This window comes from Streptomyces sp. NPDC040589, from assembly GCF_055594445.1.
Genome location: NZ_JBVIWP010000016.1, coordinates 1 through 57,671, shown reverse-complemented (window position 1 = coordinate 57,671; position 57,671 = coordinate 1). Strand labels below are relative to the sequence as shown.

Sequence of the window (57,671 nt, the reverse complement as noted above, 5' to 3'; positions counted from 1 at the left end):
GGCTGACGCCTGGGGGAGCCTCCAGCCTGACCCGGAAACCCTTCGGGTCGCTGGGCTTGAAGGCGAACGGCCCGTCGGCTACCGGATCGCCCGTCCCACCCATGAAATCCGGCTTCCAGATCAGCGCCGTCTCGGGGGCCGGCAGCGAGCCGTCGATCGACCAGTCCCAATACGGAAGCCCGAAGCCGGCATCGTCCAGGACTCGTTGGAGGTGCGCCTCCAGGAGATTCAGCATGAACCGGTGCCACGGCAGGAATACCGGGCCCCGGTGCGCCGCGTTGCGGATGTTCACGTTCCCGCTCGGGGGGACGGGAGTCATCATCGCCTTGACGTGCCAGATGACGAACAGGTCGTAGGTCCGTACCGGCGCGGGTGGTCCGGGGATACCGAACGCGGTGGTCTTGAGTGTCGAGTCTTCCCGCTTGAGGCGCAGGACACCTTCGATGTAGGCGTCCCGGGCGTCGGGGCTGGTGATGATGTTCCTGCGTACGACGGCCATATGTCAGACGCCCCCCTTGTGGCCGGGCCCGTGGCCGTGGTGGTCCGGATGGCCTCCGTTGCCGCCGTCACCAGGGCCGTCGCCGCCCGGGAAGTCGGCGGGGAAGTTCTCGATCAGAGCCCGGATGGTGTCTGTCGCGGACAAGAACTCGTAGGTGGGCAGGGCATGGCTGTGGACCTGACCGTCGTTCGACACGATGAGTGGAGCGGTGAGGGGCGCACCGTCCACCGTGATCTCGTAGGTCGTCTTGATGACGATGTGGTGGCCCTGGAACTCGTCTTCGCGGATGCTGATCAGGGGCCCGTGGTGGTGCGGCTGCTGAGGCAACTCCGCCAGGTAGTTTCCGAGAATCGTGGGGTCGGCGGCCGCAGTCAGTTCCTCGGGGGTCACAAGACACCTTTCATCAGCGCAAGACGTCAAGGGCCATCGGCACGATGACTTTTGCTCCGAGTTTCGGAGTGCCCGGCTTCGGCCGCACGTCGAGTACGCCGAACAGGTGTCGCCTGCCGCGGTCTCCGCCCTGGTTCGCGTCGCGGCCGGCCGTACCCTGCCGAAGGCAGCAGTAGGCACGTACCGGACGGTGGCAGATCGATGACCGACGCAGAGACGACCCCCGGCGCCCCCCTCCCGCGGGTGCTGTGCAATACCGAGTCGCTCATCTCTGACGACTCGACACCGGGGGGTGCGCTGTGGCGACTGGCCGAGTCAGGGCGGCAGCTGGACGCCAACCTGATCCGCATCCCACCCCGAGGGCGTATCGACGCGCATACCGAGCCCGACCTCGACGTCCTCCTGCTCGTGGTCGCCGGTGACGGCACCCTCGGCCCGGCAGCAGACCCGCAGCCCCTGGCCCCCGGCAGTCTGGTCTGGCTGCCCCACGGCAGCGAACGCAGCCTGGTCGCGGGGAGCGGCGGCTTGTCCTACGTGACCGTGCACCGTCGTCGCCCGGGCATGCAGATTCGTACCAGGTCCAGCACGTGACACCGACGGTACCCAGACCGCTGGGCGTCCCGCCGCCGTTCCCGGGTCTCAGGAAGTTGCCGGAAGCCGGCGTCCTCGCAGGTGGCGCCGGCGTCCACATGGGCGCTCGGTCGAAGAGCCCAGTCCTCGAGGCGCTGGGCACCGGCCCACAGGCCTGAACCACCGCGGCACCATCCACTCCACGCACCACCCGCACCGGCGATTCTCGGACCCCTGCCCCCGTACACCGTGTGTCGTCCGCCTCGCCGGGCCACACTGGGACCATGCGGCTGGTGATCATGACGGCGGGATCGCGCGGCGACGTCGCGCCGTACACCGGGCTGGGCGCCGGGCTGGCGCGGAGCGGGCACGAGGTCACACTCGTCACCCACGGACTGTTCGAGCCGCTGACCGCCGGCTCCGGAGTGCGCTTCCACCCGACCCCGGTCGACCCGCACGCCGAGTTGCACTCCGAACGCGGCCGCGGCCTGCACGCCAGCACGACAGGGCTCGGCAAACTGCTGCGCGTGGTGTCGATGGCCCGGTCGGCGGCCGAGGAGATGACCGACGACCTCGTCCGGGCGGCACGCGGCGCCGACGCCGTGCTGGCCGCCGGTGCCGTGGCACCGCTGGGCCGCGCCATCGCCGAGGGGCTGACCCTGCCCAGCCTCGGACTGTTCCTCCAACCCCAGCACCCGACACGGGAGTTCGGGGCACCCATGCTCGGCGGACGCTCCCTCGGCACCGTGGGCAACCACCTGGGCGGAATGGCCGTCACCACCGCCGTCGACCAGGTCTTCACCCGGGCCGTGCGCCGACTGCGCACCCGGCACGGCATGCCCCTGCCCGGCCCCGCCGCGATTCGCCGGGCCCGTGAGCGGGCGCGGTGGCCGGTGCTGCACGGCTTCAGCGAGGTGGTGGTGTCCCGGCCGCGGGACTGGCGGCCCGGGCTGGAGATCGCCGGGTACTGGTGGCCGCACGACACCCGCAGCCTGCCCCGGGACGTGGAGGAGTTCCTCGCCGCCGGGCCCGCCCCCGTCTTCGTGGGACTGGGCAGCGCCACCGTGCCGGACCCCGAGCGCCTGAGCAGCGACATCGTGCGTGCCCTGCGCGCGGCCGGACTGCGCGGCATCATCCAGCAGGGGTGGGCGGGCCTCGCCGCCCGCACCGACGACGTGATCACCGTCGGCGATGTGCCGCACGCGCAGCTGTTTCCCCGTACGGCCGCCGTGGTCCACCACGCCGGAGCCGGCACCACCGCCGCCGTCCTGCGCGCGGGTGTCCCGTCGGTGCCGGTGCCGGTGCAGTTCGACGCCGGTTTCTGGGCGGCCCGTCTCGTCGCGCTGGGCACCGCCCCCTGCGCCGTCCCGCTGCGCCGCCTCACCGCCGACGCGCTCGCCCCCGCCCTGCGCCGGGCCGTGGGCGACCCGGCCCATCGCAGCCGCGCCCAGGCGGTCGCCCGCCGCCTGGCCGAGGAGGACGGTGTGGCACCGGTCCTGGCGGCACTCGACCGGCTCGCGTCGTGAGCGGCGACCGGGCGCCGCGACTCACGCCAGCGGCACCGTCGACCCCCTGATCACCACCCGGCAGGGCAGGGTCTCGACGCCGGAGCGGCGCGTGCCGCCGGAGATCGCCGTGAACAGGGCGTGCGCGGCGGCGCGCCCGACCTGTTCGAGGTTCATGTCGACACTGGTCAGCGGCGGCCGGGACGCGGACGTCAGGACCCGCCAGTTGTCGAAGCCCATGACCGCCACGTCCTCCGGCACCCGCAGGCCGCGCTCGCGCAGGACGTCGATGACGCCCCGGGCGATCTGGTCGCTGCCGCACAGCACGGCGTCCACCTCCGGGTGCTGGTCGAGCAGCATCGCGGTGGCCGCCCGCCCCCAGCCCTCCGACCACGCCCCGAACCGCGGCTCGCCCACCAGGGCCAGTCCGGCGCCCTCGAGCGCGGCCCGGGCGCCCTCGGCCCGCTCCTGCGCGGCGGCATATCCGGGGTCGCCGGTGATGTGCGCGATCCGGGTACGGCCGCAGGCCAGCAGATGCTCCACGGCGATCCGGCCCGCGCCGACGCTGTCCGGGACGATGGACAGATCCTCCGGATTCTCCGACGGCGCGTACGCGTAGACCACGGGGACCGGCAACTCCCGCCCCAGGGAGGGTCGCGGATCGGTCCGGCTGCCCACCACGATCAGGCCGTCGACCCGGCGACCCAGCAGCGCGCGAACATGGTGCTGCTCGCGGATCGCGTCCCCGCGGGCATCGCACAGGAACACCGCGACCTCACCCGCTCCGAAGGCGTCCTCGGCACCCATCAGTATCGGGATGCTGAACCGGCCCTCCAGGTCGCTGGTCAGCAGCCCCACGGTGCCCGTCCGTCCGGCCAGCAGACCCCGGGCCACCTGGTTGGGCCGGAACGAGAGGCGCTCGGCCGCCTCGATCACGCGTGTTCTGGTCTCCGCCCGCACCTGGCTGCGGCCGTTGAGGGCCTTGGACGCCGTGGCGATCGACACGCCCGCCAGCCGGGCGACGTCGCTGAGGGTGGCGGGCTGTGAACGCGAGGGGCCGGTGGCCTGTGCCATGGGTCTTCTCCTGTCTCGCGTCGCCTGCCGACGCCGTCGAGGGCACCCCAAACAGTACGCGGAAATTTTCGGTCTTGCCCTCGTCCGCGTTTTCGAGTTCATCTCAGAAACCGCTTCACGCAAGGGGATTGACGGGTCGTGGGATGCGTCCTTAGCGTCTCAGAAAGCCTTTTCGGCCCGTTTCCGCCACTCAGTTCAGTGCCACCACACCATTGTCCCGACCGGCAGGCCCGCGCACGGTCCGCCGCGACACAAGGGGAATCGACCATGGGGAGCACGGCCGGACCGCGTGGACACATACGCCGCCTCGTCACAGGCGCCATCGCCCTGCTCGCCACCGCGAGCCTGGTCACCGCGTGCGGCTCGGACAACGACGGCTCCGGCGGGGGAGGGGGCAAAGCGGCCGCCGGCGGCGTCGACGACGGCACCGAGCTGACGATGTGGACGCGCGCGGCGACCCGGCCGCAGAGCGAGGCCCTCGTCGAGGCGTACAACGCGAGCCACCAGAACAAGATCGAGCTGACCGTCGTCCCCACCGACGACTACCAGGCCAAGGTCGGCGCGGCGGCCGGATCGCGCGACCTGCCCGACCTGTTCGCCTCCGACGTCGTGTTCGTGCCCAACTACACGTCCAGCGGCCTCTTCGCCGACCTCACCGACCGCGTCGACGCCCTGCCCTTCGCCGAGCACCTGGCCCAGTCGCACATCAAGGCCGGCACGTACGAGGACAAGAAGTACGTCGTCCCGCACACCCTCGACCTGTCGGTGCTCTTCTACAACAGGGAGCTCTACCGCAAGGCGAAGCTCGACCCCGAGAAGCCGCCCGCGACCCTGGGCGACTGGGACCGGCAGGCCCGGGCCGTGGACGCGCTGGGCGGCGGTGTCGACGGCACGTTCTTCGGCGGCAACTGCGGCGGCTGCGGCGTCTTCACCTGGTGGCCGTCCGTCTGGGCCGCAGGCGAGGACGTCATGAACAAGGAGGGCACCGAAGCGAATCTCGCTTCTGACGCCGCGAGGAAGGTCTACGACACCTACCGCGGCTGGGTGCGCGACGACATCGTGGCGCCCGGCGCCCGCGAAGAGACGGGCACGACCTGGACCGGGATCTTCCCGAAGGGCAAGGTCGGCGTGATGCCCATGCCGTCGACCACGCTCGGACTGATGCCCAAGGACCTCGACCTCGGCGTCGCGCCCATCCCCGGCCCCGACGGAGGCAAGTCCACCTTCGTCGGCGGAGACGCCATCGGCGTCTCCGCCACCAGCGAGTCGGCCGACCAGGCCTGGAACTTCCTCGCCTGGTCCCTCGGCGACAAGGCGCAGGTCGACGTGGTCGCCGCGCACAAGGACGTGGTGGCCCGCACCGACCTGGCGTCCAACAAGCACTCCAAAGCCGACCCGCGCCTGGTCACCATCAACGAACTCGTCGCCGAGGGCCGCACTCCGTACGCGATGAAGTTCGGCCAGACCTTCAACGACCCCAACGGGCCCTGGCTGGAGCTGATGCGCCACGCCGTCTTCGGCGACGGGAAGACGGTCGAGAAGGACAACGACGCCGTCACCGCCTCACTGGCCGACTGAACCGACCCTCCCGACGTCCTACGGCCAAGGAGAGCCATGCCGGTGAAAGTGGCAGACCGGGCGACGGCCGCCCAGATGACCTCGCCGCAGCCGCGGGTCGGCACACCCCCGCCCCGCTGGCGCTCGCGCACGGCCAAGGGCCTGGCCTACGCGGCCCCCACGGCGCTGTTCGTCGCGGTCTTCTTCCTGCTGCCCCTGCTGCTGGTCGGTCAGATGTCGCTCAGCGACTGGCCGCTGCTCGGGGGAGACCGGGGCGTCAACGCGCCCGAGAACTACACCGACATCACCGACAGCAACCTGTTCTGGCCCGCGATCCGCTTCACCCTGCTCTACACCGTGATCGTCACGGTCGTCCTGCTCGCCCTGGCGCTGCTCCTGGCCCTGCTGGTGCAGGAGTCCCGCCCGGGCGCGGGCTTCTTCCGCACGGTCTACTTCCTGCCCGGCGCCCTCGGGCTGGCCTCCGCGTCCCTGCTGTTCTGGGGCCTGTACAGCCCGACCACCGGCCCGCTCAGCCGTATCCTCGAAGGCCTCGGCCTCGTCGACGACCCGGTGTCCTTCCTCGGCTCGCCCACGTCGGCCCTGTGGTCGACGGTGTTCCTGATCGTCTGGAAGTTCGCCGGCTTCTACATGCTGATCCTGCTCGTGGGCCTGCAACGCATCCCGCACGAGGTGTACGAGGCGGCACGGATGGACGGCGCGAGCCGCGCCCAGATCTTCCGCTCCATCACCCTCCCGCTGCTGCGGCCCTCCCTCGCCCTGTGCCTCCTGCTGTGCGTGACCGGCTCCCTGCTCGCCTTCGACCAGTTCTTCATCCTCACCAAGGGCGGCCCGGACAACAGCACGGTCACCGTCGTCCAGCTGATCTACCGGGAGGCGTTCCAGCGGCTGAACCTCGGCACCGCGGCGGCCCTTTCGATCCTCGTGCTGGCCGCGCTGCTCCTGCTGAACGCCCTGCAGTTCCGGGGCCTGCGCCGCGCCGACGAGTCATGACACCCGCCGCCTGATGAGAAGGGACACCACGGTGCTCACCCGCGCCCTGGGCCGGACGCCCCACTACGTCGTCGCAGGCTCTCTGGCCGTCATCTTCCTCTTCCCGCTGCTGTGGAACGCCTGGGCGTCGGTGAGCGGCCAGCCCGGCACCGCCCAGCAGTCCGGTTACGGTCTCGGCAACTACCGGACGCTGCTCGACTACGACGCGGGCCTGTGGCGGTACCTGCTCAACAGCACGGTCGTCTCGACCCTGACCGTCGCCCTGACCCTGGGGGTGTCCCTGCTGGGCGGCTACGCCTTCGCCCGCTTCGACTTCCCCGGCAAGAACCTGCTGTTCCTGCTGACCCTGGCCATCCTCATGGTCCCCTACGCCACCCTCCTCATCCCGCTCTACGTCCTGCTGGGCCGGCTCCATCTGCAGAACTCGCTGATCGGGCTGAGCCTCGTCCTGGCCATGTTCCAACTGCCGTTCGCCACCTTCATGATGCGGATCTCCTTCGAGGCGGTGCCCCGCGAACTGGAGGAGTCGGCCCTCGTCGACGGCTGCGGCACGGCGGGCGCGCTGCGCCGTGTGCTCCTGCCGGCGGTGCGGCCGGGACTGATCACCGTGGGACTGTTCGCGTTCCTCGCCGCCTGGAACGACTTCATCGCACCCCTGATCCTCATCTCCGACAGCGAGAAGGCACCGCTGCCCCTGGCCGTCGCGAACCTGCGGCAGCAGAGCATGGGCGCCGTCGACTACGGCGCCACCGAGGCGGGCGTGGTGGTCCTGGCCGTGCCCTGCCTGCTGCTCTTCCTGCTGCTGCAACGGCACTACATCAGAGGCTTCATGTCCGGCGCCCTCAAGGGCTGAGCCGGCACAGAGCCGCTTCGACGGACAAGACGGACCACCGGAAGGACGTGGACGAAGGCATGGACTGGTGAGGGAGAACACGGCACGCCCGCTCGTGCTGCCGGTGGCGCCGACCCGGGGCCGGCTGCGCCCGCTCGGCCTGGACGAGGTCCGGATCACCGGCGGCTTCTGGGCCCGGCGCCGCCACACCAACGCGACCGCGACGCTCGGCCACTGCCGCGACTGGATGGAACGCGAGGGCTGGACCGGCAACTTCCGGGCCGCCGCCGAGGGCCGGATCCATACCGACCGGCGCGGCCGGGAGTTCGCCGACTCCGAGATCTACAAGCTCATGGAGGCCATGGCCTGGGCGGGCGCCGCGTACGACGGGGACGTCGCGGCGCTCACCGACGCCATCGCCCCCGCCCAGCACCCGGACGGCTACCTGAACACCGCCTTCGGCCGCCCCGGCCAGCAGCCCCGCTACAGCGACCTCGAATGGGGCCACGAACTCTACTGTCATGGGCACCTCATTCAGGCGGGTGTGGCGCAGGCCCGCGCCCGGGGCGAGGGCGAGCTGACGAAGATCGCCCGCCGGGCCGCCGATCACCTCTGCGCCGCCTTCGGACCGGGCGGCAACCAGGGCATCTGCGGGCACCCGGAGATCGAGACGGCCCTGGTGGAACTCGCCAGGCTGACGGGGGAGCAGCGCTACCTCGACCAGGCCGCGCTGTTCCTCGGCCGGCGCGGCCACGGCACCCTCGCCGACATCGAGTTCGGCCGCGCCTACTTCCAGGACGACCTGCCCGTCCGCCGGGCCACGGCTCTGCGCGGCCACGCCGTGCGCGCCCTGTACCTCGCGGCCGGCGCGGTCGATGTGGCCGTGGAGACCGGGGACGACGCGCTGCTCACCGCCGTCGTGCGGCAGTGGGAGGCGACGGTCGCCCGGCGGACCTATCTGACCGGGGGGATGGGCTCGCACCACCGCGACGAGTCCTTCGGCGACGACTTCGTGCTGCCGCCGGACCGCGCCTACTCGGAGACCTGCGCCGGTGTCGCCTCGGTGATGCTCGCCTGGCGGCTGCTGCTGGCCACCGGCGAGCCGCGCTTCGCGGACCTGGCCGAGCGGACCCTGTTCAACGTGATCGCCGCCTCTCCGTCCGAGGACGGCCGGGCCTTCTTCTACGCCAACACCCTGCACCGCCGTCACCGGGGCACCGTGCCCCCGGCGGACCGCGTCAGCCCGCGCGCCGACTCGGGCCTGCGCGCCCCCTGGTTCGCGGTGTCGTGCTGCCCGACCAACGTGGCGCGCACGCTCGCCCAACTGCCCGCGTATCTGGCGACGGCGGACGACGAGGGCCTGCAACTGCACCAGTACGCCGACGCCGAACTGGCCACCTCCCTGGGCGACGGGCAGGGCGTGGCGCTGCGGGTCCGTACCGACTACCCGTCCGGCGGGGCCGTGGCCGTGCGGATCAGCCGCTCCCCGGCCCGCCCCTGGACCCTGACCCTGCGCGTCCCCGCGTGGACGGCGGGGGAGACGGCCCGGCTGGTCGACCCGGACGGGAACCGCCGTACCGTCGCCCCGGGCACGGCGCGGCTCACCCGGGTCTTCCGCCCCGGCGACGAGATACGCCTCGAACTGCCCGTCACCCCGCGCTGGATCCGGGCCGACCCCCGCATCGACGCCACACGCGGCACGGTGGCCGTCCAGCGCGGCCCCCTCGTGTACTGCGCTGAGTCCACCGACCTGCCGGACGGACACGACGTCGACGCGCTCCGCGTGGATGCGTCCGCCGCACCGGAGGACGGGCCGGGCGACACCGTCCTCGCACCCGGTGAACTCGCCGAACCGCACGACACCGCCTGGCCGTACCGGCCGGCCGACGAAGCCACCGCACCCGCGGCCGACCCCGCGGCGATCACCCTCGTCCCCTACCACTCCTGGGCGAACCGCGGCCCCTCGACCATGCGCGTGTGGCTGCCGACGACCCCGCCCCCGACAACGCCGACCGAGAGGTAGCCGTGCCCGCACAGCGAAGACGACACCGCCGCGGCATCCTGGCCGGGGCGCTGGCCCTGGGCCTGCTGGCCCCGCTCGCCGCCACCGGCCCGGCAGCGGCGGACAACGCGGCGATCGGCTACCCGGTCTACTCCGGATCCGACCACCCCGTCCCCACGCTCCCGGCCGGCTTCACCGTCCACCGCACCCTGCGCGCCCAGTACGAGGCCGACCGCAAGGCCGGGGACGGCACCGACTTCTGGATGGACCGCATGCTGGCCCGCAAGGGCGAGGACCCAGCCGGGGACTGGCTGTTCACCCGGGGACGCGCTGTGTTCATGAAGGAACACGCACCGTCCCAGCTGGGCTTCGCCGGCAAGGTCGCCTACTGGGAGAGCATCGACAACCGGTCCGCGTACACGATCACCCTGAACGTCGACGGCGAGAACCTCACCCTGCGGGAGAACACCGGCGCCCGCACCCAGACCCCCAGCCACTGGCGCAGCGAGTTCACCCACGAGGCCACCGGCCTGAAGGTGACGCAGACCAAGTTCATCACCGAGGCGAACGCCGCCGTCACGAACCTGGCGCTCACCAACACCGGCCCTGAGCGTCGTGAGGTCCGGCTGCGCGCCACCTCTCCGTACACGACGACCGCCGAGGGCCGTGAGCTCACCGGCGCGGTGCCCGCGAAGAACAACCTCACGACCGTCTTCCCCCGCTTCAGCGGTGACGGCTTCACCACCGAGGGCGAGTCGCTGTCCCGCACGCTGACCCTGCCGGCCGGGCGCACCCTCACCACCAAGGTCCAACTCGGCTTCGTCACCGAGGAGATCGCCGACTCCCGCCCCAGGTACGACTCCGTGCGCGCCGCGTCCCCGGCCACCGCCTTCCGCCGGCATGTACAGACGTACAACCGCTGGTGGGCCGAGAACCTGCCCTACCTCGACGTCCCCGACGACAACATCGAGAAGACGCTGTACTACCGCTGGTGGCTGCTGCGCTACAACTACCTCGACGCCGACATCCCGGGCAGCGACTACCAGTTCCCCACCTCCATGGAGGGCGTGCTCGGCTACAACAACGCCATCGCGCTCACGGTCGGCATGTTCGTCGACGACCTCAAGTACCTGCGCGACCCGAGCTACTCGTACGGCCCGTGGGTGTCGGCCGGAGAGGTCTCGAAGAACGGCAAGTACACCGACAACCCGGGCGACCCGGAGAACTGGTCCAACAGCTACACCCAGTACATCTCCGAGGCGGCCTGGCGCTCCTACCAGGTGCACGGCGGCCCCGACGGCATCGTGCGCAACCTCGCCCGCTACGCGGAGAAGGACGTCCGCGGCCAGCTGGAGAACTACGACGAGGACGGCAACGGGCTGATCGAGTACGACTGGGGCGCGATGACCGGCAACGACGCCGACGCGGTCTCCTTCGACTGGAAGCCCGGAAACCTGGACCGCGCCGAATCCGCCTACGTCTACAGCAACGCGACGGCGGCGGCCCGCGCCTACGACCTGCTCGGCGAGAAGGCCAAGGCCGACGAGATGCGCGGGACGGCGAACCGGGTGAAGAAGGCGGTCCTGGACCACCTCTGGGACCCGAAGGACAAGCTGCTCAAGCACCGGCACGTCGCCAGCGACACCCTGGTGCCCTGGAAGGAGATCAACAACTACTACCCGTACAGCGTGGGACTGATGCCCACGCCGGAAGAGGACCCGCAGTACCTCGAGGCGCTGCGGCTGTGGGCGGACGCGAAGCAGTACCCCGTCTTCCCGTTCTTCACGGCCAACCAGGCCGACAAGGCGCAAGCGGCGGAGCAGGGCCACCCCGGGAGCAACAACTTCTCCGTCATCAACTCCACCGTCACCTTCCGCTTCCTCTCCTCGGTGCTGCGGAAGTACCCCAGCAAGTACATCGACCGCACCTGGTACAAGAAGCTGCTCTCCTGGAACGCCTGGGCCCACTACGTCGACGGCGACAACCGGTACCCCGACCAGAACGAGTTCTGGTCAGACGGCAGTGCCGACCCGCAGAAGATCGGCTACCGCTCCTGGATCCACCACACCATCCTCGGCACCACCAACTGGACCGTCATCGAGGACGCGATGGGGTTCAGGCCGCGCGACGACCGGAAGATCGAGCTGTGGCCGATCGACGTCGACTGGCCGCACTTCGCGGTCACCGACATCAAATACCGGGGCACGGACGCGGCCGTCCTGTGGGACGAACCCGGCGACGGGAAACGCCCGTACGGCAAGCGGGTCCCGGAGGGGTACTCGCTCTACCTCGACGGGAGGCTCGCCTTCACCGCCGACCGCCTCACCCACCTCGTCTACGACCCCACGACCCGCAAGGTCACCTTCCCCGACGGCGGCGGAGCCAAGGCGAGGACCACCGGCCTGCGCGCGCATGTCGCAGAGCCGCAGGACGTCACCCACGGCCCGAAGGAGCGCGTCACCGACCTGTTCGCCAAGGCCGGACGGGACCTCACGGGCAGGGCCGGGAACAACCTCGCCGCCGGCGCCACCGCCCGTGCCTCCCACGAGGGCGAGGGCCGGGGCGTCGCCGGTGCCGTCGACGGCTTCACCGTCAACGAGCCCTCCTGGGGCGCCCGCGGCTCAGGGAACACCGAGGACTGGTACGAGATCGACTTCGGCCGTCCCCGCGCGGTCGACGACGTCCGGCTCCACTTCTCCAGTGACAAACGGCCCGGCGGATACGCCGAACCGGCCCTCTACACCGTGCGGTACCAGGACCGGGCCGGCCAGTGGAAGGACGTGGCACGGCCCGCCAAGTCACCCGCCTACCCGCGCGCCAACCTCAACCGGGTGCGCTTCCAGGAGGTGACCACGGGCAAGCTGCGCGTGCTCATGCGCCACCGCGACGGCCACACCAGCGGCCTGAAGGAGATCCAGGTCTACGACACCGACGCCCGCCCGCCGACGGCCCGCAACCAGCCTCCCTACGTCGAGGCCTGGCGGGACCCGACGTACACCCGGCCGGGCCAGGTCAGGCTCACGGGCATCACCGAGGACGACGGCCTGCCGAAGAGGACGCTCTCCGCCTCCTGGCGGGCGGCCGACGGCCCGGACGACGGCACCGTCGTCTTCGACGACCCGCACGCCTCCACGACCGTCGCCCGGTTCACCAAGGCGGGCACCTACACCCTCGAACTCACCGCCACCGACGGCGCGCTGACGTCGTCGAAGCAGGTCGTCGTGAAGGTGGAGGAGCTCGGCGACGGCCGGGTGAACCTCGCACCGTCCGCCACCGCCACCGCGTCCTACACCTCCGGCTGGGAGTCGGTGGCCGCGATCAACGACGGCCGTGAACCGGTCTCGTCGTCCGACGCCCCGCGCTGGGGCAGCTGGCCCCAGAAGGACACCCAGTGGATCCAGTACACCTGGGAAGAACCGGTCCGCGTGGACGGCTCCGACCTGTACTTCTTCCGCGACGCGCAGCCAGGCGCGGCCGACGGGGTGGGTGTGCCGGCCTCCTGGGTCATCGAGTACCGCGACGGCGACACCTGGCGCGAGGTCCCCGCCCCCAGCGGCTACGGCACCGCCGAGAACCGCTACAACCGGACCACGTTCACCCCGGTCACCACCACCGCGCTGCGGGCGAAGCTCACCGGACACCCGAATCTGGCCCTAGGCGTCCAGGAATGGAAGGTCTACGCCGAGGCACCGGAGTCGGTACGCGAGACCCACATCCCCACCCTCCGCGGCACCGTCCCCGACCTGCCCGAGCAGGTGACGCTCGTGTACGCCGACGGCTCCACGGCCCGCTCACCCGTGGCCTGGCCGGCCCTGACCGAGGACCAGGTCGCCGAGGGCGGCACCAGCGTCACGGTCACCGGCCTCGCCGACCGCACCGCCCAGCCGGTCACCGCCACCGTATGGGTACGGCACACGGACGCGGTCGAGATCACCAGCATCGCGGAGGAACGCGTCACCACCCGCCCCGGCAGGCCTCCCGCGCTCCCCGCCGCGGTGGTCGCCACCTACAACGACGGCTCCAGGGACAGCCGGACCCAGGTCACCTGGGACCCGGTGGATCCGGACCAGTACGCCGGACCCGGGACCTTCGAGGTCAGGGGAACCGTGCCGGACTCCTCCCACCGCGCCACGGCCACGATCACCGTGACACCCCCGCGCGACCCGGGTGGGACATCTCCCGCCCGCCGATGACCCACGACGATCGGAGTGCGCCATGTTCCAGCCACCCACCCGACGCCGCGTGCTGAGCCTGACCGCCGGCGCCGCGGCCACAGCGACCCCGCTCATCGCCTCCGGCCCACCGGCCCAAGCCGCCCCCGCCGGCTCCACAGCCGAGGCCGCCGCGCGAGCGCTGCCCGCCCAGCCCACCTGGGCGGTGCGGCCTTTCGGCCTGGACCAGGTAACCCTCGGCGGGGGCGTCTTCCGGGCCAAGCGCGACCTCATGCTCGACTACGCCCGCGCCTACCCGGCCGACCGCATCCTGGCCGTCTTCCGCGCCAACGCCGGACTGGACACGCGCGGCGCGCGGCCGCCGGGCGGCTGGGAAACCGCCGACGGCAACCTGCGGGGCCACTACGGCGGCCACTTCCTCACCCTCATCGCGCAGGCGTACGCCGACACCCGCGAGGCCGCCCTCAAGTCCAAGCTCGACCACCTGATCACGGCCCTCGGCGAGTGCCAGCAGGCCCTCGCCGAACACGGCGACCCGAAACCCAGCCACCCCGGCTACCTGGCGGCCTACCCGGAGACCCAGTTCATCCTCCTGGAGAGCTACACGACCTACCCCACCATCTGGGCGCCGTACTACACCTGCCACAAGATCATGCGCGGCCTCCTGGACGCGCACACCCAGGCCGGTAACCAGCAGGCGCTGACCATCGCCGCGAAGATGGGCGACTGGGTGCACAGCCGTCTGGGCCGGCTGCCGAAGGCGCAGCTGGAACGCATGTGGTCGATCTACATCGCCGGTGAGTACGGCGGCATGAACGAGGTCATGACGGACCTGTACGCCCTCACCGGCCGGCCGGAACACCTCGCCGCCGCCCGCTGCTTCGACAACACCACACTGCTCAACGCCTGCGCGGAGAACCGTGACGTCCTGGAAGGGAAGCACGCCAACCAGCACATCCCGCAGTTCACCGGCTACCTCCGCCTGTTCGACCACACGGGCGAGGAGACCTACGCCGCCGCTGCCCGCAACTTCTGGGGGATGGTCGAGGGTTCCCGCACCTACGCCCTGGGCGGCACCGGCCAGGGCGAGATGTTCCGCGCCCGCGGCGCCATCGCGGCGACCCTCGACGACAAGAACGCCGAGACCTGCGCCACGTACAACATGCTCAAGCTGAGCCGGCAGCTCTTCTTCCACGAGCCGGACCCCGCCTACATGGACTACTACGAGCGGGGCCTGACCAACCACATCCTCGCCTCCCGCCGGGACACCCCCAGCACCGACAGCCCCGAGGTCACCTACTTCGTCGGCATGGGCCCGGGCGTACGACGCGGATTCGGCAACACCGGCACCTGCTGCGGCGGCACCGGCATGGAGAACCACACCAAGTACCAGGACTCGGTCTACTTCCGCTCCGCCGACGGCAACACCCTGTACGTCAACCTGTACCTGGCCTCCACCCTGCGCTGGCCGGAGCGCGGCCTCGTCATCGAGCAGACGAGCGACTACCCGGCCGAGGGCGTACGCACCCTGACCTTCCGCGAGGGCGGCGGCCAACTCGCCGTCAAGCTCCGCATCCCGTCCTGGGCCACGACAGGCGTCACGGTCACGGTCAACGGAACCCCGTACGGGGGCCCGGCCGCACCCGGCACCTATCTCACCCTGAACAGAAACTGGCGCCGAGGCGACCGCATCCGCCTCTCGACGCCCTACCGGCTGCACATCGAACGAGCCCTGGACGACCGGACCGTCCAAGCACTCTTCTACGGCCCGCTCCTCCTGACGGCCCAAAGCCCGGAGCAGCAATTCCGCGCCTTCTCCTTCTACAAGGACTTCACGCTCCGCGGCGATCTGGCCGACGCGATCAAACCCGCCTCCCGCCCCCTGCACTTCACCACGCACAACCTCTCCCTCGCCCCCTTCCACCTGGGCAACGACGCCCCCTACCACGCCTACTTCAAGCGCTCCGAACCCGTCATCGTGTTCGGCACAGCCGACTCGGGCGTCCCCAACCACGCCCGCACCGACGGCCGGACCTTCCTCGACGCCCTGTGGCAACAGGCCCCCTTCCCGACCTCCGCCCCGTTCGTGCGCGCCGTACTCACCCTCGCTGACCGCTGGGTGGCCGAGAACCTGTTCACCCGCACCGAACGCGACCGCGTCATCACGGCCGCGAACAACGCGGACCTGAGACGCTGAACGCTCCGAAATCGCCAAATTCGGACCGGAAGTCGTCTGGACCACTTCCGAGTCTTGAACACGCCTGTTCGGGTCTGCTTGGGTGTCGACTCAATGGCCGCCATCCGGTGGCGTATTGGGGGGAATGGTTTCTGTGCTGGGCCGGCAGCGGGGCATGAACACGCCATACGACGGGCGACCTCACCGGCCCCTTCCGTCCGCCTGGATCCCGCACCGCCACTGAGCGGGCGGGCCAGGCGATCCCGGTCTCACACCCTTCACACCCCTTGATGCAGACCTGAGGAAGGTGCATGAGGTACTTCCGTCTGCTCGTTCTGGGCAACGGCATCTCGGCGTACGGCAGTTACCTGAACATGGTGGCGCTGAACGTCTTCGTCTACGACGCCACCGGCAGCGCGCTGGCCGCCGGCCTCTTCATGGCCGTACGCCTGGCGACCAGTGTCGTGTCGGGCTGGGTGAGCGGCCGGCTCGTCTCGGCCTACGACCGCAAGCGCCTGATGGTCGGCGCCGACCTGTGCCAAGCCGTGGCCCTGCTGTCACTGCTGCTCGCCCCCGACGGGATACGCCCCGGACTGCTGTACGTCCTGGCCGTGGTCACGGGCGGCTGCTCGACGCTCTCCCAGGTGGCCCTGCGCAGCAGCATCCCCGAAATCGTCGGCGCGGAACACCGCGTCCGGGCCAACGGGCTGCTCGTGACCGGACGTTCGCTCGCCATGATCGCCGGCTTCGCCTCATCGGGCGTGGTCGTGGCGCAACTCGGCTACTCCGCGGCGTTCGCGCTGGACGCCGCGACCTTCCTGGTCTCCGCGACCATGCTCTTCCTGCTGCCCGTCCGCACCCGGTCGGCCACCGACCCCGCGGGCGCCGGCTCGGCGAAGGACTCCGGCGCCGCGCGCTGGACGGCCCGGATGCTGCTGGGCACCGCACCGGTACTCATGGCGATGGTGGCCATCCGGGCGGTCGACGGGCTGGGCTCCTCGTCCCACAACGTCGCCCTCCCCATCTACTCCAGCAGCCTGGATCCCGACCATCCGGCCACGTTCATCAGCCAGTTCTGGGCCACCTGGGCCATCGGCAACATCGTCGCCCAGCAGGTCATCGGCCGGGTCACCAAGAAGTCCGGACAGACCCCGGGGGAGCGGGCCTTCGCGCTCGGCGCCTGTGTGATGTCGGCCGGCTTCATCGTGGTCTTCAGCGGGCTGCCGACCGTGCCCGCCGTCATCGCCGCGCTCGTCGCCGGAGCCGCCGACGGATTCACCGAGATCGTCTACGTGTCGAGGCTGCAGACCGCCCCCGACGAGCAGCGCGGCCGCCTCTTCGGACTCACCGCCTCGGTGGAGAACTTCGGGTTCGGGCTCGGCATGCTCGTCAGCGGCGCGCTCCTGGAGGCCTTCTCGCCACTGCAGGTGGTGGGCGCCTTCCACGGCCTCGCGATCGTCCTGTGCCTGATCCTCCTCGGCTGGCTCTCGCGCCGGGGCAGGGGAGCCCCCGGCCCGCCCGCGGAGGAACCGGCCGGCCGTGACCAACCGACGGTGACGGAGGGACGCGGCTGATGAGCACCAGCGACCCCGACCCGCGGATGGCCGTCATCGGCATGGCCTTCCGGCTGCCCGGCGCCGACACGCCCGAGGACTTCTGGCGGATCATCCGCGACGGCACCGACTGCATCACCCGCTTCACCGACGAGGAACTCGCCGCCGCCGGTGTGCCTGCCGAGGAGTACGAGGCGGAGGACTTCGTCGGCGCCTCCGGGCTCCTCGACGGCATCGCCGGCTTCGACGCCCAGCACTTCGCGATGAGCCCCCGCGAGGCCCAGCTCACCGACCCGCAGCACCGCATGTTCCTGGAATGCGCCCAGCACGCCCTGGAGAACGCCGGCTACCCGGGCGAACGGGACGGCACCCGCGTCGGCGTCTGGGCCAGCACCGGCTACCACCTCTACACGATGCAGAACTACCTGCTCAACAACGTCCTGCCCAGCGGGCCGGCGCCCGACTGGACCTCGGGCATGCAGGTCACGGTCGGCAACTACGCCGACTTCACCGCCACCCGGGTCGCCTACCGGCTGGGCCTGACCGGACCCGCCGTCAACGTCCAGACGGGCTGCAGCAGTTCGCTGGTCGGCGTGCAGTCGGCCGCTCAGTCACTGCTCATGGGTGACTGCGACATCGCCCTCGTCGGCGCCACCGCCGTCCATGTGCCGCAGGTCCTGGGCTATCGCTACGTCAAGGGCTCGATCCTCTCCCGGTCCGGCCGCCTGCGGGCCTTCGACGCCGGCGCCGACGGCACCGTGGGAGGCACAGGCGTCCTGGCCGTGGTCCTGAAGCGCCTGGCGCGGGCGGAGGCCGACGGCGACACCGTCCACGGCGTCGTCCGCGGCTGGGGCATCAGCAACGACGGCGCGGACAAGAAGGCGTTCACCGCCCCGAGCGCCCGGGGCCAGCGCGCGGCCGTCCGCCAGGCCCTGGCACGCGCCGGCGTCGGCGCCGACACCATCGGCTACCTGGAGACCCACGGCACCGGCACGCTCAAGGGCGACCCGATCGAGTTCGACGGCGCCGCAAGCGCCTACCGCGAGGACACCGACCGCGACGGCTACTGCGCCCTGGGCTCGACCAAGGCCAACATCGGCCACCTCGACGCCGCCTCCGGACTGGCCGGCCTCGTCAAGACCCTGCTGGTCCTGCGCCACGGTGTCATCCCGCCGATGGCGAACTTCAGCGAACCCAACCCCCTCATCGACTTCGACCACAGCCCCTTCTACGTCCCCCGGACCGCCCGGCCCTGGCCGGAAGGCGACGTACCCCGTCGCGCGGGCCTCACCTCACTCGGCGTGGGCGGCACCAACGTCCATCTGATCCTGGAACAGGCCCCCGAGCCGGCACCCAGGACCGGCGACACCGCGCCGCCGGAGGTGCTGCTGGTCTCGGGGAGCAGCCGGGAGGCCCTCGCGGACAACGCACGCGCCTTCCGCGACCGGTTACGTCAGCCGCCCGCACCGCACCTGGCGGACCTCGTCACCACCGCCGCCCTCGGCCGCGCCCACGGCCGTCACCGCCTCGCGGTCCGCGGCGCCACCCCGGCAGCCCTGGGCGAGGCCCTCGACGCCTGGCTGACCGGAACCGCCACGGCGGCGGTCACCACGGGGACGGCATCCGGGGAGGGCACCCCGCGCGTGACGTTCCAGTTCACCGGGCAGGGCAGCCAGTACCCCGGAATGGCCGACGCCCTCTACGCGCGTTACCCCGCGGTACGCGAAGTGCTCGACACCTGCGAGCAGCACTACCGCGACCTCACCGGCGATTCCCTGCTCGACGCGCTGCGCACGGCGGACCCGGCGGACGTGCCGGGGCAGGGGCCGGTCGGGGGCACGGACACCGCACAGCCCGCGCTGTTCGCCCTGCAGTGCGCCCTCGTCCGGCTGTGGCGCGACGCCGGTGTCGAACCGCACGCCGCGACCGGCCACAGCGTCGGCGAGTACGCCGCGCTGTACGCGGCCGGAGCCCTGTCCCTGGAGGACGGGCTGCGCCTCACCACCGAACGAGGCCGGCTGATGCGGCTGCGCTGCGCACCCGGCGCGATGGTCGCGGCGCCGATCGACCGGGCGGCCGCCCTCGCCCTGGCCGCCGAGGTTCCAGGGCTGGAGCCGGCCGTGAGCAACGGAGACCGGACCCAGGTGCTCGCCGGGCCCGTCGCCGCCGTCGACCGGGCGTGCGCACTGCTGGACGAACGCGGCACACCGGGGCAGCGGCTGCCGGTGACCCGCGCCTTCCACACCGCCTCGATGGAACCGATGCTGGCGGAGTTCGAGAAGGTCCTCGACGACGTGGACTTCCGGCCGGTGCGCATCCCCTTCGTCAGCGCCCTGGACGGTGCGACCCGCCCGCCCGGCTGGATCCCCGGCACGGACTACTTCCTACGCCATACCCGCGAGCCCGTCCGCTACGACGAGGCGTTGCGCGGCATCGGCACCGAATCGCCCGGCGCGTTGCTCGAGATCGGGCCGCACACCACCCTCAGCGGTCTGGCCCGCCGGGCGCTGCCCGACGTACCGGCGCTGCCGTCCCTGCGGCGCGGCACCGGACTCGGAGCCCTCTGGGGTGCGGCGGCGGGACTGCACTGCGCCGGAGCGGACGTCGGCTGGGACGCGCTCCTGGCGGGCAGTGGTGGCAGACGCGTCCCGCTGCCCGGATACCGATTCCAGCACAAGGACCACTGGATGGGGCACCGGTCGACGCCCCCGAGTACGAGAACAGCAGCGAGAAAGGGAACCGAAGTGGTGCAGCAAGAGGCAGCGGTCGCACGGGTACTCCGGAGCATTGTCGAGGCGACCGCCCGGCACCTCGGCGGGGATCCGTCGGCGATCGTCGGCGACGCGAACTTCTTCGACCTCGGCGCCGACTCGCTGCAGATGATCAGTGTGCTGCGGGAGCTGGAGCAAGCGCATCACGTCAAGGTGACGATGAGACAGCTGCTCGAGGAGACGGGCACGCCACGTCGGCTGGCGGAGTTCATCGTCGCGCACATGCCGGACGCGACCGGGACAACGCCGACCGAACCCCCGGTCCAGAGCGCCGAGCCGGCACAGCCTGTGGCACCGGCACCGGTCCCCACTCCCGTCGCACCCGCACCCGCACCCGCACCCGCACCCACTCCGGATCCCGCCCCCGCCGGCACGGCCTCCGCTCCCGAGTACGCGACCCGCGAGGAACTGGAGGACCTCGCCCACAAGATCCAGCAGATGTCGCAGATACAGCTGCAGATGATGTCCCAGCTCTCCCAGCTGCTCGCCCTCCAGACCGCCTCGGTGACGGACCGGCTCAACGGCAAGGTGGCCAAGTGACCGGGCTGAACGGCATTTCCGCGGCACTGGACCAGGACCTGGCGGCGATGACCGAACTGTCGCAGCGCATCGCCGAGCAGATGGGCGGAACCGCAGCTCCGGCCCCGCAGCCGCCGCGGGTCCACGGACCCCGAGTGACGGTCGCGAAATCCTCCGGCATGGTCCAGGACGTCTCGCCGCACACCCAGCAGGAGCACCTGACCGACCTCGTACGCCGCTACACCGCCAAGACGCCGACCTCCAAGCGGATCGCCCAGCGCTACCGCCGCGTCCTGGCCGACAGCCGCGCCGTCGTCGGCTTCCGCAGCGGCACGAAGGAGATGCTGTACCCCCTCGCCGGCCGCCGGGCGAGCGGGGCACGGCTCGAGGACGTCGACGGCAACGAGTACGTCGACATCACCATGGGTTTCGGCGTCCTGCTCTTCGGTCACGAGCCCGACTTCGTCACCGAGGCCGTGCGCGAGCACCTGTCCCGGGGCATCCAGCTCGGTCCCCGCACCATCGAGACCGGCGAGGCGGCGGAACTCCTCGCCGACCTCACGGGGCTGGAGCGGGTGGCCTTCGCCAACTCCGGTACGGAGGCGAACTCGGCGGCCATCCGCCTCGCCCGCGCCGCCACCGGCCGCGACAAGATCGTCTCGTTCCTGGGCGCGTACCACGGCCACGCCGACAACGTCCTCGGCCGGTCCTCGAACAGCGGCACCGACCAGATCACCGTGCCCGTCTCCCGGGGCATCCCGCAGGCCGCCGTCTCCGATCTGCTGGTGCTCGACTACGGCAGCGAGGCCGCCCTGGAGACGATCGCCCGCAACGCCGGCGACATCGCAGCGGTCGTCGTGGAGCCGGTGCAGAGCCGGCACCCCGAGCTCCAGCCGGTCGAGTTCGTGCGCAGGCTGCGGGAGCTGACCCGCCGCCACGGCATCGTGCTGCTCTTCGACGAGATGCTGACCGGCTTCCGCCCCGCACCCCGCGGAGCACAGGAGCTGTACGGCGTGACCCCGGACCTCGCCACCTACGGCAAGCTCCTCGGCGGCGGCTTCCCCATCGGCGCCATCGCGGGCCGCGCCGACATCATGGACGGCGTCGACGGCGGCCACTGGTCCTACGGCGACGACAGCTACCCGCCCGCCGACACCACCTTCTTCGGCGGCACGTACATCCAGCACCCGGTGTCGATGGTCGCCGCCCGCGCCGTACTGACCCACCTCAAGGAGCACAGCCCGCACCTCCAGGAGCGCCTCAACGCGCGGACCGCCGAACTGGCCGCGACGCTGAACGGCTTCTTCGAGGCCGAGGAGTACCCGCTGCGGATGAGCCACTTCGGCTCCCAGTTCCGCTTCGAGCACCGAGCCGACATGGAGCTGCTCTACCACCATCTGATGCTGCGGGGCGTGCATGTCTGGGAGTGGCGCAACTTCTTCCTGTCCACCGCCCACTCGGACGGCGACATCGAGTTCATCGCCGACGCCGTACAGGACTCGCTGCGCGAACTGAGGTCGGCGGGCTTCTTCCCGGGGACGCGGCCCGTGGCACCGAACACGGCACCGCCGAAGACAGAACCGCCGAAACCGGCACCGGCCACTCCCGCACCGACAGCCGCCCCCGTGGCCTCCATGGCCTGGAACGCCGCGGCAGTCACCGCGCCACGCACGGCACCCGCGAAGGAAGTCGTCCCGCGCACGCCCGACTTCAGCGTCTACTTCTTCGGCGACTACCCGCAGGACACCGCCACGCCCCGCACCGGGCAGTACGAACTCCTCATGGACGTCGCCCGGTTCGCCGACCGGCACGGCTTTCACTCCCTGTGGATGCCCGAACGGCACTTCCACTCCTTCGGCGGCCTCTTCCCCAACCCGGCGGTGCTCGCCGCCGCGCTGTCCCGCGAGACCGAACGCATCCGGCTCAACGCGGGCTCGGTCGTCCTGCCCCTCCACGACCCCATCCGGGTCGCCGAGGAGTGGTCGATGGTCGACAACCTCTCCGGAGGGCGTGTCGGCATCGGTGTCGCCAGCGGCTGGAGCGCCAACGACTTCGTCTTCTTCCCCGACCGCTTCGGCCGGCACAAGGAACTGATGTACGAACAGCTGGAAGAGGTAAGGAAGTTCTGGCGCGGCGACGCCCTGCGCCGGGCCGGCGGGGACGGTGAGGCCGAGGTACGGCTCTTCCCCCGGCCGGTGCAGGACGCCCCGCCCCTGTACACCGCCGTGGTCGGCAACCCCGCCTCGTACGAACTCGCCGCCCGCCACGACCTGGGCATCGTCACCAACCTGATGACCCAGACCGTCGAACAGCTCCGGGACAACATCGCCCTCTACCGCCGCACCCGGGCCGCACACGGCCTGGACCCGGACGCCGGGCGCGTCGCCGTCCTGCTGCACACCTACCTCGCGCACGACCACGACACCGCGCGGACCGAGGCGTACGAACCGCTGTCCCGCTACATGCGCGCGTCCCTTTCCGTGTTCAGCGGCGTCACCAACAGCCTCGGGCACAGCATCGACCTGGCCGACCTCAGCGAGGACGACCTGGACGCCGTGTTCCGCCGCGCCTACGGCCGTTACTGCGACCAGCGCGCCCTGATCGGCACGGCGGACAGCGTGCGGCCGGTGGTGGACGCGGTGACCGCGGCCGGCGCCGACGAGATCGTCGCCCTCGTGGACTTCGGCGTCGCGGAGGACGCGCTGCGCGGGGGTCTGCCGCACCTGGACGCCCTGCGGCGCCGCTACCGGGAACCGGCTCCCTCCGCTCCCTGTGACGCGCCGTTGTCGCCCGGCCAGGAACGGATCTGGTTCCTGGAGCGGCTCCTTCCGGGACGTACCGCCTACAACGAGGTCAAGGCCATCCGCCTCGACGGCGAACTCGACGTACCCGCTTTGCACGCCGCACTGCGCGGACTCGTCGCCCGTCACGAGGGGCTGCGTACCGTCTTCCTCGAAGCCGGAGGGGAGCCCCGGCAGGTCGTGCGGGCTTCCGCTGAGCCCGACTTCGAGATCGTGGACGGCGCGCTCCAGGACGTCCTCGCGGCCGAGAGCACACGCCGGTTCGACCTGGCGGACGGCCCGCTGTTCGTCACCCGGCTGGTCAGGCTCGCCGAGACGGAGCACGTCCTCGTGCTGTCCCTGCACCACATCGTGGTCGACGCGGCCTCCGCCACCGTTCTCGCCCGCGACCTGTCCGCCCTCTACCGGGCCGAACGCGAGTCCACCACCCCCGACCTCCCGGCCCTCACCTGGAGCTACGCCGACCACGCCCGGGAACTGGCGGCGTCCGCGAACAGCCCCGAGACCGAGGAGGACCTGGCCTACTGGCGCCGCACCCTCGGCGGCGAGCTGCCCGTCCTGGCACTTCCGACCGACCGGCCCCGCCCCGCGACGATGACCTCCAACGGCCGGGCGGTCTTCCACACACTCGACCCGGAACTCTCCCGTCGCCTGCGCGAGTTGAGCCGCACGCGCCGCAGCACCCTGTTCATGACCCTGCTCGCCGGATACGCGACGATGCTGCACCGGATCACCGGACAGACGGACATCGTCGTCGGCACCCCGATCTCGGACCGTCCCGAGCGGGCCGAGCACCTGCTCGGCTTCTTCGTGAACACCCTCGCGCTGCGCCTCGACCTGTCCGGAGACCCCGCGTTCTCCGCGCTGCTGGAGCGCGTGCGCACGGTCGCCCTCGACGCCTACGACCACGCGCGGGTGCCCTTCGAGACGGTGGTACGCGAACTCGCCCCGACCAGGGCGGTGGACCGGACCCCGGTGTTCCAGGCCTTCGCCGAGTTCCAGCGCGCCGAACCGTTCCGCTTCGACCTGCCCGGCATCGGGGCCACCCCTATGGACACCGGCCCGGACAAGTCCCTCACGGACCTCACCGTCTACTTCACCGACCAGCCGCACGGCATCCGCTGCCATCTGGAGTACAACACCGACCTGTTCGACCAGCACACCGTCGACCGGTTCTTCGCCGTCTTCCAGGACCTGCTCACGGCGGCGGTCGACACCCCCGAGGCGCCCCTGTCACGGCTCGCCGCCGCTGCCGTCGACTCAGGGGCCGAGGGCGACCCCGTACCGCCGTCCTGGCAGCACGGCCCTTCCCGCCCGTCGGCGGACACCACCGTCCACGCCCTCGTCGCACGGCAGGCAGCCGCGCAGCCGAACAGCACGGCGGTGCTCAGCGGAGACTCGCGACTGACGTACCGCGAACTGGACGACCGGGCCGAGCAGTTGGCCTCCGCCCTGCAAGCGCGGCACACGACGGGCGGCGACGCGGCGGGGACGGTGGCCCTGTGGCTGCCGCGCTCCGCCGACCTCGTCGTCGCCATGCTCGCCGTGCTGAAGACGGGCCGCGCCTACGTCCCGCTCGACCCCTCCCTCGGCCGGGCACGCGCCGAACAGGTCATCGCCGAGTGCGGGGCCGGGACACTGGTGTCGACACGCGAAGAGGCGGCCGCCCTGAAGCTGCCCGGGCACGTGACCGTCGTACCGCCGGACGCGACCGCACCGCGCCCGCAGGGCTTCGCGGCAACCCCCGACGACCGGTCCCCGTGCTGCGTCCTCTACACCTCGGGCAGCACCGGCACGCCCAAGGGCGTCGTGGTGGCACACCGCGGCGTCGTCGACCTGTGCGAATGGCAGCACCGGCGCTTCACCTTCACCCGGGCCGACCGCAGTGCCGTCGTGTGCAGCCAGAGCTTCGACGCCTCGCTCCTGGAGATCTGGCCGGCGCTGACCGCGGGAGCGTCGGTCGTCATCGCCGACGAGGAACTGCGCAGGGACCCGCGGTCCCTGGCCCGGTGGTACGCCGAGCAGGGCATCACCTTCTCGATCCTGCCCACCGCCCTCGGCGAACAAGTGCTCCGCCTGCCCCCGGCCGACCAGCCGCCCCTGCGTCACCTGCTGCTCGGCGGCGATGTGCTGCGCACCCGGCCGCGGCCCGAGGCGCCGTACGAGACGGTGAACGTGTACGGGCCGACCGAGGTCACCGTGCTGTGCACCACACACACCGTGCCCCCGCAGGGCGAGGACCCCGCTGCCGCGATCGCGCTCGGGCGCCCGGTCGACAACGTGACGCTGAGCGTGCTCGATGCGTCCGGCACCCCGGTGCCCGTCGGCACGGTGGGGGAGTTGTACGTCGGCGGCCCCGGCGTGGCCCTCGGCTATCTGCACCGCCCCGAACTCACGGAGGAGCGCTTCCTGCCGGACCCGCACGGCGGCCCGGACGCCCGCCGGTACCGCACCGGCGATCTGGTCCGCTGGAGCGGTGACGGGACGCTGGAGTTCTGCGGCCGGGCCGACGACCAGGTGAAGATCCGGGGCTTCCGGGTCGAGCCGGAAGAGGTCTCCCGCGTGCTCAACGCCCTGGAGGGGGTGCGCGAGGCGGCCGTGCTGGCCCGCCGTAACGACCGCGGCGAGGCCTACCTCGCGGCCTACGCCGTCCCCGCCGACCCGATCGGCACGGCGGCCGACGACCGGCAGGCGTTCGCCGACCTCGTGGCCGAGGAACTGGCGGCCCGGCTGCCGGAGTACCTGGTTCCGCGTGCCTGGCGGGTCCAGCCGGACCTTCCCATCACGGGCAACGGCAAGCTGGACCGATCCGCGCTGCCGGCGCCCGACCTCGTCACCACGGCCCCGAGCCCCCGGCCGGGCACCACCGTCGGCGACGCCCCGGAGACCGGTCGCCGCACGGAGGTCGAGGGGCGCGTACGGCGGCTGTGGGCCGACGAGTTCGGCATCGACGCGGACGCCCTCGCGGCCGATGCCTCGTTCTTCGACCTGGGCGGCCACTCGATCACCGCGATGCGGTTGGTCAACCAGGTCCGAGAGGAGTTCGGCACGGAGTACCCGATGCTGAGCTTCTACCAGGAGCCGACACTGCGGGCCATGACGGCCCAACTGGCCCTGGCAGCGGGCGAGATGCCGTCGGGCCCGGGTCCCGAGCCCGACGAAGGACCCGGCTCGGTGGAACGCCGGGCACCCGCCACCGCTCAGCAGTCCCGTTTCGCCGCGGTACACGCCGAACACAGCCTGCCCCAGGTCTTCAACGTCGCCCTGCGGATCACCCTCTCCGGAGACCTGGACGCGGCGGCCCTGGGCACGGCCCTGACCGGCCTCGTCGAGCGGCACGAGGGACTGCGGACCCGTCTGGTCCCCAGCGGCGACGGCTGGGAACAGCAGGTGCTCCGGCCCGGTGCGGTGGAGCTGCCGATCGAGGACCTCACCGCACGGCCTGCGGGGGAACGGCAGACAGCCCTGGACAAGGCCGCCACGGAGGCCACCGAAACACCGATCGACCCCGCCCACGACGCGCCGATGGCCGTGCGCCTCCTGCGCACCGGGGAGAGCACCTGGGTCCTGCTCCTCGTCCTGCACCACTCCGCCTGCGACGGCTGGTCCGTCAGCCTGCTGCTGAAGGAACTGGCCGTGCTCTACGGCGCTGCCGTGCGGGGCGAACCTCACGCCCTGCCTCTCGTGGAGTGCCAGCCCGTGGAGTACGCCCACTGGCAGCAGGGCCAGGCGGACAAGGCCGCCGACGAACGCAAGCTGCGGTTCTGGCTGCGCGAACTCGACGGAGTGCCGTTCAACGTCGACCTGCCCCTGGACCGCCCGCGGCCCGAGAAGCCGAGCGGCCGGGGCGGTGCCGTGATGTTCACCGTGCCGGCCGAGGTGCGGACCGCCGTCGAACGCCTGGCACGACAGCGCGGCACGACGCCCTTCGTGGTCACGGCGGCGGCCCTGGGCCGGCTGCTCGCGCAGAAGTCGGGGCAGAGCGACGTCGTGTTCAACATCTCCTACGCCAACCGTGAACGCCGCGCGTTCGAATCCCTGCTGGCCTGCACGATCACCGGTTTCGCGCTGCCCGTGCGCGACGGAGCCGCCGGTTCCTTCGCCGGCCTCACGGACCGTATCGCCCGCACGGCGGTGGAGTGCATGGACCGGGCCATGCCGGTACGCCTGATCGCCCCCGCGCTGCGGGAGCGCACGGGCGTGGCCGTGCCGGACCGGCTGGACGTCGGCTTCGCCTACCAGAGCTCCCTGGACGCGGAGATCGAACTGCCCGGGCTGACCACGGCCATCGAGGACCTCGCCCCCGCCGCGTCCCGCACGGAACTCACCTTCGGCCTCGTCCCGGCCGGGGACCAGCTCCAGGGCTTCGTGGAGTACTCGGCCGACCTCTGGGACCGCACCACGATCGAAGGCTGGACCCGGGACTACGTCGCCCTCCTGCGCGACGAGACCGGCAGCGCGCTCGGGGGCTGACCCCGGTCCGTGTCGCCGCCCCGAGGGACGGCGACACGGACCACGCCCGTCGACCACGCGCGCCGGGACGTGCGTCTCTATGCATTGACAGGTCCGTACCAACACGGCACGCTCTGAGAGCGCTCTCAAAACTTCCCGCATCGGCCCCCTGTCCGAACGGAGAAAGAGCATGTTACGGACCCTCAGACGCCGGGCCACGGCCATCGGACTGTCCCTCGCGACGGTCCTGAGCGGCTCACTGCTCGCAACCGGGGCCGCCGCGCCGGCCCAGGCCGCCGTCCCGGCGACGATCCCCCTGAAGATCACCAACAACTCGGCCCGTGGCGAGCAGGTGTACATCTACAACCTCGGCACGGAACTGTCGACCGGACGGCAGGGCTGGGCCGACGCGAGCGGCACCTTCCACCCCTGGCCGGCGGGCGGAAACCCGCCGACCCCCGCACCCGACGCATCGATCCCGGGCCCGGCCGCGGGCCAGTCGAAGACGATCCGCATGCCGAAGTTCTCCGGCCGCGTGTACTTCTCCTACGGCCAGAAACTGGTGTTCAGGCTGACCACCGGCGGCCTGGTCCAGCCCGCCGTGCAGAACCCGGCCGACCCCAACCGGAACATCCTGTTCAACTGGTCGGAGTACACACTCAACGACTCGGGCCTGTGGATCAACAGCACACAGGTCGACATGTTCTCCGCGCCCTACGCGGTAGGAGTGCAGCGAGCCGACGGAAGCACCGCGAGCACCGGCCGGCTCAAGCCCGGTGGATACAACGGCTTCTTCAACGCCCTCAGGGGGCAGCCCGGAGGCTGGGCCAGCCTGATCCAGACCCGGTCCGACGGCACCGTGCTGCGCGCCCTGTCGCCGCTGTACGGACTGGAGACCGGCGCGCTGCCGGCCACCGTCATGGACGACTACATCAGCCGCGTCTGGCAGAAGTACTCCACCTCGACCCTGACGGTCACGCCGTTCGCCGACCAGCCCGGCACCAAGTACTACGGACGGGTCTCCGGCGGCGTCATGAACTTCACCAACAGCGCCGGCGCCACCGTCACCCGCTTCGAAAAACCGGACGCCGCTTCGATCTTCGGCTGTCACAGGAGGCTGGACGCGCCGAACGACCTGATCCGCGGCCCGATCTCACGCACCCTGTGCGCCGGCTTCAACCGCTCCACGCTGCTGGTCAACCCCAACCAGCCGGACTCCGGCGCCGACGCCTTCTACAAGGACAACGTCACCAACCACTACGCCCGCAAGATCCACGCGCAGACGGTCGACGGCAAGGCCTACGCGTTCGCCTTCGACGACGTCGGCCACCACGAGTCACTCGTCCACGACGGCAGTCCGCGCCAGGCCTATCTCACCCTCGACCCGTTCAACTGACAGCAAAGTTGACGGTTCAGCAATTCTGAAAATCAAATACAACTTTACTGTTCCTTGGTGTAGATGAACTGCGGTTTACGTGAGCCTCATTGACACCACGCGGTGACTGCAGACCCTCCCGTAACAGGAGGGTCTGGTCACTGTCCCCCATGCGATGGTGAGAGGCACCAACGAAATGACGATGAATCACACCCTGCGATACGGCGGACGCACGCTGGCGTTGACGGCGACGGCGCTCGGGGTGATCGCGACGGCCGTGCCCGCCGCGGCCGAGGAACAGCCCACCGCGGAGCAGATCATGGCCGACTGCGCTTCCGGAGAGGGGAAGTGTTCCTTCAATTCCCCGGAGCTCGGCAAGGCGTACCTCGGTGCGCCGCGTCAGGTATCCGAACTGCTCTTCAACTGCACCGACTCACCCGCCGCCCAGTCGATGTCATGGGCCGACACCGTCGGCTCCTCCCACTCGGTGGGAGGCTCGGTCACCGTCGGCGGAGGCATCGAAGGCATCATCACGGCCAGTGTCACCGCGACGTACAACTACACCTGGCAGAGCTCGCACACGGAGACGAGTTCCTTCACCGTGAACGTGAAGCCGGGAGAAGTGGGCTGGATCTCCCGCGCCCAGGTGATGCAGCGGATATCCGGCACCTGGCAGACCCACTACGACGACCCCAAGTGGGATCACTACTACTGGTTCGTCCCCGACGTGGTCACCGGCCCGGCCCCGAACGGCACGGACGGCAAGCACAGCGCGGTCGTGGTCAAGTCCCGCAAGATGACAGCCGACGAGAAGAAGCTGTGCTCCACCGGCGACACCCAGGACAAGGTCTTCACCAGGTCATGAGCGTGTTCGGTGGGGGCCGACGGCCTTGAGCTCTTCCTCTCGCGCTGCCAAGTCATGACCGTCGGTTCCGTGCCGGTCTGTTTCGCCGCCACGGTCTTCGTCATCGAGGAAGAGGGCTGGCACTTCGGCCTCGTCCTGAGTTGCGTTCTCCCGCTGATCGCCGCCTTCCTGGGGATCCGCGGCAAGCGGGAGATCCGTGCGGGGACGGCGGTCGCGGGGCTCGCCCTCGCGCTCGCCACGCTGCCGTTGACATTCGTCGTGGCGTCACTCGGCGGACCGTGACGCGATCCGCCCGCCGTACGGTGCACCGGTCCCGTGAAGTACCGGTGAAAACCCTGTGGAAGCGGTGTCAGTGGGGCGGTCTATGCTGCTCCGGACGATCACGCGGGACCAGGGGAGGGCGCGGCATGTTCGGCAAGCTGTTCGGGAGGGGTGCGGAGAGACCGGCGGCCGATCCGCACGCCCTTCCCGTCCCGCGCAGGCAGAAGAACGGCATGTACACGCTGCGCGCGCTCGGGGACGCGCGCGTGCTCGCACTGGTGGAGGCGGCCGACGCCGGTGACTGGGAGGCGGTCAAGGCGGCGCTGGCCCCCTTCGACCTCGGCCGCGATCACCTGGTCCTCGGCGAACTGGCCGACCTGGACGGGGTGCAGAACTGGATCGGCCGGGCCGTCGAGGAGGACAAGGAACACCGGGCGACGGCCCTCCTGATATCCGGGACACGCCACATCAGCTGGGGCTGGGAAGCACGCACAGCCGACCGCGCCGTGAACGTCACGCAGGAGCAGTGGCGGGTCTTCCACGAGCGGCTCGAGATCGCCGAGGAGCAGCTGCTCGAGGCCGCCGAGTTGCGGCCGGACTGGGTCACCCCGTGGCGCCGCCTGCTCACCTCCGGCCGTGGCATGTCGCTGGGCCCCGCCGTCAACGAGACCCGGCTCGAAGCCGCCCTGCGTCGCGACCCGCTGGACCTGGAGACCCACGTCGAGCGGCTGTCGCAGCTGCAGCCCCGCTGGGGCGGCAAGCCGGGGCAGGCCCTGGCGTTCGCCCAGGAAGCCGCCTCCCGAGCCCCGGAGGGCCACCGCCTCGGCTGCGTGATCGCCATGGCGTACATCGAGGAGTGGGTCGAGTCGGAGCGCGGGGACTACCTCGAAACCTCCGAGATCCAGGCGCAGTTGCGAGAAGCGGCCGACCACAGCATCCTCCACCCCGCCTACGTGTGGCGCCCGGGCTGGCAGCACGACTTCAACATGTTCGCCATGGCCCTCTCGCTGGCCGGTGAGCGCCACACGGTCCGGCGCGTCTTCCAGACGCTGGACGGTGCCTACACCAAGTGGCCCTGGACCTACTTCGCGGACCCCGAGAAGCAGTTCGCCCGTCACCAGCGCCGCGCCTGAGCGCACGCCGTGCCCGCGCGCCACCCCCACCGCCGGGCCTGAGCGCACAGCGCTCCCACCCGCCCACGTCACCCCTCCCACCCGGACTGCTCTGATGACTCTGCCCGACACCGCCGCGAACCCGGCCGGCGCCGACCGCACCTTCCAGGTGGATCTGCGCGGCCTCGTCGACCTCCTCTCCCACCACCTCTACTCCAGCCCCCGCGTCTACCTGCGTGAACTGATGCAGAACGCGGTGGACGCACTCACCGCCCGGCGGGCCCTCGAACCGGACGCCCCCGCCGACGCCTTCGGCATCCGCCTGCACGCCGACGGCTCGGTGGTACGCGTCGAGGACGACGGCGTCGGTCTCACCGAGGCCGACGTGCATACCTTCCTCGCCACCATCGGCCGCAGCAGCAAGCGCGCAGAGCGCATAGCCGAGCAACGCGCCGACTTCATCGGCCAGTTCGGCATCGGCCTGCTCTCCTGCTTCCTGGTCGCGGACGAGATCCACGTCCTCAGCCGCTCCGCCCGCACCCCCGACGCACCCGCCGTGGAATGGCGCGGCCGCGGCGACGGCAGCTACACCGTCCGCACCCTGCCCGCCTCCGCCCGCCCCCGCCCCGGCACCACTGTCACCCTGACACCGCGCGCGGACGCGGGCGAGTGGACCCGCCCGGCCCAGGTGCACGCGCTGGCCCGCCACTTCGGCTCCCTGCTGCGCCACCCGGTGACCTTCGACGACAGCACAGGCAGCACCGGTGGCGCAGTCGGCCCGGGAGCGTCCGTCAACCCCGAGCCCGCCCCCTGGTCCCGTACGTACCCCACCCCGGGCGCCCGCTCCCGCGCGCTCGCCGCGTACGGCGAAGAGGTCTTCGGATTCACCCCGCTGGACACCATCGAACTCGACCTTCCGGCCGTAGGCCTGAAGGGCATCGCCTGCGTGCTGCCCGAGACGGTGCCGGCCGGACGCCGCCACGGCCACCGCGTGCACGTCAAGGGCATGCTGCTGTCCGAGCAGGCCGAGGAGATCCTGCCCGAGTGGGCCTTCTTCGTCCGCTGCGTCGTCGACGCCGAGAGCCTGCGCCCGACCGCGTCCCGCGAGTCCCTGTACGAGGACGACACCCTCGCCGCCGTCCGCGACGCCCTCGCCGAGCGGCTGCGCGCCTGGATCGCCCGGGCCGCCGCCAGCGACCCGGACCTGCTCCACCGCTTCCTCCAGGCCCACCACCTGGCCGTGAAGTCGCTCGCCGTGCACGACGACGAAATCCTGCGGATGCTGCTGCCCTGGCTGCCGTTCGAGACCACCGACGGGCACACCACCCTCGACGAGTTCGCCCGCACCCACCGCACCGTGCTCGTGACATCGAGCGTGGAGGAGTTCCGGCAGGTCGCCGCGATCGCCTCGGCCGCCGGCCTCGGCGTCGTCAACGGCGGTTACACCTACGACCGGGAACTGGTCCACCGGCTCCCCGAGATCAGGCCCGAGGCCGCCGTCGCCGACCTCGACCCGGCGACCCTCACCGCCCACCTCGACCCCGTCGACCGGGAGACGGAGCTGGCCGCCGCGGCCTACCTCGCCCAGGCCCGCGACGCCCTCGCCGTCTTCGACTGCGACGTGGCGCTGCGCACCTTCCAGCCCGCCTCCGCACCCGCCCTCCTCGTCGACAGCCGCGAGGCACGCCACGAACGCACCCGCTCCCAGCTCGCCCGCGAGCAGGAGGGCGGCCTGTGGGGCGACATCCTCGGCGCCCTGCGCCAGGAGGCCCCGCGGGCCCAGCTGATCCTCAACCAGCTCAACCCGCTGGTGCGCACCGCCGTCACCATCGACGAACCCGAACTGGCCCGCACCAGCGCCGAAGCCCTCTACGGGCAGGCAGCGATGCTGTCCCGGCGCCCGCTCAGACCCGCCGAGTCGAGCCTCATCAACCGCTCCTTCCTCGACCTCCTCGCCCACGCCCTCCGCAAGGACAGCTGACGATGCCGACCGCACCCCATCCCCAGAACACGGACGAGCTGTACCAGGCGCTCCAGGAGAACGACCGGCGCCCCTACGGCCGCACCCGCACCGTCACGGCCGAGGAACTTGTCGACGCCGCCGAGCAGTTCGCCGAGACCGTCCCGCTCGTCCACGCGCTCCTCGAACTGCAGGAGGCGTACACCTACGGCTCCGAACCCCGGAAGTCGCCCGTCGTCTTCGCACGCCTGCTGGCCCTCTTCGACGAGCAGCCCGACGTCTTCGACGAGCGCCTGCGCCACATGCTGTTCTGGCGGTTCAAGTGGGTCGCCAACGCCTTGCGCGCGCTGCCCGAGATACCCCTGGCCAGCCTGCGCCAGTGGCAGCAGGAGATGCGCGACCGGTACGAGAAAGCCGGCCTCGGCCTCCAGCCCTACTACGGACAGGCGTACCAGCTCGCCGTCCACGTCGGTGAGAACACCACCCTCGCCTACGAGCTGTGGGCGAGCCGCACCCGCACCAGGCTGAGTGACTGCGAGGCCTGCGAAACCTGCGAGCGCGCCCTCCACCACCTCACGGCCGGCGACGACGAGCGGGCGCTGCGCGCCTGGGAACCCGTCCTGGCCGGGAAGGAATCCTGCCAGGAGGAACCGGCCCGCTCCGTCTCGTACGCACTGCTGCCCCTGCTGCGCACCGGCGGCACCGACCGGGCCCGCGAACTGCACCTCGCCGGGTACCGCGGCTGCCGCCGCAACCCCTCGATGGCCCAGGAGGTCGGAAGACACCTGGAGTTCTGCGCGCTGACCGGCAACGAGGCACGCGGCCTGGAACTGCTCGCCGAGAACCGGAGCCTGTTCGACGAGGTGGACTCGCCGCTGGACCTGCTCGGCTTCCTCACCGGCGTGGAGGTCCTCCTCCAGCGGGTGGAGCTCCTCGGCCACGGCGAACTGCCCGCCCCCGGCTACGCGGGCCGCACCTGGACGGTGGCCGGCCTGCGCGCCGAGGTGCGGAGCCGCGCCGACGACCTCGCCGCCCGCTTCGACACCCGCAACGGAACCACGGCCCACACCGACCGCCGCGGGGCCCGCCTCGACCGCGCCCCGCTCCTGGAGTCGCTGGAACTGACCCTGCGGCCCCGCAGCCTCGACGACGTGGCCCCGGCCGCCCCGGTGGCCGCGACCGCCGCCCGCACAGCGGCCGCCGTCCCCGAGTCGCTGCCCGAACTCATCCGCCGGGCACGGACCCTGGACGAGCAGGGACACCCGGACGCACAGGCCTGCTGGGCGCGGCTGCGCACGCTCGTCGCCGCCCGTGACTACACCCACCCCGACGACCCGGCCGTGGGCCCGCTCGTACTGCTGCGCGCGGACCTGCTGGCCGAAGAGGCCAACCGGGCGGGCGAGAAGGACGAGTTTGCCGACTCGGCCGCCCTCCACGAGGAGGCCGCGGCCCTGTACGACGACGCCGCAGCGCCGGGTCACGCGGCGCTCGCCCGCGCCTGTGCCCTGCTCGCCACGGCCGAGCTCCCCGCGGAGGACGCCGACGAAGCCGGGACGAAGGCCGCCACGCTGACCGCCGCCCACGCCGCTATGGTCCGCCTGCACGAGGAGACGCCCGACCTCGCCCCGTACCTGGAGGCCCGCCTGCTCCGGATGCGGGCCACCGCCCTCGCCCTGCGCCTGCAGACATCGCGAAGCGAGGACCACATCGCGCCGGTCTTCGCGGAGGTGGACCAGCTGCACGCGTTCGCCACCCGGCACGACGTCGCCGGCCAGGTCTCCGGCGCCCTGCTGCTGCGGGCCAGCACATACGCCATCTCCGGCGACCTGCCCGCCGCGGTCACCGAGATCGACGCCCTCCTCGACCGGCTGAAGGCGCAGGGCCCCGCCTGGCATCTGCCCCGCACGCTCGGACTGCGCGGCCGGCTCCAGCTCGGCCTCCAGGACGCCCAGGCCGCGCACGCGGACCTGACCGAGGGCCTGCGACTGGCCGCCGACTGGCCGGCCGACACGGTCGACACCACCCGCCTCCACGGCGATCTGGCCGAGGCCTGCATGCACCTGGGCCGTCCCGACGAGGCACTGCGGCACCTGACGCGCTCCGCGGAGCTGGACCTCCGCCGCGGCAGCCGCACGGACGCGTTCTGCGCCTACGGCAACGCGGCCCAGCTCAGCCTCGACCTGGGCCGCGTCGAGGACTGCATCGCCCTGCTCGACTCCCTGCTGGCCGAACCCGACGCCGCCGGAGAGCTGGACGACCGGCTCGTCGCCCAGCTGCGCCTGACCCGCGCCCGCGCGCTGCACGCGGGGGAGGATCTCAAGGCCGCCACGGCGGAGTTCGTCGCCCTCGCGGCCGAGTCGGCCGGCTGGGACGACGACCCGGGGAGCCACGCCATGATCGCCGCCGAGACCGCCGTACTCCTCGGCGAGTCCGGCGAGTTCGGCCGGGCCCGCGAAGTCGCGGACCAGGCACGCGCCGCCCATGCCCGGGCCCCGCGCTACGAGCAGCTCAGCAACTGCCTGCGCGAACTCGCCCGCCTCCAGGCCCAGCAGCAGGGACCCGACGGCCTGCCCGACGCCCTCGCCCTGCTCGCCGACGCGGGCCGGATCGCCGACGAGGCCCGCGCCGCCGAGTACGAGGCACGCGGCCGCTCCCTGGACACGGCCCTGGCCTACGAATACGGGCGGGTCAACGCCTACGCAGGCGAGTACGAGGACGCGCTGGCCGCCCTGGACAAGGCCCTCACCCTGCTCGGCGAGCCGGGAGAGGAGGACGACCGAGCCGAGGAATGGGCCGAGTGCGTCCGCCTCGCGGGTGCCGTGGAGGGCATCTACCTGGAACGCCCCGCTCCCGCCCTCACCCGCCTCGACGCGGCGGTCTCCCGCCTGACCGCCCTGGGCCACACCGAGGAGACCGAGTCGCTGACGTCCTTGGCGGCCCGACTTCGCGACGAGGAGTGACCCGGCGGGGGTGAGCGCCCCGCCCACGGCGGGCCGCACCGGCACGGGCATGCCGTCGGCCGACGGCGGGCAGAGCTGAACCAGGTCTACGGAAGGTGGCGTTGTGCCCGGAGTCCAGGTCTGCTCGCTCAAGGTCGACACCCCTCAGCTCATCGCGCCGGGAACCACGTACAAGATCGTGCGGTTCCCCTTCGGCGCGGCGGAGCCGACGGACACATTCGAGATGCACCAGGCCGTCCAGCCCGACGGCTACGTGGTGAGCAACTGGGCGACAGACGACCGCAGCGGCCTGATCTGGCCGTCCAAAGCCGGCTGGGGCCATCTGCACGCGATGATCCAGTGGGAGTCCGCCAGCGGCACGGGCGGCTACACCGAGCTGCGCGACCAGTACGTCCGTGACCCGCTGGGCCTGACGCCCAACCCCAACGACACCACGGCGACCGAGCACCGCACACCGACACCAGGAGGCCAGTACTACGTCAAGAACCACGGCATCTTCGTCGCCCCGGGCACCCCGGTCGCACTCCGCGTCACGCACAACGACGCCGCCTCCCGCCTCCTGACCCTCGCCGAGTTCAAGCTCGTCATCCACGACGCCGCCTAGCACTCCGGGCATGCCGATTCCACCGGATGCCTGACCGCCTCGTGTGAGCGGACGGGCAATGTGGGACCGATGCTCCATGCGCATCGTGCTCACCGGGTCGACCGGACACACCGGCTCCGCCGGACGCCGCCCACGGGCCGAGGGCACGCACGCCCTCGTCGGCCGCGCCCGGCGGCGGCCCGGCGGCCCCGACGCATGCGGCCACCCGACCTGCCAGACTCCTCAGGCGCTGGAAGCGGCGAGGTGACGCCGGTGACCACCGACGCGGCCAACACGGCCGACACGACCCCGGCCCGCCCCAGACCGCCGCGTGTGCTCGCGCTGCTCGCCGCCGCCCACGGCGGGCCCGCTCTGGCGGTCACCGTCATCACGGGCCTGCTGGCGCTCCGCGGCGGCCTGCACCCGTTCCCCGCCGTCGCCGTCACGGCGGCGGTGTTCACCGGCCAGCTCACCATCGGCTGGGGCAACGACCTGCTCGACCTCGCGCGCGACCGTGCCGTGGGCCGCACCGACAAGCCGTTGGCCGTCGGCTCCCTCCCGGTCGGCTGGGTGGCGCGGGCCCTGGGCGTGGCCGCGGTCGCCTCCCTCGTGCTGTCCGCGCTCGGCGGCTGGCGCAGCGCCCTGGTCAATGTCGTCCTCGCCACCGGCGCGGGCCACGCCTACAACCTCGGGCTCAAGGCGACCCCGTGGTCCTGGGCGCCGTACGCGTGCGGCTTCGGGACGCTGCCCTCGGTCGTCACCCTCGCCGGCCCGGCCCCGGACTGGGCTCCATGGTGGATGACCGGTGCCGGCGCCGCGCTCGGCGTCGGAGCGCATCTGCTCAACGTGCTGCCCGACCTCGCCGACGACGAACGCACCGGTGTCCGCGGCCTGCCGCACCGGATCGGCGAACACCGCTCGCGCGTGCTGGCCGCCGTGCTGCTCACCGCCGCCTCGGTGCTCGCCGTGGCCGGTCCCGCCGGTTCCCCTCCCGCGTGGACATGGCCGGCCCTGGCCCTGGTGGTCGTCCTCGCGGTGGTCACGCTGTGCGCCCGCGGGCGCGCTCCTTTCCGCGCCGCGGTGACCATCGCGCTGCTCGACGTCGTGCTGCTGACAGCCGGCTGATGGCGCGGCAGACCTCCCGACCGCCCCGGCGGCCCCACTCGACCGCGCCGGCCGGGTGCTCGCCGCCCCCCACCGCCCGATCCCAGGAGCCAGCATGACCATGCGCGTCCTCAGCGTCCGCGGCACCCTGCCCGAGCACTGCCACCGGCAGGAGGAGATCACCGAGTCCATCACCACCACGCTGGTCGGGAACACGATCGATCGCGGCGTCGTCGAACGGTTCCACCGCAACGTGGGTGTCGAGACCCGGCACACCGTGCTCCCGCTGGAGGAGTACGGCCGGATCGTGGATTTCGGCCAGTCGAACGACGTCTTCATCCGGGCCGGCGTCGAACTCGGCGGTCGCGCGGTCGTCGACGCGCTGAAGAGCGTCGATCTCACACCGGCCGACGTCGACTACATCGTCTCGTGCACGGTGACCGGCCTGGCCGTGCCCTCCCTCGAGGCCCGCGTCGCGGCGGAGATCGGGCTGCGCCCCGACGTGGTGCGCCTTCCTCTCGTCGGCCTCGGCTGCGTCGCCGGCGCGGCCGGCATCGCCCGCCTGCACGACCTGCTGCGGGGCCGCCCGGACGCGGTGGCGGTGCTGATGTCGGTCGAGTTGTGCTCCCTCACGCTCCAGCGCGACGACACCTCGGTCGCCAACTTCGTGGCCAGCGGGCTGTTCGGGGACGGCGCCGCGGCGGTGGTCGCAGTCGGGTCCGAGCACCCTCTCGCACAGTCCGACGACCCCGCCGCTCCCGAAGTCCTCGCCTCGCGCAGCCGTCTCTACCCCGACTCGGAACGCATGATGGGCTGGGAGATCGGCTCCGGCGGGTTCAGAGTCGTGCTCGACTCCGCGGTCCCCGACCTGGTGCGCCGCCACGTCGGCGACGACGTCCGCGGCTTCCTCGCCGATCACGGCCTGACCTGCGGCGATCTCGACTGGTACGTCGCGCACCCCGGCGGCCCCAAGGTCCTCGAGGCGTTGCAGGACGCCCTCGGCGTCGAGCGGGAGGCGTTGGGCGTGACCTGGGACTCGCTGCGCCGGATCGGCAACCTGTCCTCCTCCTCGGTGCTGCATGTGCTGGCGGACACGCTCGCCGACCGACCGCCACCGCCCGGCTCCTACGGGCTCATGCTCGCCATGGGCCCCGGTTTCTGCTCCGAACTCGTGCTCCTTCGCGCACCGGGCGGTGGGCAGTGACCAGCGAGACCCTGTTCACGATCCTGGTGCTGGCCGTGGCCCTGGAGCGGGTGGCCGAACTGGCCGTCTCGCGCCGCAACGCCGCGTGGAGCCTCGCGCGGGGCGGCGTGGAGTCCGGCCGGGGGCACTACCCGTTCATGGTGGTGCTGCACACGGGCCTGCTCGTCGGCGCCCTCGCGGAGGTGTGGCTGAGCCGCCCGGACGTCGTACCGGTCCTGGCCTGGACCATGCTCGTCCTCGTCGCGATCGCGCAGGGGCTGCGCTGGTGGTGCATTGCCACCCTCGGCCGGCAGTGGAACACCCGGGTGATCGTCGTACCCGGCGCCGCGCGAGTGACCGGCGGACCCTACCGCTGGATCCCGCACCCGAACTACGTCGCCGTCGCCGTCGAAGGGCTCGCGCTGCCCCTCGTCCACTCGGCCTGGGCCACGGCGATCGTCTTCACCGCGCTGAACGCATCCCTGCTCGCCACCCGCATCCGCGCCGAGGACGCCGCCCTGGCACGGCTGGCCTGAGGAGACACCCATGGATCTGCTCGTCGTCGGCGGCGGACCCGCGGGCCTGGCCACCGCCCTGCACGCGGCCCGGGCCGGGCTCGACGTCTCCGTCTGGGAGCAGCGCCCCGGCATCGTCGACAAGGCATGCGGCGAGGGCCTGATGCCGGGCGCCGTCACCGCCCTGGCCGCACTGGGCGTGCACCCGCCAGGGCACGACCTGCGAGGAATCCGCTACGTGGCCGGTCCCCGCCGCGTCGACGCCGACTTCCGAGCGGGCCCGGGGCGCGGGGTGCGCCGTACGACGTTGCACGCGCTGCTGCGCGAGGCGGTGCTGGCAGCGGGCGTACGCGTCGACCAGCGCACCGCGCGTCACATCGAGCAGGACCAGGACGGGGTGACGGTCGACGGCACCCGCGCTCACCACCTCGTGGCGGCCGACGGCCTCCACTCGCCGATCCGCCGCGCCCTCGGACTGAACCACCCGCGCCGGGCCCGTCCGCGGCACGGCCTGCGGCGCCACTACACGCTCGCCCCCTGGAGCGACCACGTCGAGGTCCACTGGTCCCGCGAAGCGGAGGCCTATGTGACGCCGGTGGCCGACGACCTCGTGGGCGTCGCGGTCCTCACCACCGCCCGCCGCCCCTACGACGACCACCTCGCCGCCTTCCCCGAGCTGCGGGACCGGCTGGCCGGGTCCGTCCCCGCCGGACCGGTACGGGGCGCGGGCCCGTTCCGCCAGACCGCGAGCGCGCGCACGGCCGGCCGGGTGCTGCTCGTGGGCGATGCCGCCGGCTACGTCGACGCACTGACCGGCGAGGGCATCGCCCTGGCGCTCGCGCAGGCGTCCGCCTCGGTCCGGGCCGTCACCGCCGGTGACCTGATGTCCTACGAGAGGGAGTGGCGGCAGCTCACCCGGCGCTACCGCTGGCTGACGCACGCGCTCCTCGGCGCGACGAGACCGCTCCCGGCCCGCGCGGCGCTGGTGCCCATCGCACAACGCCTGCCGTGGCTGTTCTCCGCGGCCGTCGGCATGCTGGCGCGGCCGGCGGGGGAGCCGTCCGGGGCCGGCCGGCCGACCGGGTAGGGGTCAGCCCCCTGCCGGAGCGTCCAGCAGGGGGCTGACAGGCCCACTCGTCGGGAAGACCGCGTCAGGCGATGGACGCCGACAGGATGGCCGACACCGCGAGATTGCAGGACGCCGTCACCCAGACCGCGGGGTGCGGCTCCGGCTCGACCAGCGCCGCGCCCAGGCGCCCCGGCGTGATCAGGTCCACCACCAGGAACGCCACCGCCATCATCACCAGACCCAGCAGCCCGAACGCGGCGGTCGAGACGAGTCCCTTGCCGAAGTCCTCGTAGGTCGTCCAGATGGACGTGAACACGATGCCACCGATACCGAGCAGCGCGGAGCTGAGCACCATCGCGGCGTTGCGGTTGCGCTGCTCCCAGATCTGCCGGCCCAGCTTTCCGGGCGTGAGCACGTCGACCAGGACGATGCCGAGGACCAGCAGAACCAGTCCCAGTCCGCCGTAAGCGGTGGCCCTGCCAAGTCCGTTGACGATGTCGCTCATGGGTGGGCGGCTCCGTAGCGTGAGAGATCGTGAATGATCGCGGTCAAGGAACAGCAAAATGTAACGCACCTGTTCGGCGCCCCGACCGGCCCCCCTGGCGCTGTCACGGTGGGGGCAGCGCCAGCTCGCACCAGATGGTCTTGCCCGTGGTCGTCTGCCGGGTGCCCCAGCTCTGGGTGAGCTGGGCGACGAGAAGCAGTCCGCGCCCGCCCTCGTCGAAGGCCCGGGCACGCCGCAGATGCGGTGCGGTGCTGCTGGTGTCGGACACCTCGCAGATCAGCGTGTGATCGCGGATCAGCCGGAGCTGGATCGGGGGGTGCCCGTAACGGATGGCGTTGGTGACCAGCTCGCTCACCACCAGCTCGATGACGAACGTCGCCTCCGCCAGCCCCCAGGCGTCGAGCTGATCGACGACCAGCTTGCGAGCACGCTCCACCTGGACCGGCTCCGCCGGAACCTGCCACGTCGCGACATGCTCCGCCGGCAGAGCGCGGGTGCGGGCCAGCAGCAGCGCCACGTCGTCGGCCGCCCGGTCGGTGAGCAGGGAACCGATCACGGTGTCACACGCTTCCTCCAGAGACTCCGCGGGCCGCGCCAGGGCGAGGCACAACTCGGCCAGCCCGACGTCGATGTCCCGGTGGCGCGCCTCGACAAGGCCGTCCGTGTACAGGGCGAGCACACTCCCGGCGTCCAGTTCCAGATCGGTGACTTCGAAGGGGAGGCCGCCGATCCCCAGCGGGGGTCCGACATGGCCGGACACGACGTGCACCGTGCCGTCCGGAGCCAGGACAGCGGGCATCGGGTGCCCGGCCGCGGCCAGCGTGCACCGGCGGGAGACCGGGTCGTACACCGCGTACAGACAGGTGGCACCGAGGTCCGCCGCGGAGAACCAGAAGCCGTCCACCCCTTCGTCGTCCCCGTGTCCGCCCGGCAAGGGTTCGCCTTCGGAGAGGTGCAGGATGAGGTCGTCGAGGTGGGTGAGCAGTTCGTCGGGCGGCAGGTCGACATCAGCCAGCGTGCGCACGGCGGTGCGCAGCCGACCCATGGCCGCGGAGGCCTGGAGACCGTGCCCGACGACGTCCCCGACGACCAGGGCGACCCGGCTGCCCGACAGCGGGATCACGTCGTACCAGTCACCGCCGACCCCGGTCCGCGTCTTGGCGGGCAGGTAGCGGGCGGCCACCTCCACGGCCGTCTGGTGGGGCAGACGCCGCGGCAGCAGGTGACGCTGCAGGGCCAGCGCGGTGGACCGCTCCCGGGTGTACCGGCGCGCGTTGTCGACGGCGACCGCCGCCTTGGCGGCCAGCTCCTCGGCGAAGGCGACATCGTCGGGCCCGAACGGATCGGGTCGGCTGCGCCAGAAGTCCACCGTGCCCACCGTCATCCCTCTCGCCCGCAGCGGTGTCCTGATCCTGGAGTGGATGCCGTACGCGAGGACGCGCGCCGCCGCCTCCGGCTGCTCCGACGCCCACTCGGTGCTCTCCCGCAGGTCCGCGTCGAGCCTGGCCCGCCCGGAGAGCGGCGCCCGGGACTCAGGCGGGGGCGAGGTCAGGTCCGGCGGGTCTGCCAGACCCAGCAAAGGGGCGTCGTCCCGGACACCGTCCGCGGCCACCCGGCGCAGCCGCGTATCGACTCCGGCGGTCGGCTCGTCGCCGCGCAGAACCGGTTCCAGCAGGTCGACGGTGGTGAAGTCGGCGAACCCCGGCACCGCCACCCCCGCCAACTCGCGAGCCGTCTGCTCCACATCCAGCCCCGTCCCCACCGACACACTCGCCCCGTACAGCAGCTCCAGGCGCGTGTACAAGAACTCCAGACGCTCACGTGCTTCCTCGGTCCGCGCGCGGCTCTCCTGCAACGAGGCGGCCATGGTGTTGAACGACTCTGCCAGCGCGGCGACCTCCGCCACCCTGCTGGAAGGCACCCGCACCTCCAGATCGCCCTTCGCCAGCCGCCCGGCAGCCGAGGCCGCGCGCCGCAGCGGCCGCACGATGGACCGGTGCTGGAACACGGTGAGCGTGACGATGAGCCCGGTCAGCCCGGCCAGTCCCGCGCACGCCACGACCACCGCCCGCTGGGCGCTGGCGTCCGTGGCGTCCTGGCGCTCCTGGAGTTTGGCCCGCTCATCGGTGATGTACGTCGTGAACCGGGCCCGCAGCGCGTCCACCCGCCGCTTGCCCTCAGCCGTCACCGCCGGACTCGAGGCCGAGGGGTCGTCCCGCCGAACCGCCTCGACCAGCGGTACCGAGTAGTCCGTGAGGAAGAAGCCGATGTCCCTGTTGATCTGTCCCGCGAGACGCCGCTGTTCCGGGGAGGTCGCCGACGCCAGGAACCGCCTGGCCTCGGCCGGATAGCTGTCCCGCGCCGCTTGCCAGGGCTGAAGGAAGGCCTCGTCCCGGGTGATGACGAAGCCGCGCTGCCCGGTCTCCAGGTCGATCAGATGCTGTTCCATCGTGCTGGCATCGGTGATGGCCTCGCGAGAGGCCCGCGCGTCGGCCGTGAAGCCGCGAGAGTCACCGATGACCTGCAGCAGGACGGCGAACGCGACACCGATCAACACCGCCAGGAAGCCGCTCGCCAGGACCGAGGTGCTCGTCAGCCCCAGTCGTCTGCTCCCACCCCCGGGCCGTGTCCTCATGATCCGCCTACCTAGGTCGTCCGACCGCGGGCAAGGTGAGGTCCCCTGGTGCGCGGCTCGGCCTTCCAGGTACAAGACGGCCGCCGAAGCCACCCGGCCGGCGGTGGACGCACAGGTTCCTGCATGTGCAGAACGTTCGTCGAGCAGTGTCCAGGCTAGTAGAGCCGGTCACCCACCGCACCCGGCTGCCGTGCCGGGAGAGGCCTCCGAAAGGTGATGTGGGGCAGAAGAAGTCATAGGGACTGACCCCTCTGCCACCGCCCCCAGGTCAGGAGGACCCGATGCCCAGGAGACGTCTCCCGGAAGGCGGCCCCTCGCTGCGTGACCGGCTCGGCAGGGAGATCTTCTCCCGCGTGGCGGGTCCGGAGGGCCCGGACAACCGGGCGCGCATTCACGGCACACCCGGCCCCCGCTGGTTCGGCCCCGAGCGGCCCGTCAGGAGGGTGCACGGGGACGCCTCGATGTTCATCGGCGGTCTGTCGGCCCTGCTGCTCCAGTCGCTCCATCCCCTGGCCATGGCCGCCGTGGCCGGACATTCGGGGTTCCGCGGAGATCCGTGGGGACGGCTGCAGCGGACCAGCACCTTCCTGGCCGTGACCACCTACGGGCCTGCCCGCAGCGCGCAGGAAGCCTGTGACCGCGTACGAGCCGTCCACGAGACGGTGCGCGGCGCGACCGCCGACGGTCAGTCCTACTCCGCCGCGGACCCGCATCTGCTGTGCTGGGTGCACATCGCCGAGGTCGACAGTTTCCTGCGCTCCCATCAGCGCTACGGGGCGCATCCCCTCGACGACGAGGGATGCGACGCCTACGTCGCCGACATGGCACGCATCGCCATGGCGCTCGGTGTCCCGGACCCGCCGGTGAACGCCGCCCAACTCGCCGCGCGCCTGGCCGCCTACCGCGGCGAGCTGCGCGCCACCCGGGAGGCGCGCAGCTCGGCCCGCTTCCTGCTGCTGAACCCGCCCGTCCCGTTCCTCGCCCGCCTCCCGTACGGCGTGATCGCCGCCAACGCCGTCTCCCTCCTGCCGCTCTGGGCCTCGCGTGCACTGGGGCTGCCACGGCTCCCCGTGGCCGAGGGCCCGTGCGTCCGCCCGCTCGGCACGGCCGTGACCGCGGGCATCCGCTGGGCCATGTCACCGCCCAGCGACGCGGCATAGCGCTCACCGGCAAGGCACCTCGACTCGCCGCTCCGAAGCTGGCACTGTGCATGCGTATGAAGCGGGTCGAAACCGGGCAAACCGCAAGCTCGGTGCGCTTGAGACTCATGCTGGCCAGCAGCACCATGCTCTTCGTCGAGCTGGCGTTGATCAGGTGGGCGGGCGCCAACATCGTCCACCTCAGCTACTTCTCGAACTTCATCCTGCTGGGATCGTTCCTCGGCATCGGCATCGGGTTCCTGATCCCCGCCGAGCGCGGACACTGGCTCAAACGCTGGACACCGGTCCCGCTCGTGCTTCTCGTCGTCCTGGTCCGCGAATTCCCGGTGCAGGTGCGTCAGAGCAGCGGCCAGGTCATCTACTTCACCGCCGTGAAGACCACCGGCCTGCCCGAGTGGGTGACGCTGCCGGTCATCTTCCTGCTGACCGCGGCGATCATGGCCGGCATCGGCAAGATCACCGCCGATCTCTTCCGCCTGCTCCCCTCACTCAACGCCTACCGCTACGACCTGCTCGGCAGCCTCACCGGCTCGGTGTCCTTCGCCGTACTGTCCTGGCTCCGCGCCCCCTCGGTCGTATGGGGCGTACTCGCCGCCGTGGCCCTGCTGATCCTCGGCGGCCGGCGCAACACACTGCTGTACGGCATCCCCCTGACCGCGATGGTCGTCGTGCTGTTCCTGGAGTCGACGACGACCGGCATCACCTGGTCGCCCTACTACAAGATCCAGCTCGAACCCTCACCGACCAAGACCCGGACCTACTACATCTCCGCCAACGGCGTCCCGCACCAGAGCACCGCACCGCTCCCGGTGCTGATGCGCGCGAACTCGCCCTACCGTCAGGCCTACGAACAGACGCCCGACAACCCCCACACGCGCGTGCTGGTCATCGGGGCCGGCAACGGCAACGATGTCGCGGTCGCACTGGCATACGGAGCGGAACACGTGGACGCGGTCGAGATCGACCCCCGGCTGCAGCAGATCGGCGCCCAACTGCACCCCGCGAAGCCCTACGACGACCCCCGGGTGCACGTCCACATCGACGACGGCCGGGCCTTCCTCGAGCGGACGGACACCAAGTACGACCTCATCGTCCTGGCCCTGCCGGACTCGCTGACCCTGGTGTCCGGCGCGAGCAACCTGCGCCTGGAGAGCTATCTGTTCACCCGGGAGGCGTTGGAGGCCGCGCGCGACCATCTGAGGCCGAACGGCGCGTTCGCCATGTACAACTACTACCGGAAGAGCTGGCTGGTCGACCGCTTCGCAGGCACCCTTGAAGACATCTACGGCCACGCCCCCTGTCTGACGACGTTCAAACGCAACGCTGCCGTGCTGGTGGCCGGAATGACCACCGCCGACCAGTCCTGCGAGCAGGTCTGGCGCCCCAGCGGCACGGTCCCGGCGGTCGCGACCGACGACCACCCCTTCCCCTACCTGCTCCACCGCAGCATTCCCACCCTCTACCTGGGCGCGCTCGGCGCCATGCTGCTGGTGACACTCCTGTCGGTTCGCCTGGCCGGGGTACGCGTGCGCGGCACCATCCGCTACGCCGACATGTTTCTGCTGGGCGCGGCCTTCATACTGCTCGAAACCAAGAACGTCATCGGTTTCGCGCTCTACTTCGGCACCACCTGGCTGGTCAACGCCCTGGTCTTCATCGGCGTGCTCCTGGCGGTCCTGGCGGCGGTAGAGGTCCGTCGCAAGCTGCGGCACGTCAACCAGATCCTGCTGCAGCTTCTCCTCTTCAGCTCCCTCGCGGCAGCCTGGCTGGTCCCGGCGGAAGCCGTCCTGTCCCTTCCGTTCCCCGCCCGCCTCGCCTCCGCCATCGCCCTGGCCTTCGCCCCCATCTTCTGCGCCAACCTCATCTTCTCGGACCGCCTCGCCCACGCCCCGGACCCGACCTCGGCGTTCGGCGCGAACCTGCTGGGCGCGCTGACCGGTGGCGCACTCGAGTACCTGGCCCTGGTGACGGGCTATCAGACGCTGCTGCTGGTCGTGGCCGTGGTGTACCTGGGGGCGGGCATCGCCATGCGCGTGGCCGGCAGCGGGACGGCTGCTTCCAGGACCTGAGGCCTCTCCTCGCCGAGGCGCGGAGAACCTCCGTCACGGCCGGTGGTCTTCCGCACCCGAGTTCGGAGGAGAACCGGATGGGCGACGCCGGTCCGGAACGAGAACCTGGAATCATGAGATCGCTTCGGACGGGACTCGTCCTCACCCTGCTCGCCGGCCTCACCGGCACGGCGCTGACACTGCCGCAGACAGCCTCCGCCACGACGACCACAATGGCCACGGAGGGCACCGTCGTGGCCGCCCTCGACCGCGCCGTCCACCCCTTACGCACCGTTGAACCCGGCGGTGACACCCGCGACCTGCGCGCCCTCGCCCGGATGATCGGCGGCGCGAAGGTGCTCGGCGTCGGAGAGGCCACGCACAGTTCGCACGACTTCTTCGCCATGAAGCACCGCCTCTTCCGACACCTCGTCGGGGAGAAGGGCTTCAGGACCTTCGCCCTGGAGGCCAGCTGGAGCACCGGCCTGCGCCTCAACGACTATGTCCTGTACGGGAAGGGGGACCCGCGCCGCATCATGCGGGAGGAGTTCCAGGGCACCTACCTCTGGTGGAACAACACCGACCTCCAAGGGACTGCCGAGGGGTGATGGAGGCGCGTATCGGGGTACCTGCGTCGCCATGGCACCGGAAACTGATCACGCCGAATCCGTACGAGCTCTGCGGCAGCTGCGCAGGATGCGTATCTTCTACGCCGGGGGTGCGGCCCTCTGGGCTGCCTCGGCTGCATCGGCGGGATGGGCAGCCCCTGGAAGCCGACAGATGTGGGTATCGGTGTTGTTCCTGGCTGTCTTCACCGCTTTGCTATCCATGACGTCGCTGTGGCTGTGGCGTCAGGATGCAGCTCATCAGGGTGAGCCCGCGCACCATGCTGCTCCGCGAAAGATGGCCCGGCGTCGCCACGTCAACGCCTAGGTCGAGTCCGCATGTCAGGGCGGCGGGACCCGTAGACAGGCGAGGGTGGCAGGGCCTGGCGGTGCGGGCGAACTTGTCGTAGCAGGTGGCCAAGCCACACGGCGATGGCGCCGGACGAGCAGAAGGCCCGGCCCACGCCGCTGGTAGCCTCCGGCGTCAGCCTCTCGATCGTTCATCAGCCGTCACCGCCCTGGCTGTCGCTGCGCGGCGGCCTTGGCCCCGCTGGTGGGCGCGGCCGGCTTCTTCACCAATCCCGGCGTGAACGCTCGGGCGTTCAGCCTCCTCGGGCAGAACAGGAGGCCGGGCGACGGAGTGAACATCGCCCCGATGCTCGCTGGCCTGGTCATTGACGCTGCACTCGGCGGCATCCCCCCGACCGTCGGCACGCCCGGCGCGCTGAGGAATTCGGTACCGCGTCGCCACCGCCAGCGCGCCACGCATCGCGTCCGCAGTGACCGGCCGACCCGGCCCCGGGGCCGCTCCTTGCACCGTCGCGGCCAGACCGTGTCGTGTTGCTGGTCGAGGTGGCTGCCGTGTTGCAGGTGTACCGGGCGACGGTGTCCGGCTGGGAGCCTGCCGAGAAGCCGGCCGAGCCGCGTGGCCCGGAGCGCGAGCACGTGTGCAAGCTTGCTCAAGCACCTCGCGGAACTCTGCCCTGCCAGCGAGCCCGATGCGGTCGTATCCGAGCGGGACACGGCGGTGCCGGATCGCAGGTACTGCTTCGGTCCGACCCGGGGGAGGAGCCGCGCGTCCGCCGTCACGGCCGGGCTTCCTTGTGCGCGAGTCGCGGGACGGGCGCCCCAAGTTCATAGGTGCGAGGCCCGAACCCTCCCGGCTCGGTCCGTGTGGGGATGCCGGGTTTTTCGGTACGTCGTCCGGAGCGTTCACCTTCAATCCATTGCAATGAACAGCCTAGGGTCGTTGCGTTATCTTGAAGTTATTGCAACGATGCTGAGGTCAACTACCTGCATAAATAGCAACTCCTAGCGAAAATGCACTTGCCTACACTGTGAACGCAACGTAGCGTTTCCATCATTAGAAACAGTGCGCGGGAGGCGTCGCAAGCCGAGAGGTGCACGTTTCGGGCAGTGGCCGATCAAGGGGGTTGTTCATGGCAGCGCAGAGCCGACAAGTGGCGGCACCCGGCGTCTCTGTCGCCTTCGCGCGCTTCGTGCTGTGCGGCGGCGGAGTGGGGCTCGCCTCCAGCTTCGCCGTGGCGGCGCTCGCCTCCTGGATTCCGTGGGTTCTGGCCAACGCCTTGGTCACCGCGGTTTCCACGCTCGTCGCAACCGAGTTGCACGCCCGTTTCACCTTCGGTGCCGGCGGGCGCGCGACGTGGCGCCAGCATGCGCAGTCGGCCGGGTCCGCGGTGGCCGCGTATGCGGTGACCTGTGTGGCGATGCTGGTCCTGCACCAGTGGGTGGCCGCACCCGGTGCGGTGCTCGAGCAGGCCGTCTATCTGTCCGCCTGCGCCCTCGCCGGTGTCGCCCGGTTCGCGGTGCTGCGCCTCGTTGTCTTCGCGCGGAGTCACTCGCAGGCCGCGGCCGCTGCCCGCACCGCCCGACCCGTGCACGCGACCGTGGCCCGCGCCGCGGCACCGGCCGGCCCGGCGATGCTCTGCCGGACCGCCTGACCCTTCCGCCGACAATGGGCCGCATCACGAGCTGTCCACCAGCGACACAGCGGGCAGCCCGCAGCCGTACTACCCCGGGGCCTGCTTCCGGGGCGGCCGGACTCCAGGAGTCCCGGGGGCGATGAGTCCCGCCCTGGTGGCCGGTCTCTATCTCCAGCACGCGATCGCCCGGACCCGAGGAGAGCATCATGACCGCTGCCTACACATTCGACGTCTTTTCCAGCCTCGACGGCTTCGGTGCCGCCGGCGGTGACTGGACGGGCTACTGGGGCAAGCAGGGCCCCGAGCTCCTCGACCACCGTCTCGCCCTGTACGGCGAGGAGCAGCGGATGGTCTTCGGCGCCCACACGTACCGGGCCTTCGCGCGGATGCTGGCCTCGAGCAGCGAGGACTCCGAGGTGCGTGACCCATGGGTCACACGGATGAGGAGTCTGCCGGCAACGGTGGTGTCGACCACACTGGAAGGACCCCTCGACTGGCCGGACGCGGACGTCGTGAGCGGCGATGCCGTCGATGTCGTGGCCCGGCTCAAGGAGGAGTCCGAGGTGCCGTTGCGCTCGCACGGCAGCCTGTCGATGAACCGTGCGCTGATGGCCGCCGGTCTGGTCGACCGCGTCCAGGTGACGCTCTTCCCTGTGATCACCGCTCAGACCGGGCTGGACCCGGTCTTCCGGGGTGCGGCCGACTTCGACCTCGAGCTGATCGACCACCGGACGCTCGACGGCCACATCCAAGAACTCATCTACCGGCCCACCCTGCACACCTGAGCCCATCCACGCACGGGGAGGACGTGGAACTCGACGCCAACCCAGCCAACGCCCAAACCGGCCGCCCCGGCCAGAGCTACGCGCCGGGCCTCCGGCACAGGTCCAGGAGGCAGCGCAGCCCTATGCCGGGCTCGTGCGGCTAGCCCACCGGGCGGCGAGCAGTTCCTGGCCCCTGAAGGCGGCCTGTTCGGCGGCGGCTGCGACCTCTACCGTGCCCGAGCCCGGCGAAGGTGTGCCCGCTTGCGTCAGCCGGACTCCGGGCGGACCGGCCTCGCCGAGGTGCTGGACAAGGTGCCGGCGGCCGGCTCTGACCGCATCGCCGTTCGGCAGCCCTACCTGGACCGGGCGATCTCCGAGTTCGTCGGCATCCGGGCCCCGGCCGCGCCCTGCTGGACCACCGTCCACAGCCGCCTGCACGGGGCGAAACTCACCGCACCCCTGCAGACCCTGGACCGGGAGGGATGGGCCGCGCCCCAGCCGGGGGGGGCGACGCCGCCAGCTCCGCGCCTGCACCCTGCTGCGGCCGAACGGCGCTGCCCACGGGTCCGCGCCGCCTTCCCCGTCCTGGGCAGCCCGACTGCTCTCGCCGCCGAAGCGACCGCATGCGCCCAGCTGCTCCAGACCGTGGCCTGCGGCGACAACCTCGTCCTCGAAGCCCCGCTCCAGGACTGGGCTGAGGGGCTGCGCCGCCGCCGCTGACGGCTGCTGCCGTCGCGTTGCTCGGGGAGGCCTGCCCTGACTGGCCGGATCAGCAGGTGGGGACGCCGCGCCGTAGGCTCACGGGCATGACACCTACCGACGTGCAGGCCGCGATTGCGTCTCTGCGCAGCGAGCTTGCCGCCAGCACATGGTCGCCGTCCGCAGCCGAGTACGATGCCGCGCAAGAGGCGGTCCTGCAGTCCGGCGCGAGCGGCGTCACCCTCGCCGAAGCGATCACTTCGGGCATACGGGCGGCAGGAACCGAAAAAGCCACGGAGGTACCGGTCGCCGACGAAGGAAGCCGGCTCACCCGCCTCATGAAGCAGTGCGCTGATCTTCTGTCCGAACCTGGCTTCGCCGCCACCCCGGACGCCCGGCAGCTCGATCGCGAGCTGCGCCTGCTCCTGAACGAGATCGACGACCGCCGACCGCGGTCCCGCATCCTGGAACGCCTCCGGCGCCGTCGTAGTCAGGAGGAGCCCACCAGCTGATCTGGCCCAAGAGGACCATCCGGGCAGCCCGGGACCTGGGCCCTGCACAGATCGGGTAGCCCGCGCCGGGCCTCTACTGGTGAGTCCTTACACCGGTTGTCGATCGGCGGTGTCACCGCCCGGCGGCCCCGCGCAGCACCACCGTCCGGTCTCCCGGGCAAAGCACCGTGCCGCTCTTGCCTCGCAGCACCAGCGAACCCGTCGTCGCCGCTTCCGCCCCCGACCCTCCCTTTCCGGAGGGCACATCCTCAGAGCCCTGTAGCCCAGGTGCCGCACAACGCGACCCGGCCCGGGCCCCGCTCCTCGAGAGGACCAGGGTCCGGGCCGGGCGGTGTGGCGGTGCGTCAGGACGTGGGCGTCAGACTCTGGTGAGGCGGACCGCCACCGTCTCGCTGACCGTTACCGGCTGGTCGTAGTCCGGGTCCGTCGCCGTCGCGCGGCCCTCGACCTCGACGTCCCCCTTCTGGAAGGGGACCGAGCCGGTGGGTACGGCCGTACCGGTCCAGGCGACCGGGGCGCCCGGGGTGCAGGACACCGACGTGGAGTAGGAACCGCGGATGAGGTCCCGCTTCTTCACCTGCGTGACGTCGCCCCCCACGGTCACCTGCACCGGCTTGTTGCAGCTCACAGTGCCGTGGAAGGTGGCCTTGCCGTTGAGGGAGCTGGCGGTGCCGTCCAGGGCGATGTCGAGGCCCAGGCCGAGTTCGGCCGGCGGGGCCGGGTTCTCGATGTGGACCTCGCCGCGCGCTGCCGCGGTGCCTCCCTCGCAGTGCTGCACGAAGGTGGCGTCGAGCTTCTTCACGTAGCCCTGCGGGCCGAACTCCACTGCGGAGACGGTGAAGGTGCCGGTGAGCTGGTTGCAGCCACGGCCGTTGCCGCTGAGCGACAGGCCCGGTTCGGTTTCGTCGTTGAACGGGTAGCGGGTTGCTCCCGTGTAGGTCCCGGGCGTCAGGGCCTTGCCGGACGGCGCCGACAGGTTCAGTGTCCACCAGTCGCCGTTCGCTCCGTCGACGGAGACGGTGACCACCCTGTTGCCGGTGGTGCCGGAGACGTTCATGCGGTCCTGGGACGCCGCCGCGTAGGCGTAGGACTGGCCGCCGCTGATGTAGTCGTCCTCGTCGCCGCTGAAGCTGAAGGAGCCCTCGGTGACCGGCAGGGCGTGCGCTTCGGTGCCGGAGAGCAGGCCGGTGGTGCCGGTAGCCATGGCCAGCGCCAGCGCGAGGGTGGCGGTGGCACGGGCCAGGACACGTCTGGGCAGGCTGAGGTTCATGGATGTTCCCCCTGGTGAGATGACGCAAGCCTCGTCCGCCGGCGTGATGCTTCCGCGTGCGTGCTCGCACGCTTGTCCGCGTGTTTCCGTCGGCGAGGCGAGTCTGTCAACCAGAAGGATGTGCGACAACTGTGTTTCAGGTGTGACGAGTTGATGTTTCAGCCAGCACGAGGTGGCAGCGTCGTAAGTCGGACATGCGTGGCCTCCGTGCCTCAGGCCCGCCGTGTAACCGAGATGCGAGCCTTGCGGGAGATCACTGGTGTACTCGCCTCCCCCTCCCCTCGGTTATGAGCAGGCATGCGCGTTCACCATGCCCGTGCCGCGGAGGGGAACCGACGAAATGGGGCCCATGGGGTGACGGAACGCCTCGGGTGGGTCAGCGGGCCGGACGGCCGCCGCGTGTTCGGCGGCGTCTGCGAGCCCTGTCTTTCCCCGAGCCGGTCGGCAAGGGACTCCAGAAGCGGCATGCCGCATAGTGGACAACGGCTCCCGCCCGCACGACGCCACTCACTACCTGGGCAATCGGCTGGACTGAATAGCCGCTGACAGCGGCCGGCCAGCCACGCTTCGACTCACTCCTCACGGGCTCGCTGTTCGCTCATGCCTTGCCCCGACGAGGAACTCGCGGGACCGGTCGCTCAAGTCGCACAAGTCCGGCAGCCGGTTCCTCCACTCCCGTCGTCCGGGCAGCGTGCCAACTGTGGCGCATAGGCCGACGGACGCGGCGCGTGATCCATCGTCGGCCGACGGACGAGGCGACGGTCCACGCAAGCCGCCTGAGACCCGCCCGGCAAAGCCTTCGGCCAAGCGCTGGAGGACTTCACCGGCGACGAGCTCACCGTGATCGAGCGTTACCTGCGACGCACCACCAATGTCGGCGCCGAACAGACCGCACGCCTGCGTAGTGGCTGATCCGGCAGCAGGCGTGCGCCGTCGGTGTGGTGGCGGACGGCCGGACCTACCGGGGAGGCGGTCGGAGAAAGGTCGATCCACGCGGGCGCGGTGAACAGGCCGTCCACCGCCGTCCCGCGTGAGCCCTGTCTCACCTGGGCAGCGCCCCTTGGCTATGCAACGAGTTGCATACGAGGATCGACGTATGGCGCTCGAGCACGCGATCCTCGTCTCCCTGCTGGAGAAGCCGGGCTCCGGCTATGAGCTGGCCCGGCGGTTCGAGCGCTCCATCGGGTACTTCTGGACCGCCACGCACCAGCAGATCTACCGCGTTCTCAAGCGCATGGAGGGCGAGGGCCTGCTCGCCGTCCGTGAGCTGTCGCAGCAGAGCCGACCGGACAAGAAGGAGTACTCCGTCGTAGGCCCCGGCCGCGCCGCCCTCTCTCAGTGGCTGCACGAACCGATCCAACCCGAGAGCATCCGGCACGACCTCGCGGTGAAGATCCGCGGCGCGGCCTTCGACGACCCGTCTGTGCTGATCCGTGAGGTCGAACGGCACCGCCAGGTGCACAGCGACCGGCTCGCGCACTATGTGGTGGGGGAGCTGCGCGACTTCACCGGCCCGGCGTCCCCCACCCCGCTCGACGCCGGTCAGGAACTCCAGCATGTCGTGCTGCGTGGCGGCATCGCGTACGAGCGGATGACGATCGCCTGGCTCGACGACGTACTCGCCACCCTCCGGCGGCTCGGCACGTCACACCCGCACGCCTGACCTGCCGGCCACCACCGCCCGGGCCCCGAGACCTTCAGACCCGCACCCTCCACCCTCAACCCTCGGAAGGCGAACCTTCATGGCCGACCCCCTCCTCTTCAACCCCCGTACGTACGACCCGGCGCAGTTCGATCCCGAGACCCGCAGGCTGCTGCGTGCCACCGTCGACTGGTTCGAGGACCGCGGCAAGCGCAGGCTCATCGAGGACTACCGTTCCCGCGCCTGGCTGGCCGACTTCCTCGCGTTCGCAGCCAAGGAAGGGCTGTTCGCCACCTTCCTCACCCCGGCGTCCGCCGCCGGACACAAGGACCAGCGCTGGGACACGGCCCGGATCGCCGCCCTCAACGAGATCTTCGGCTTCTACGGTCTCGACTACTGGTACGCGTGGCAGGTGACCATCCTCGGTCTCGGACCGGTCTGGCAGAGCGACAACACCGCGGCCCGCACCCGCGCGGCGGAACTCCTCACCCAGGGCGAGGTGTTCGCCTTCGGCCTCTCCGAGAAGACCCATGGCGCCGACATCTACTCCACCGACATGCTGCTGACGCCGGACGGCAACGGCGGCTTCACGGCCACGGGCTCCAAGTACTACATCGGCAACGGCAACGCCGCCGGGCTCGTCTCGGTCTTCGGCCGACGCACCGACATCGAGGGCCCGGACGGCTACGTCTTCTTCGCCGCCGACAGCCGCCACTCGGCGTATCACCTCGTCAAGAACGTCGTCGACTCCTCGAAGTACGTCAGCGAGTTCCGCCTCGAGGACTACCCGGTGGGCCAGGACGACGTCCTGCACACGGGCCGCGCCGCCTTCGACGCCGCCCTCAACACCGTCAACGTCGGCAAGTTCAACCTCTGCACCGCCTCGATCGGCATCTGCGAGCACGCGATGTACGAGGCGGTGACCCACGCGCACAACCGGATCCTGTACGGCCGCCCCGTCACCGCATTCCCGCACGTACGCCGCGAGCTGGCCGACGCGTACGTCCGCCTCGTCGGCATGAAGCTGTTCAGCGACCGCGCCGTCGACTACTTCCGCTCCGCCTCGCCGGACGACCGCCGCTACCTGCTCTTCAACCCGATGACGAAGATGAAGGTGACCACGGAGGGCGAGAAGGTCATCGACCTGATGTGGGACGTGATAGCCGCCAAGGGCTTCGAGAAGGACACCTACTTCGCCCAGGCCGCCGTCGAGATCCGGGGACTGCCCAAGCTCGAGGGCACGGTCCACGTCAACCTCGCGCTGATCCTCAAGTTCATGCGCAACCACCTCCTGAACCCCGCCGAGTTCGCGCCCGTACCGACCCGCCTCGAAGCGGCCGACGACACGTTCCTCTTCGAGCAGGGACCGGCCCGCGGCCTCGGCTCCGTACGCTTCCACGACTGGCGTCCCGCCTACGACGCATACGCCGACGTGCCGAACGTCGCCCGCTTCCGGGAGCAGGCCGACGCCCTGTGCGAGTTCGTCACCACCGCGGCCCCCGACGAGGAACAGAGCCGCGACCTCGATCTTCTCCTCGCCGTCGGCCAGCTCTTCGCGCTGGTGGTGCACGGCCAGCTGATCCTGGAGCAGGCCCGCCTGACGGACCTCGACGAGGACGTGCTCGACGAGCTGTTCTCCGTCCTCGTCCGCGACTTCTCCGCCTTCGCCGTCGAACTGCATGGCAAGGACTCCGCCACTGTGGATCAGCAGCGCTGGGCGCTCAGTGCCGTGCGGCGTCCCGTCGTCGACGAAGCACGTTCGGGGCGCGTCTGGGAGCGTGTGGAAGCACTGTCCGGGGCGTACGAGATGGCGCCGTGACAGCCCGCCACGGGGGGCTCGTCGACATGTGACGGTCAGGGCCACCGGGAGCAGTAACGCTCGCACCGTGGCCGTGCCGGCGTCTCGTATCTCTACCGTCACCAGCCCCGGGCCCGCGTTCAAACGGAATTCCGTCTCTGGGAGATACGGAGGACCGCACCCCGATTGTTCGGAGTGCGGTCCTCGAGGGGCGCTGCGGGGCAGGTGACCGCTAGCTCCCGGACGGGGCGCCGGATGTGCGGGAACCGGAGCCGCCCGGCTTCGGCGGGGCCCATGTGGGCTTGGCCGTCGCCTCGGCCGGGTCGGGCTCGGCGAGGGTGAGTCCCCACGAGTCGTCCTCGCCGATGCGGGCCTCGATCTCCTTGATCTGGTTGCTCTTGGCGAAGTACAGGACCACGACCTGCCGCACGGAACCCTCGTCGTAGAACTCCGCCGTCACGTCTCCCTTGGCGGCGGCGCCGAAGGCTTTGACCCAATTGCGGGCCGTGGCATCGGCGTGCGTGTCGTCGACGGCGAGAGCGGCCAGCCCGTCGGCGTCACGGTCGGCGAGCCGCCACACTGCCTTCTGCACCGTCTCGAGACTTCCCGTGGAGGGGTAGCCGACGACCCGCAGTGGCCGGTGATTGCTGTAGTCCGTCTGATACGTCAGGGACTCGTCGTCCGACGCGCAGCCCGTCAGAAGCGTGCCCGCGACGACGGCGGCCAGCGCGAAGCCGGTGAGCCTTGTCTTGCGTGCCATGGTCAGGACCTCGACTTCGGACGGAGGATGGTGACCCGCTCGATGTAGCTGGGCTGGGGCGCGACGACACTCATGTCCTCACCGGCTATGAGCCTCGGCGACGGTGTAGCAGCTGCCGCTGCACGCCGACCACGACTCGGCCGATCAGGCAGGCGATCCCCGCGCTGCCGACGGCGATGGTCCAGGCGCGGGCGGAGAGACCGTCACCGGGCGGGGTGGTGTTGAAGTAGAGCCAGCCGCTCAGCCCCAGCAGCACGCCGACCATCAGTCCGACACCCGACGGCAGGCTCAAGAGCCCCCCTGTGAACATGATCGCTCGCACCTGGCCGTCGGAACTCGGTGTTACGTACGCCATGGTGATCACCCTAGGTTCTGTCTCTTTGGTCAGTGTCGGGTCCAGATGAGGATGCAGGCGAGGTGTAGCGCGGCTTGGTAAGCAAGGGCGAGCTTGTCGGTTCG

39 protein-coding genes and 1 pseudogene (1 of these 40 running past the window's edge) are annotated in these 57,671 nt (G+C 71.2%); 32 read left to right on the top strand and 8 right to left on the bottom strand.

Annotated elements, in window-relative coordinates; genetic code table 11:
• A protein-coding gene (locus ACZ58V_RS40110; protein WP_471296225.1) for a tyrosinase family protein crosses the window boundary here: on the bottom strand, positions 1-499 show its 5' portion. 476 nt of this gene lie to the left of the window's left edge; 499 of the gene's 975 nt are visible here — the first part of the coding sequence; it begins with the start codon at positions 497-499; its stop codon lies off the left edge, out of view.
• 3 nt (positions 500-502) lie between these two features.
• Complete coding sequence (locus tag ACZ58V_RS40105; RefSeq protein WP_471296222.1) at positions 503-889, bottom strand: hypothetical protein; 387 nt, start codon at positions 887-889, stop codon at positions 503-505.
• Positions 890-1,090: 201 nt separating this feature from the next.
• Here ACZ58V_RS40105 and ACZ58V_RS40100 point away from each other — a divergent pair, with 201 nt between their 5' ends.
• On the top strand, positions 1,091-1,480 hold the full coding sequence (locus ACZ58V_RS40100; RefSeq protein ID WP_468198062.1) for a cupin domain-containing protein: 390 nt from the start codon (positions 1,091-1,093) through the stop codon (positions 1,478-1,480).
• Positions 1,481-1,743: 263 nt separating this feature from the next.
• On the top strand, positions 1,744-2,985 hold the full coding sequence (locus ACZ58V_RS40095) for a glycosyltransferase (RefSeq protein ID WP_471296219.1): 1,242 nt from the start codon (positions 1,744-1,746) through the stop codon (positions 2,983-2,985).
• A gap of 21 nt (positions 2,986-3,006) precedes the next feature.
• Here the strand turns inward: ACZ58V_RS40095 and ACZ58V_RS40090 are convergent, their stop codons facing one another.
• A complete protein-coding gene (locus tag ACZ58V_RS40090) occupies positions 3,007-4,038 on the bottom strand; it encodes a LacI family DNA-binding transcriptional regulator (RefSeq protein WP_468198057.1) in 1,032 nt (343 codons plus the stop codon).
• Between the two features lie 267 nt (positions 4,039-4,305).
• Between ACZ58V_RS40090 and ACZ58V_RS40085 the strand changes: the two genes are divergently transcribed.
• The 21 genes from ACZ58V_RS40085 (at position 4,306) to ACZ58V_RS39985 (ending at position 40,889) form a co-directional block, all read left to right on the top strand.
• Entirely contained in the window at positions 4,306-5,616 is a 1,311-nt protein-coding gene (locus tag ACZ58V_RS40085) for an ABC transporter substrate-binding protein (RefSeq protein WP_468198055.1), read from the top strand.
• 36 nt (positions 5,617-5,652) lie between these two features.
• A complete protein-coding gene (locus ACZ58V_RS40080; protein ID WP_471296215.1) occupies positions 5,653-6,606 on the top strand; it encodes a carbohydrate ABC transporter permease in 954 nt (317 codons plus the stop codon).
• A gap of 31 nt (positions 6,607-6,637) precedes the next feature.
• Positions 6,638-7,459, top strand: a complete 822-nt coding sequence (locus ACZ58V_RS40075) for a carbohydrate ABC transporter permease (protein WP_471296302.1) — start codon at positions 6,638-6,640, stop codon at positions 7,457-7,459.
• 67 nt (positions 7,460-7,526) lie between these two features.
• Positions 7,527-9,461 (top strand): glycoside hydrolase family 127 protein, encoded by a 1,935-nt coding sequence (locus ACZ58V_RS40070; RefSeq protein WP_471296212.1) that lies wholly within the window; start codon positions 7,527-7,529, stop codon positions 9,459-9,461.
• A complete protein-coding gene (locus ACZ58V_RS40065; protein WP_471296210.1) occupies positions 9,416-13,633 on the top strand; it encodes an Ig-like domain-containing protein in 4,218 nt (1,405 codons plus the stop codon). The genes ACZ58V_RS40070 and ACZ58V_RS40065 overlap by 46 nt, the downstream gene beginning before the upstream one ends.
• Positions 13,634-13,655: 22 nt before the next feature.
• Positions 13,656-15,809 (top strand): glycoside hydrolase family 127 protein, encoded by a 2,154-nt coding sequence (locus ACZ58V_RS40060; protein WP_471296209.1) that lies wholly within the window; start codon positions 13,656-13,658, stop codon positions 15,807-15,809.
• 290 nt (positions 15,810-16,099) lie between these two features.
• Positions 16,100-17,362 (top strand): MFS transporter, encoded by a 1,263-nt coding sequence (locus ACZ58V_RS40055; RefSeq protein WP_471296207.1) that lies wholly within the window; start codon positions 16,100-16,102, stop codon positions 17,360-17,362.
• Positions 17,362-20,652 (top strand): type I polyketide synthase, encoded by a 3,291-nt coding sequence (locus ACZ58V_RS40050; RefSeq protein ID WP_471296205.1) that lies wholly within the window; start codon positions 17,362-17,364, stop codon positions 20,650-20,652. The genes ACZ58V_RS40055 and ACZ58V_RS40050 overlap by 1 nt, the downstream gene beginning before the upstream one ends.
• Positions 20,649-27,905, top strand: a complete 7,257-nt coding sequence (locus ACZ58V_RS40045; protein WP_471296203.1) for a MupA/Atu3671 family FMN-dependent luciferase-like monooxygenase — start codon at positions 20,649-20,651, stop codon at positions 27,903-27,905. The genes ACZ58V_RS40050 and ACZ58V_RS40045 overlap by 4 nt, the downstream gene beginning before the upstream one ends.
• 169 nt (positions 27,906-28,074) lie before the next feature.
• Positions 28,075-29,280, top strand: coding sequence for a glycoside hydrolase family 64 protein (locus ACZ58V_RS40040; protein ID WP_471296201.1), 1,206 nt, complete (start codon positions 28,075-28,077; stop codon positions 29,278-29,280).
• A gap of 181 nt (positions 29,281-29,461) precedes the next feature.
• Complete coding sequence (locus ACZ58V_RS40035) at positions 29,462-30,124, top strand: hypothetical protein (protein ID WP_471296199.1); 663 nt, start codon at positions 29,462-29,464, stop codon at positions 30,122-30,124.
• 54 nt (positions 30,125-30,178) lie between these two features.
• Positions 30,179-30,406 carry a hypothetical protein gene (locus tag ACZ58V_RS40030; RefSeq protein ID WP_468198034.1) on the top strand — a complete coding sequence of 76 codons (228 nt, stop codon included), beginning with the start codon at positions 30,179-30,181 and terminating at the stop codon, positions 30,404-30,406.
• 125 nt (positions 30,407-30,531) lie between these two features.
• Entirely contained in the window at positions 30,532-31,518 is a 987-nt protein-coding gene (locus ACZ58V_RS40025; RefSeq protein ID WP_468198032.1) for a hypothetical protein, read from the top strand.
• Positions 31,519-31,612: 94 nt separating this feature from the next.
• Entirely contained in the window at positions 31,613-33,478 is a 1,866-nt protein-coding gene (locus ACZ58V_RS40020; protein WP_471296196.1) for an HSP90 family protein, read from the top strand.
• A gap of 2 nt (positions 33,479-33,480) precedes the next feature.
• A complete protein-coding gene (locus tag ACZ58V_RS40015) occupies positions 33,481-36,417 on the top strand; it encodes a hypothetical protein (RefSeq protein ID WP_471296194.1) in 2,937 nt (978 codons plus the stop codon).
• Positions 36,418-36,520: 103 nt separating this feature from the next.
• Positions 36,521-37,021 carry a hypothetical protein gene (locus tag ACZ58V_RS40010; RefSeq protein WP_471296191.1) on the top strand — a complete coding sequence of 167 codons (501 nt, stop codon included), beginning with the start codon at positions 36,521-36,523 and terminating at the stop codon, positions 37,019-37,021.
• Positions 37,022-37,097: 76 nt separating this feature from the next.
• Positions 37,098-37,268 (top strand): hypothetical protein, encoded by a 171-nt coding sequence (locus ACZ58V_RS40005; RefSeq protein WP_471296189.1) that lies wholly within the window; start codon positions 37,098-37,100, stop codon positions 37,266-37,268.
• A gap of 5 nt (positions 37,269-37,273) precedes the next feature.
• A complete protein-coding gene (locus ACZ58V_RS40000) occupies positions 37,274-38,125 on the top strand; it encodes a UbiA family prenyltransferase (RefSeq protein WP_471296187.1) in 852 nt (283 codons plus the stop codon).
• A 94-nt stretch (positions 38,126-38,219) separates the two neighbouring features.
• A complete protein-coding gene (locus tag ACZ58V_RS39995) occupies positions 38,220-39,308 on the top strand; it encodes a type III polyketide synthase (protein WP_468198019.1) in 1,089 nt (362 codons plus the stop codon).
• Positions 39,305-39,823, top strand: a complete 519-nt coding sequence (locus ACZ58V_RS39990; RefSeq protein ID WP_471296184.1) for an isoprenylcysteine carboxyl methyltransferase family protein — start codon at positions 39,305-39,307, stop codon at positions 39,821-39,823. Before ACZ58V_RS39995 ends, ACZ58V_RS39990 begins: the two co-directional genes overlap by 4 nt.
• A 10-nt stretch (positions 39,824-39,833) precedes the next feature.
• A complete protein-coding gene (locus ACZ58V_RS39985) occupies positions 39,834-40,889 on the top strand; it encodes an NAD(P)/FAD-dependent oxidoreductase (RefSeq protein WP_471296181.1) in 1,056 nt (351 codons plus the stop codon).
• Positions 40,890-40,953: 64 nt separating this feature from the next.
• Here ACZ58V_RS39985 and ACZ58V_RS39980 read toward each other — a convergent pair whose 3' ends face one another.
• Entirely contained in the window at positions 40,954-41,376 is a 423-nt protein-coding gene (locus ACZ58V_RS39980; protein ID WP_184598941.1) for a DUF350 domain-containing protein, read from the bottom strand.
• A 103-nt stretch (positions 41,377-41,479) separates the two neighbouring features.
• Positions 41,480-44,011, bottom strand: a complete 2,532-nt coding sequence (locus ACZ58V_RS39975) for a SpoIIE family protein phosphatase (protein ID WP_471296179.1) — start codon at positions 44,009-44,011, stop codon at positions 41,480-41,482.
• A gap of 281 nt (positions 44,012-44,292) precedes the next feature.
• Between ACZ58V_RS39975 and ACZ58V_RS39970 the strand changes: the two genes are divergently transcribed.
• The 7 genes and pseudogenes from ACZ58V_RS39970 (at position 44,293) to ACZ58V_RS39940 (ending at position 51,742) form a co-directional block, all read left to right on the top strand.
• The gene (locus ACZ58V_RS39970) at positions 44,293-45,171 is read left to right on the top strand and encodes an oxygenase MpaB family protein (protein WP_471296176.1); all 879 of its coding nucleotides are present in this window, start codon (positions 44,293-44,295) and stop codon (positions 45,169-45,171) included.
• A 107-nt stretch (positions 45,172-45,278) separates the two neighbouring features.
• On the top strand, positions 45,279-47,240 hold the full coding sequence (locus tag ACZ58V_RS39965; RefSeq protein WP_471296173.1) for a spermine/spermidine synthase domain-containing protein: 1,962 nt from the start codon (positions 45,279-45,281) through the stop codon (positions 47,238-47,240).
• A gap of 113 nt (positions 47,241-47,353) precedes the next feature.
• Positions 47,354-47,821: pseudogene (locus ACZ58V_RS39960) on the top strand (erythromycin esterase family protein); the annotation flags it as partial.
• 1,442 nt (positions 47,822-49,263) lie between these two features.
• On the top strand, positions 49,264-49,785 hold the full coding sequence (locus tag ACZ58V_RS39955; RefSeq protein ID WP_471296171.1) for a GtrA family protein: 522 nt from the start codon (positions 49,264-49,266) through the stop codon (positions 49,783-49,785).
• Between the two features lie 188 nt (positions 49,786-49,973).
• Positions 49,974-50,552: a dihydrofolate reductase family protein gene (locus ACZ58V_RS39950; protein WP_471296168.1), complete on the top strand. Its 579-nt coding sequence runs from the start codon at positions 49,974-49,976 to the stop codon at positions 50,550-50,552.
• A gap of 240 nt (positions 50,553-50,792) precedes the next feature.
• Positions 50,793-51,251: a hypothetical protein gene (locus ACZ58V_RS39945; RefSeq protein ID WP_471296166.1), complete on the top strand. Its 459-nt coding sequence runs from the start codon at positions 50,793-50,795 to the stop codon at positions 51,249-51,251.
• 86 nt (positions 51,252-51,337) lie between these two features.
• A complete protein-coding gene (locus ACZ58V_RS39940) occupies positions 51,338-51,742 on the top strand; it encodes a hypothetical protein (protein ID WP_468197997.1) in 405 nt (134 codons plus the stop codon).
• Positions 51,743-52,100: 358 nt separating this feature from the next.
• On the opposite strand, the gene ACZ58V_RS39935 is transcribed toward ACZ58V_RS39940, so the two are convergent.
• Positions 52,101-53,012 carry a hypothetical protein gene (locus tag ACZ58V_RS39935; protein WP_471296163.1) on the bottom strand — a complete coding sequence of 304 codons (912 nt, stop codon included), beginning with the start codon at positions 53,010-53,012 and terminating at the stop codon, positions 52,101-52,103.
• 1,096 nt (positions 53,013-54,108) lie between these two features.
• Here ACZ58V_RS39935 and ACZ58V_RS39930 point away from each other — a divergent pair.
• Entirely contained in the window at positions 54,109-54,675 is a 567-nt protein-coding gene (locus tag ACZ58V_RS39930; RefSeq protein WP_471296160.1) for a PadR family transcriptional regulator, read from the top strand.
• A gap of 79 nt (positions 54,676-54,754) precedes the next feature.
• Positions 54,755-56,473 (top strand): acyl-CoA dehydrogenase family protein, encoded by a 1,719-nt coding sequence (locus ACZ58V_RS39925; RefSeq protein WP_468197989.1) that lies wholly within the window; start codon positions 54,755-54,757, stop codon positions 56,471-56,473.
• Between the two features lie 211 nt (positions 56,474-56,684).
• On the opposite strand, the gene ACZ58V_RS39920 is transcribed toward ACZ58V_RS39925, so the two are convergent.
• Together ACZ58V_RS39920 and ACZ58V_RS39915 are read right to left on the bottom strand one after the other, a co-directional pair.
• Positions 56,685-57,212 carry a hypothetical protein gene (locus ACZ58V_RS39920; protein WP_471296157.1) on the bottom strand — a complete coding sequence of 176 codons (528 nt, stop codon included), beginning with the start codon at positions 57,210-57,212 and terminating at the stop codon, positions 56,685-56,687.
• Positions 57,213-57,297: 85 nt separating this feature from the next.
• Entirely contained in the window at positions 57,298-57,504 is a 207-nt protein-coding gene (locus ACZ58V_RS39915; protein ID WP_471296154.1) for a hypothetical protein, read from the bottom strand.
• Between the last annotated feature and the right edge of the window lie 167 nt (positions 57,505-57,671).

What these genes read in the sequence shown, in the direction of transcription:
- ACZ58V_RS40100 (WP_468198062.1), top strand. Translation starts at nt 1,091, where the DNA reads ATGACCGACGCAGAGACGACCCCCGGCGCCCCCCTCCCGCGGGTGCTG.
- ACZ58V_RS40095 (WP_471296219.1), top strand. Translation starts at nt 1,744, where the DNA reads ATGCGGCTGGTGATCATGACGGCGGGATCGCGCGGCGACGTCGCGCCG.
- ACZ58V_RS40090 (WP_468198057.1), bottom strand. Translation starts at nt 4,038, where the DNA reads ATGGCACAGGCCACCGGCCCCTCGCGTTCACAGCCCGCCACCCTCAGC.
- ACZ58V_RS40085 (WP_468198055.1), top strand. Translation starts at nt 4,306, where the DNA reads ATGGGGAGCACGGCCGGACCGCGTGGACACATACGCCGCCTCGTCACA.
- ACZ58V_RS40080 (WP_471296215.1), top strand. Translation starts at nt 5,653, where the DNA reads ATGCCGGTGAAAGTGGCAGACCGGGCGACGGCCGCCCAGATGACCTCG.
- ACZ58V_RS40060 (WP_471296209.1), top strand. Translation starts at nt 13,656, where the DNA reads ATGTTCCAGCCACCCACCCGACGCCGCGTGCTGAGCCTGACCGCCGGC.
- ACZ58V_RS40055 (WP_471296207.1), top strand. Translation starts at nt 16,100, where the DNA reads ATGAGGTACTTCCGTCTGCTCGTTCTGGGCAACGGCATCTCGGCGTAC.
- ACZ58V_RS40050 (WP_471296205.1), top strand. Translation starts at nt 17,362, where the DNA reads ATGAGCACCAGCGACCCCGACCCGCGGATGGCCGTCATCGGCATGGCC.
- ACZ58V_RS40040 (WP_471296201.1), top strand. Translation starts at nt 28,075, where the DNA reads ATGTTACGGACCCTCAGACGCCGGGCCACGGCCATCGGACTGTCCCTC.
- ACZ58V_RS40035 (WP_471296199.1), top strand. Translation starts at nt 29,462, where the DNA reads ATGAATCACACCCTGCGATACGGCGGACGCACGCTGGCGTTGACGGCG.
- ACZ58V_RS40030 (WP_468198034.1), top strand. Translation starts at nt 30,179, where the DNA reads ATGACCGTCGGTTCCGTGCCGGTCTGTTTCGCCGCCACGGTCTTCGTC.
- ACZ58V_RS40025 (WP_468198032.1), top strand. Translation starts at nt 30,532, where the DNA reads ATGTTCGGCAAGCTGTTCGGGAGGGGTGCGGAGAGACCGGCGGCCGAT.
- ACZ58V_RS40020 (WP_471296196.1), top strand. Translation starts at nt 31,613, where the DNA reads ATGACTCTGCCCGACACCGCCGCGAACCCGGCCGGCGCCGACCGCACC.
- ACZ58V_RS40015 (WP_471296194.1), top strand. Translation starts at nt 33,481, where the DNA reads ATGCCGACCGCACCCCATCCCCAGAACACGGACGAGCTGTACCAGGCG.
- ACZ58V_RS40005 (WP_471296189.1), top strand. Translation starts at nt 37,098, where the DNA reads ATGCGCATCGTGCTCACCGGGTCGACCGGACACACCGGCTCCGCCGGA.
- ACZ58V_RS39995 (WP_468198019.1), top strand. Translation starts at nt 38,220, where the DNA reads ATGACCATGCGCGTCCTCAGCGTCCGCGGCACCCTGCCCGAGCACTGC.
- ACZ58V_RS39985 (WP_471296181.1), top strand. Translation starts at nt 39,834, where the DNA reads ATGGATCTGCTCGTCGTCGGCGGCGGACCCGCGGGCCTGGCCACCGCC.
- ACZ58V_RS39980 (WP_184598941.1), bottom strand. Translation starts at nt 41,376, where the DNA reads ATGAGCGACATCGTCAACGGACTTGGCAGGGCCACCGCTTACGGCGGA.
- ACZ58V_RS39975 (WP_471296179.1), bottom strand. Translation starts at nt 44,011, where the DNA reads ATGAGGACACGGCCCGGGGGTGGGAGCAGACGACTGGGGCTGACGAGC.
- ACZ58V_RS39970 (WP_471296176.1), top strand. Translation starts at nt 44,293, where the DNA reads ATGCCCAGGAGACGTCTCCCGGAAGGCGGCCCCTCGCTGCGTGACCGG.
- ACZ58V_RS39965 (WP_471296173.1), top strand. Translation starts at nt 45,279, where the DNA reads ATGCTGGCCAGCAGCACCATGCTCTTCGTCGAGCTGGCGTTGATCAGG.
- ACZ58V_RS39955 (WP_471296171.1), top strand. Translation starts at nt 49,264, where the DNA reads ATGGCAGCGCAGAGCCGACAAGTGGCGGCACCCGGCGTCTCTGTCGCC.
- ACZ58V_RS39950 (WP_471296168.1), top strand. Translation starts at nt 49,974, where the DNA reads ATGACCGCTGCCTACACATTCGACGTCTTTTCCAGCCTCGACGGCTTC.
- ACZ58V_RS39940 (WP_468197997.1), top strand. Translation starts at nt 51,338, where the DNA reads ATGACACCTACCGACGTGCAGGCCGCGATTGCGTCTCTGCGCAGCGAG.
- ACZ58V_RS39935 (WP_471296163.1), bottom strand. Translation starts at nt 53,012, where the DNA reads ATGAACCTCAGCCTGCCCAGACGTGTCCTGGCCCGTGCCACCGCCACC.
- ACZ58V_RS39930 (WP_471296160.1), top strand. Translation starts at nt 54,109, where the DNA reads ATGGCGCTCGAGCACGCGATCCTCGTCTCCCTGCTGGAGAAGCCGGGC.
- ACZ58V_RS39925 (WP_468197989.1), top strand. Translation starts at nt 54,755, where the DNA reads ATGGCCGACCCCCTCCTCTTCAACCCCCGTACGTACGACCCGGCGCAG.
- ACZ58V_RS39920 (WP_471296157.1), bottom strand. Translation starts at nt 57,212, where the DNA reads ATGGCACGCAAGACAAGGCTCACCGGCTTCGCGCTGGCCGCCGTCGTC.